The following is a 56681-nucleotide window of genomic DNA, read 5'->3' as shown; positions in this document are numbered from 1 at the left end:
GGTTGAAAAGGGTGGATTTGCCGACGTTGGGCCGGCCGATTATCGCAATCTTGAAAGCCATCGGGCCCGCATCACGACGCGTTGCCGGAACCGCGGATCAGTTCGGCCAGGAGGTTGGAACGCTGACGCGCATTGCGCGGCGCGCCTTCGTCGGAGGAAATCTGCTCGAACAGCTTGAGCGCGTCGGCAAGCTTGCCTTCCTTCCAGGCGGCAAGGCCAAGCGCCTCGCGGGCCGAATGGCGCAGCGGGTTGGTGTCGTTGGTCAAGGCCTCGACGCGGCCCGAGACATCGGCGTAGCTGCCGTTGTCGACGAGCAGCAGTGCGGCGCGCAGACGGGCGACATCGCGAATGACATTGGGAATCGAGTTGTCGGCGGCGACTTCGTCAAAGCCGGCGACTGCGGCCTTGAAGTCGCCCTTGTCGGCCTGGACGGTGGCGGCGCGCATGCGGGCGAGCAGCGGATAGGCACCGTAGCCGTCCTTTTCGAGCGCGTCGAAAGCGGCAAGCGCTTCGTCGGCCTTGCCGGTGTTGGCGAGGGTCAGCGCCTGCGAGAAGCGGTCACCGGAGCTGTTGGCCTTGTTTTCGACCCAGTATTCCCAGGCCACGAACAGGCCGGTGCCGATGACGATCAGCACGGCGATGACGATGGCTGCGGGGCCATAGCTGTCCCACAGGGCCTTCGCCTTCTCCTGGCGAATTTCCTCGTTTACTTCACGAAAGAAACTGTCGTCCGACATGCTATCCAATCACCTCTGCCCCTCGGGGGCCGTTTGAGCCTGCGTTTTAGCGGAATTTCGCCGCCATGGAAGGGGGCGGGGCGGAAATTCGGTGGGAGGGAGTTCCCTCGTCCCGTTTGCGGGGAGAGGGTCGGGTGAGGGGCAGAGCCAAGTTTTGAAAATTTGCGCCGCCCTCATCCCCCTGCCGAGCCCCTCTCCCAGTGAGTGGGGAGAAGGGCCAAGCTTTTTCACCGCCACGCCCCGTTTCCGGTCTGGCCATTGTTTGAAAGTTCGGGAAGCGGGGCGCGAGGCCGTGCCTTCCGATAGTAAGTATGTGGCGCGACGTTCGCGCCCCCGCTCGGTGTTCTTGCCCCGCTCAGTCGCCTCGGCTTTCACCGCCAGCCGCCGCAAGGCCCGGGCTTGGGGGCTCATCACCCAGCAGGAGATCCGACCTCCTGCCAGCCCGGCACCGGCGCTTCCCCCCGCTGCCCGGTGCGCACCGGAGTCCCGTGGAAGATCGCGAGGGGAATTGTACGGGAGGTAGTGAGGGCGTGGAAAAGCGAGGGCGGCTATCCACGGGGGTTGGTGACAGAGATACTGACAACGGGCGTCAGCGGTCGTTCCATACGAAGCCAACCTTTGGCCTCGTGATCCTTCTCACCCCCCTCTGGCCTGCGGGCCATCTCCCCCACAAAGAGGGAGATCATGCCTTCATCGGCGTCTCGCCCAATCGCTGACGTCGCACGGCCTACCCTTTCTACGTTGCAGGAGGAGCGCAGCCGGCGAAGCGACTAATCTCCCTCCTTGTGGGGGAGATGGCCGGCAGGCCAGAGAGGGGTGCGAAGGAATAAGGCGATGACGTGAGGTGGCCTTTAGGGCTCGACGCCACGAAAGCAAAAGAAGCCCTCATCACCGTGGAAACTCTTTCCCCACTAGCCCAAATGGGCGCATAGGCGGCGGGACGCATCCGTGCCACATTTCGGCCCTACCGGCTGATGTCGCCCAAACCTCCTGACAAGCCCCCGAAATTGCATCGAAGTTCGACATGATCAAAGCGTTCCCAGTCCTCGTATCCGCGTCATTGATCGCGTCTTCCGCCTTGGCCGGGCCTGCGCCCAAGGTCGAGGACGTCAAGAAGCCGCAGATCGTGCTGATTTCGTTCGACGGCGCGCATGACCTGGCGCAATGGCAGCGCAGCCGCGAGTTGGCGGCGCGCACGGGCGCACGCTTCACTTATTTCCTCTCTTGCGTGTTCCTGTTGTCGCGCGAGACGCGCGGCAGCTACCAGGCGCCGGGACGATCAGCGGGCAAGTCGAATGTCGGCTTCGCCATGACCAAGCAGGAGGTTGTCGACCGCCTCGGGCAGATCAACCTTGCCGCTGCCGAGGGCCACGACATCGCCAGCCACGCCTGCGGCCATTTCGATGGCGGCAAGTGGAGCAAGGCCGAGTGGACCAAGGAGTTCGACGCCTTTTCGACAATCATGCGCGATGCCTACAAGATCAACGGCATCTCGCCCGAGCCGGATGGCTGGGCCAGGATCGCCGCCTCGGTGAAGGGGTTTCGCGCGCCATATCTGTCCGACAGCAAGGGGCTGACAGCCGCGTTGCGCGACAAGGGTTTTGCCTACAATGCCAGCGGCGTGTCGCGCGGACCTGAAGAACCCAGGCTCGACGGCTCGATGATGGATTTTGCCCTGCCGCAGATTCCCGAGGGACCCTCGGAGCGGCGCATCATCGCGATGGACTACAATCTGTTCGTCCGCCATTCCGGTGGTGTCGACAAGCCCGAGGAAGCGGCGAAGTATGAAGGCCGCGCCTATGACGCGTTCCGCAGGGCCTTCGATACCCAATACGAAGGCGGACGCGTTCCGCTGCAGATCGGCTTCCACTTCACCCTGATGAACGACGGTGCCTATTGGCGCGCACTGGAGCGCTTCGCCGGCGAGGTGTGCGTGAAAGCGGATGTCGAATGCATCAGCTATGCCGACTATGTTGGGATGCGGAAGGACGCGGCGCCGGTGCAGACCGGCGGGTGAGCGGCGCGGGGGGTGACCCGCTCGCGCTTGAGGTGACGTTCCCCTGTCCTCGTGGCTAGCCGCTGGCCTCTGATTGGCTACAAATCCTGCACCGTGCAGGAGTCGTCAACGTCACGGCATGGATCCCCGGGTCTCTGCAGTTCGCTACGCTCCTGCTCCGCCCGAGGATGACGAAAGCGGGGGAGGTCTCCGCCAATCTCCAACGTTCCGATTGGCTCAAAGATTGAAGATTGCTTCAACGTGGGAGATTGGCTCCAAACCTTTCCGACTGGCGGATACGCGTCCTTTGGATGCGACCCTTTGTGAGACATCGGCGATTAGCCGGGACCTCCCCACCTTCGTCATCCTCGGGCGGAGCAGGAGCGCCAGCGACTGCGGAGACCGGGGATCCATGCCGTGACCGCGAAGCTGCAGGAGGGTGCAGAACTCGCACCCTCAGTTATTTGCGCCCGCAATAATTGTCTGACTTGTTCGATCCACGCCGACGCCTGGCCCTAGTGACGGGTCGCGCCCCGAAAACAGGGGCGCGCCCGCGCTCAGGCCGGCTCGCTCTCCGGTTCGGAACCGGTCTTCTTCCGGTCGAGATAGCGCTGATCGATGTCGGGAAGCGCCTCGCCCGACAGTGTAGCCTCGAAGGCGCGCAGGCGCTTGTGGACCGATTGCAGCTCGACGATCGTCGACCAGGAATTGAGCAAGAACTGCAGCGATCCGGTCACGCGGCCGAAGGCATTCGAGATCTGGTTCATCGGCCCAAGCGTGATCTTGTGCGCGACGATCGACGGCCCGAGGATGATGAAGGAGAAGATGTTGTCGGCCTGCAGGTAGGTGTAGCGGACGACGTTGAAGTAAATGTAGTGCGCATAGAGCCGGAAGTAGTTCTTGCGCACATTGGTGAACAGCTCGGTGGTGGTCGCCGGCTGGGCACGGTCGGCGTGATCCTCGCCATAGACGAGTTCCTTGCGGTAGGCAGCCTCGACGCGCTGGTTGCGGAACTGCAGGCCCGGCAATTTCACGCCTGCCAGCATGACCGACACCGTGCCGAGCAAGCACCAGCCTATGGCGGCGAGGATGAGCGGCTGCGGGACGGCGCCGATGATCGGCAATTCGGTGATGTGCTTCTGCAGCTCGATCAGAACGGGCAGGAAGGCGATCAGCGTCATGATCGACGCCACGAAGCTGGACCCCAGGTCTTCCATGATCTGGGCGAAACGCATTGTATCCTCCTGGATACGCTGCGAGGCGCCTTCGATGTGGCGAAGCTTGCTCCAGTTCTGCATGAAGTAGTCGTTCATGGCGGTGCGCCAGCGGAAGATCCAGTGCTGCACCACATAGGCGTTGACGACCGAGACGTTCATGCCGATCAGCGCCAGCCAGGCAAAGCTGGCCGCGCCGGCATAGAACTCGGCGTTGGTCGAATTGGTGGTGCCGCCCATCAAGCCCTGGACGTAATCGAAGAACGGGCCGTACCAGTTGTTGACGGCGACGCTGACCTGAACGTTGAAATAGATCAGGAACAGGATGACCGAGGTGACGAGGATCGACCAGTTCTGCCAGGGATGGGGCGAATACCAGCGCCAGAAGGCATAGAAGAGCAAAACGCCGACGACATAATAGATGTAGAACCACACAAACGGCGCCGACAGAAACACTGTGATGCCGATGATGGGTGGCGTACCCGGCGCCGCCGGCGGCAAACCAAACAGGGCGCCCAGTTGCGCCCCGCCAAAGAACCAGAACAGAACAAGCGCCAGGCTCCAGAGAGCAGCCGAGGTGAAAAACAGCTTCGGCTGCGGGAAGAACGATATGAACACGGTTCCGGGTTCCTTTCGGAGACGGTGGCATTGCCTGTTGGCCGCATGAAGTCACACTTCGTGGCACAAGGGAATCCCTCGTGGCGCCCGCCTGTTGCAATGCACGCCGGATCGTGGCGATTTTCCGCGCCGGAATATTACAGTTTGGTCATTTAGCCAGTTCGGAGACGAAATGAACCAGTCAGCCCTTGCCGCAGCGGGACTCTATGCCGGGCTCAACGCGCTGATTCTGTTGTGGCTGACGGCGGCGACGGCGCTGGTGCGGCGCAGGCATATGGTGGTGATCGGCGATGGCGGGGTGGCACATCTCGGCCGCACGATGCGCGGGCATGCCAACGCTATAGAGAACATCCCCGTGATGCTGGTGCTGCTGGGGTTCGCGGCGGCGCTCGGCGCGCCAGCAGTGGCTATCCATGTGCTGGGCGCGGCCTTCACCTTTGGCCGCGCGGTGCATGCCTGGCACTTCACCCATGCCGGGGCGGCGCAGTGGCAGCGCGCGACAGGGTTTGGGCTCAGCGTGTTGACCCTAGGCGCGGCCGCTATCGGCGTGCTCGGCCATGCCCTTCTGTTGCTCTAGGCACGGCACTCGCTCGGCACCGGCAAAGCGGGGCGAAAACCACGGCCGAGCGGCAGGTCGGCGAGCTCGCGCTCGTCCATGCGCGCGATATCAGGATGAGAAAGCGGGTCGCGCAGCCAGGCGAGGAAACGTTCGCTGTCGACGCCACTGATATCGTTCTGGCCTTGCAGCAGGGCGATGAGGCTTGAGAAAATCTTCATTTGACTTCTCCTGGGCGTTGATCCTTTCGCACTATTTTCGCTACAAACGCTGACGCTACAATCAAGAATGCCGAAGGCGGAGTTTAGAAAATCTCAAGTCAGGCGCTCAATCGCGTGCATCTGAACGGGCTCCGCGCGGTGGAGAGCGTCGCGCGCTGCGGCTCGCTGGTCAAGGCGGCAGAGGAGCTGGGCGTGTCGGCCAGCGCGGTGAGCCAGCAGATCGGCCGCACTGAAGCGCAATTGGGCCGCGCCATCTTCCAGCGCACCGGCGCGGGACTGTCGCTGACGGCCTTCGGGGCGGAGTTCTGCGCGCGGCTGACCAACGGCTTCCAGGAACTGGGCCGCGCGGTGGCGCTGGCCGACGAGGCGGCCACCAACGTGCTGGTGGTTTCGGTGGCGCCGGCTTTTGCCTCGCGCTTCCTGGTGCCCCGGCTCAACCGCTTCAACCAGCGCCATCCCGAGATCAAGCTCAGGATTGACGCCTCGACCGGGCTGGTCGATCTCGACCATTCCGACGTCGATCTCGCGATCCGCATGGGCGACGGCACTTGGCCCGGCGCGCGGGCGGAGCTTTTGCTGGCGCAGGAGGTGTTTCCGGTCTGCGCGCCGACGCTTGCCACGAAGCTCAAGGAGCCGGCCGATCTCGCGCATCTGCCCGTCATCGCCGACGAGAGCACGATGATCAGCTGGGAGCGCTGGTTCGAAGCGGCGGGGCTACAAAAGCCGTTCCCGGTGCAGCCGGCCGGGCCGTCCTTCACCGACCCGATCCTCGGTATCGATGCGGCGGTCGCCGGCCAGGGCGTGGCGTTGGCCTGGCAGCTGCTGTCAGCCGATGCGTTGGCCGACGGACGACTGGTGGCGCCGTTCGGCATCACGGTTGCCAGCGGGCTCGGCTACTACATGGTCAGCTCGAAGCTGGAGCGACCCGGCCGCAAGGTACGCGATTTCTCGGCGTGGTTGCGCGAGGAGGTGGCGGCGACGATGGCGCGGTTCGGCACACGGGCGAAGTAGGCTCAGGGCTGATCCCCTCGGGGACTATACCCCGAGGACGGCCCCCCGGGACTTTCACTCCGGGAATGCGGCTTCGTAGGCCTCGGGCTTGAAGCCGACGAGGCGGCGGCTGCCGAGGTCGAGCATCGGGCGCTTGATCATCGAGGGCTGGGCGAGCATCAGCGCGATTGCCTTCTCAGTGTCGAGGCCTTCCTTGTCGGCGTCGGGCAGCTTCTTGAAGGTGGTGCCGGCGCGGTTGAGCACGGTCTCCCAGCCGAATTCCTTGACCCAGCTCTCCAGGCTTTTGCGGTCGATGCCGACGGCCTTGTAATCGTGGAAGTCGTAGGCGACGCCATGGCCTTCGAGCCAGGTCCGGGCCTTCTTGATCGTGTCGCAGTTCTTGATGCCGTACATGGTGATCGACAAGATCGGGCCTCCGCAAGCGCGGCCGGCCGGGCGGACCCGACTCGGCCAGTTTCCATGAGGCTAGGTTCTACACCGCAGGCGGTTTGGCAAGCGCGTGGCGCCAGGCGACCGCCTCGACCTCGACCATGATCTCGGGCAGGACCAGTGCGGTCACGACCATGGCTGAAGCGGCCGGCGGGTTGTCGGCGAAGAGGCGGTTCTTGACCGAGGCGTAGGGCTGATAGGCGTCGGTGCTGGTCAGGTAGCAGCGCAGCGAGACGACGTGGCGGAGCGTCAGACCTGCCTCGGCCAGCACCGCCTCGATGTTGCGGAACACCTGCTCGGTCTGTCCGGCGGGATCGCCCGCGCAGACGATCTGCTTGTCCTTCAGCGCCACCTGCCCGGAGACCAGCACGAAATCGCCGCAGCCGACGGCCTGGCTCATGCCGGGGAAGGCCATCTCTGGCGGATTGAAGCGTTCAACGTTGCTCATGGCCGTCCCGCTCCCGGTGCTGGCGCGCGGGCGACATCGATCCGCCCTCCCCTGAGCTTCACCGTCATCTCGGGGTCGTGGTGCGGGGCAACACAGATGTAGAGGTCGCGGCCGTCGGCGCCGCCGAGCATGCAGGCATAGGGGCTGGCGTCTGGGATGACGACCTGATCGACGAACTCGCCGGCCGGGCTGATGCGCAGCACCGTCTTTTCATAAGGCGATGCAGCCCAGATATGCCCCTCGGCGTCGAGGCAGATACCGTCGGGCACATGGCCGTCGACCGCCGCGAACAGCCGGCGGCTGCACAGGCTGCCGTCGGCGGCGATGTCGAAGGCGGTGATACGTGCCGCCATCGACTCGGCGATGACAAGCGTGCGGCCATCAGGCGAAATGACAGCGCCATTGGGGCACATGAGCCCCTCGGCGGCGATGCCGACCGCACCATCCGGCGCGACCACGGCCAAGACCGTCGGCGTCGGCGGCTGGCCGGCGTAGAAGTCGAAGCCGATGTTGCCGACATAGGCGCGGCCGTGCGCATCGATGACCATGTCGTTCGAGTGGAACGGGTGGACACCGGCGAGATCTGCGTGAAGCACAAGCTTGCCGTCCCTATGTCGCCGGAACAGCTTGCGATCGTTCATCGACACGATCAGCAGGTCGCCGTCCGGCCGCCAGCCCATGCCGGAGGGGCCGCCCGGAACGGCGAAGCTGTCGCGACGCGTGCCATCGCCATCGAGCACATGGACGAGACCGTCGTGCTGGTCGGCGAACCACAGCTGGCCGTCATGCCAGCGGGGGCATTCGGGATAGACGAATCCTGTTGCGATGGTGTGCAACGACGATGTCATGCCAGCACCCCGGGCTATGCCTGCACTTTGGTTCATGCCGGAACCCGGGCGCAGGCGCTGAGGATCTCGCCGAGCTTCTTGATGCCGCGCTCGATGATGTCTTCGCTGACGTGGCTGTAGGCGAGGCGCAGGAATTGACGGCCGTCGGTCTCGCCCATGAAACGTTCGCCAGGGCGGAAGAAGATGCCTTCCTTGGCCGACAGTTCGGCGGCGCGCTGCCAGTCGACGCGCTCGTCGATCTCAAGCCAGAGGTAGAACGAGCCCTGCGGCATGCGGAAGGTGACGTAGTTGCCGCAATAGTCGCGCACGGCGCGCGCCGCCGTCTCGGCCTTGCTCTTGTAGACCTTGTTGACCTCGGCGATGTGATCCTCAAGCAGCCCGTCGGCCATGAACGAGGCCATGACACGGGAGTACCACTGGCTGACGCCCAGATCCTGGCGCACGGCAGCGATGGGTTCGATGGCCGCGGCCGGGCCGGCGATCCAGCCGAGGCGCAGCGCCGGCGCCACGATCTTGGAGAAGCTGCCGCACTGGATGACGCGGTCGTCGGTGTCGAGGCTCAACAAGGTCGGCAGTTCCTCGCCGGCGAAACGCAGGTCGCCATAGACATTGTCCTCGATGATGAGGAAGTCGTGTTCCCTGGCGAGTTGGAGCAACTGCTTGCGGCGCGGCACCGACATTTCGGTACAGGTCGGCGTCTGGAAGGTCGGGATGGTGTAGACGACCTTGACCTTCTTGCCTTCGGCCTTGACGTTTTTCAGCAGGACTTCGAGCGCATCAATGTCCATGCCGTGGTCGTCGACCGCAACGGTACGCAGGTCGCCGCCGGCCATCTGCATGAAGCGCAGCGCGTAGGGGAAGGACGCGGCCTCGGCGACGACGACATCGCCCGGATTGACGTAGCCATTGGCCGCGAGCGCGATGCCCTGTACCGAGCCCGAGGTCAGGATGACGCCAAGCGTGCCCAGCTGCTTGCCCTGGGTGCGCTCGATGCGGTCGGCGATTTCCTTGCGTAGGCCCTTGAAGCCGAAGACCAGCTCCTCATAGCCGGTGGCCGGGTCGAAATAATCGAGCACCTTGGCGCCGTGCTCGTCGAGCGCCTTGCGGGCGAGACGGACGAGGTCCTCGGTCGGGAAGGTCTCGGGGGCTGCCAGGCCCTGGTCGAAATTGAAGATCGCCGGCACTTCGGGATCCGGGAAGAACAGGGCCGGGCCGGAGCCGGAAAGCTTGGCGCGCAGATGATCGACAGACATGGTTTCCTCCTTGGTGATTGTTGTCAGCTTGTCTTGATGTCCGGGACGAAGGTCCCCGAAGTGATCGGGCTCTCGCGATTGCGACGCTTGAGCGAACGCGCCAGCGTGCCGCGGAAGGCTGCCCAGCGTTCGCGCCAGCTGGCGATTAGGCCGGCCTGCAGCACGCGCAGCGCGCCGTAATCGGGATATGGCTGGCCGGCCAGGGCGAGACCGGCGAGCCGCCAAAGGACCGAGCGCTTCTTGGTGCCGTGGTCGTCGTGCATGGCCTCGAGCTCGGCGACGGAGAACGCCTCCTCGCGGATGTAACCGGCGACAACCGCGTCCTCGATCAGCTGCCGGCCGCGCTCGGTACGGGCGATGTGCATGTTCCAGCCGTCACCGGCCTCGCGATGGCTCGGCTTGCCATCCTCCATGACCCAGCAGTCGCCAGCGACGACATCGGCGTGCTCGCCCACACCATCGGCGCAGATCTTGCAGCGGAACATCAGCTCGTAGGTGAGGTTCGAGAACCAGGTCTCGTCATAGGTCTGGCTGTGTTCCCTGCCCTGCTTGGTGCGCAGATAGGTCGGGCCGGGCCAGCCATGGCCGCGATAGCGGAATTCCTCGACGTCGTGGTGGTCCTCGCCGAAGCGCCTGACGATGTTGTAGGTGGCGGCGATGCTGGGATTGCCGCCGCAGACCATCGCCAGCATGTAGGGGATCTGCAGGTCGACGCGCGGATCGACGAGCGCCAGGTTGCGCAAGGTGGCGACGTCGCAAGGCTTGCCGATGAAGGCGAAGCGGCGGCCGCTGTCGAGCAAGGCGCCGACATCCTTGAGCGGTGCCGACGGGCCATAGCGGGAACCCGACGAGGCGACGACCTGCTCGCGGGTGGTGTTGAACCTGGCTTCGTTGAGCAGCGGGTTGTCGCTGGAGACGCCGACCTGCAATACGCCGTCGACCTCGCCGCTCTCGACAAGATAGACCGCGAGCGCCGTCAGCACGCCGCCGGTGGCGCTCCTGAAGCGGATCTCCTTGTCGGTCGCGTGGCCCTTGGCGAGATGCAGCATAGGGCCGAAGATGCGGTGCGGCTCGGCTTCGACTGAGACCGCGCCCCGCTGCGCGCGTCCGGCGCACACCTCAAGCACCGCCTGCTGCTCGACCCTATCAAGCGGACGCTGGCCGCGTGGCCGCATGAAACCTTCCGGCGACAGGGCCATGCGCAACGCGTCGCGTCCGAGCAGGCTTTCGCAGGCGCCGCAGCCGGTGCAGAGCCCGCGCTCGACAATCTCCTCGATGCTTGCCGCAGCACGCATGCGCCATCCTCCCGGCGATAGCCTCGCGGCCATCGCCCCAGCGACAGGTCTTCGATCTCAGGTGTTGGCTTGAGTTATAGGGCGGCCGTGTCAGCCAGGACAAATTGCCATTCGGAATGACCGACATCAGCCTGAGTGATCCTGCCCCGCCTCGGGCAGCGGGAAACAATCGTCGAGAACGCCGCGAACCCAGTCATGCGCCGGGCTGCCCTCTGATGCCGGGTGCCAGTAGAGCCAGGTCTGCAGCGCCGGCATGCGGAACGGGCGCGGCAGCGACACGAAGCTGTCGTCGGGCAGGAAATGGCGGACGAAGGAGGTGGGGATGGTCAGGCAGAGGTCGCTGCGCGACAGGATGGCGGCAGCTGCCAGGCAATGTTCGAGATGTACCGCCACCTGCCGCTTCAGCTTCATCCGGGCAAGAGCGCCATCGACAAGATTGGAGAAGCGCGGGCGATTTGAGATGTGCAGGTGGCTGAGCGCCATGTAGCGGTCGATGGTGAATGGCTCGGTGGCGGCCGGATGGCCCCGGCGCATCACGCAGACGAACTCGTCGCTGAACAGCAGCCTCTGGCCGAATCCATCCTCGGCCAGCGGATGCGACTCGACGGCAAAGTCGATCTCGCCTGATGCCAGTCCGGGAAACAGGTCGCGCTCGGCGAGGAAGCGGTTGCGCACCGTCAGCCTCGATCCCAGCCGGTTCAGTTCGCCGACGAACGGCCCGAGCACGACGGCCTCGGCATAGTCGCTCATGCTGAAGGAGACGATGCGTTCGGAAGCAAGTGGATCGAAGCGCTCGTGGCGGGCGAGCGTACGGTCGAGCGCCGTCAGCGCCTCGCGGACGGGGCCGATCAGCGTTTCTGCGAGCGGCGTCGGCGCTATCCCCTGCCGTGCGCGGACAAAAAGCTGGTCGCCGAAGATGTCGCGCAGGCGCGCCAGGCTGTTGGAAACGGCCGGCTGGGTGACGTTGAGCGTCTCGGCGGCGCGGGTGATGCTTGCCTCGCCATAGACGGCTTCGAAGACGTGCAGCAGGTTGAGGTCGAGCTTTGCCAGATTGCGCAGGACCATGCCCCACCTCCTCCGTCCCTGGCTGCGCCGCTCCATCCGGCGCGAGAACGGACATTACCTATTGTGATCGATGCCGCGGCCTCGTCTGAAGGGACTAGGAGGATGGTTCTTGCCGAGGATATTGCCGCGAATTACATAGGTATCTAATGATAATCAAAAGAACAAAAGGGGGATCGACATGAGCAGCGCCGAGCTGAAGAGCGCCTTTTTCGACGAATTGCTGAAGGTCAACCGCAAGCTCAGGACGATGTTCGACGCGCGGGTGAAGGAGCGCGGGCTGACGCTGGCGCGCGCCCGGCTGATGATGCAGATCGCCAAATGCGAGGGCAAGACGCAGGCCGAGCTGGCCGAGCAGATGCAGATCGAGCAGCCCTCGCTGGTCGGCCTGATCGACGGGCTGGAGAAGAAGGGGCTGGTGGTGCGCTGCACCACCGACGGCGACCGGCGCACCAAGCGCATCTTCCTGACACCGACGGCACGGCGCGAGGCCGACAGCATGTTCGCCGATGTGGCGGAACTGCGCAGCCTGGTGCTGACCGGTGTCGACGAGGCCGACATCGAAAGCGCGACACGCGTGCTGCGCGTGCTGAGCGAGAACATAGGCGCGGCGACGGAGGACTGACGCCGCACCAAACAGAAAGGGCGCCCGAAACGAGCGCCCTTTCTGTGCAAGGCCGTCGGGGGCAAACGCCTTGCGGTGGAGCGATTAGGCCGACGCGGTCCCTGGCCTCAGCCGATGACCTTTTCCGACTTCGGGGCGGCATTGGTGGCGGCTTCCTCATGAGGAAAAAGCTCGGCCGGGCGCTTGAGCACGAACTGGTCAGCGGCGACGATGTAGTTATCGGCGTGGAGACGGGCGATCGGCTGGTAGACTTCGGGCCGGACATAGCGGCCGCGCTCGTCGAGGCAGTCGTCGCGGACATACATCTGCACCACCTCGCCGATGACGATGGTGCGGCGGCCGTAGTCGAGGACCTGCGACACCCGGCACTCCATGGCGCAGGGCGATTCCTCGATGCGCGGTGCCGCGACCTTTTTCGACGGCGTGCTGGTCAGGCCGGCGAGTTCGATCTCGTCGACGTCGGCGGGGAAGTTGATGCCAGTGACGATCATCTCGCTCGCGATCGCCATGTCGACCATGTGGACGACGAACTCGCCGGAGCGGCGAATGTTGGCGACGGTGTCCTTGGCGGTGCCATCGGGGCGGGTCTGCATGCCGAGGATGAGCAGCGGCGGCTCGTGCGAGAAGACATTGAAGAAGCTCATCGGCGCGGCATTGTTGCAGCCATGCTCGTCGATGGTGGTGACGAGTGCAATGGGGCGCGGCCCGACGAAATTGGTGAGCAGCCGGTAACGGTCCATCTCGGGCAGCTCGGCGAAATCGAAATCCATTTTTTCTCCCTCAGACCGCAATCCGCGGCGGACCGGCTCGCCGCCACGCCTTTCCCCGACCGCATGGCGGAGAGAGCCGATACCACCATCATACACCCGAAGCGCCGGCGCCTCATGGCTCAGACGGCGGACCACGCCGCCATGGTTTTAGGGCGCTTCCGGGCTCTTTCCACTTCACGCTGACATCGTATCCAATTATTGTCAACAATGAGTGTCGACAGATTTGTTGACTTAGCGGCCGTTTAGGTTTGAATAGGCTAAAGCCGCGTATCGGGCCGAGCGGGAGGAGGATTGGATGGACGCTGAAGCGGGCATGCGGCATGCCACCGACCAGGAAATCTACGAGAAGATCTGGAGCGCCATCGCCGAGCGGCAGATTGGCCCCGGCACGCGGCTGAAAGAGGAGCAGCTTGCGGACATCTTCGGTGCCAGCCGGGCACGCATCCGCCATGTCTTGCAGAACCTCGCCCGCGACGGCCTCATCACGCTGGTTCCCAATCGCGGCGCCTTCGTATCCAAGCCTTCGATCGAGGAAGCGCGCGACGTGTTCTTCGCCCGCCGCACCATTGAGGAGCGGCTTGTCGAGCGGCTGTGCGCGACGATCGACGCCGCCGGCATCGCCCGGCTGGGCGAACATGTCGACCAGGAACGCAAGGCTCACCAGGGCGGCGACCTCGCCGGCGCAATAAGACTTTCGGGCGCGTTCCACATGCTGATCGCCGAATTGGCGCAGTCGCAGATCCTCGCCACGCTTTTGCGCGACCTGGTCTCGCGGACGTCGCTGATCATGGCGATGTACCAGCAGAAGGAAATCCAGAGCTGCGGTCCCGACGAGCATGCAGCGATTGTGCAGAGCATCACCGCGCGCGATGCCAAGGCCGCACTCGCCGTCATGCACCACCACCTCGCCCATATCGAAAACCAGCTCGACCTCGAAAGCGAACGCGTGCTCGTGCGCGACCTGGAAGACATTCTCGGGCTCTAGCCCCGCCGGGCGTGGTTTTCGGCAAGTCCGCTTCGGACTTTCGGGACCATGCCTGAAGCCCGCCGACTTTGGAAAGCAGTGAGATGACGCAGCCAGACATCCTCGTGCGCAACGCAACCGCGATCACCGTCGACCCGCAACGCCGGGTGATCGACCGCGCCTGGATCGCTGTGACCGGCGACCGCATCAGCGCCATCGGCACCGAACACGACGCCGAGCCGGCTGGTGCAAAGGAGATCATCGACGGCACCGGTATGGTGGCGATGCCCGGCTTGATCGACAGCCATTCACATGCCGGCCACGGGCTGGTGCGCAATGCGGGTGCCGGCCTCGACAGCTGGTTCGACGCCTGCGAGGAAATCTACGCGCGTGGCTCGACGCCAGCCTTCTGGCGCGCCGAGGCACGCATGACCCAGCTCGAGCGCCTGCGTGGCGGCATCACCACTGGTATGACGCTGCTCGGCGGCGGCGCCGACATCTACCGCACCGACGATCCGGCCTATGGCGACGCGCATAGCGGTGCGACCGCCGAATCCGGGCTGCGCACCTTCATGGCGGTGGGCCCCGGTCGGCCACCCTTCCCCAGGAACTATCGCCAGTTTTCGGAGACCGGGCAGGCAAGCGATGTGACCGTCAGCTTCGAGCACCAGCTCGAGGTCAGTGAAATCCTGATCGACCGCTGGAACGATGTGCTCGGCCGCGGCACCGGCGTGTGCCTGGTCATGCCGGTCTATTATGCCGCCCAGGTGGCTGATGCCGATGCCCGCCGGCAGGTCATCGAGATGGGCGAGGCGGTCATGGATTTGCGCCGTCGCAAGGGCGTGCTGTTCACCCAGGACGGCCACCGCGACGGGTCGATCGCGCTGGCGCGCGATCTTGGTGTCCTCGGTGAGTTCGCGCTGTTGGGTCATAGCGTCGACCTCACCGAGGATGATTTTGCCGCACTCAAGGAGACTGGCGCGTCGATCATCCACAATCCGAGCGCCATCATGTCGGTCTATGGCCGCTGCCCGGTGCCGGAGCTGATCGAAGCCGGCATCAATGTCTGCCTGGGCTCCGACGCGGCAGCCCCCGACCGCGGCTACGACATGTTCCGCCACATGGCGCAGTGCATGCACTACCACCGCCGCCACTTCCGCGATCCGGCCTATCTGCCGCCCGGCAAGACGATCGAGATGGCGACGATCGACGCCGCCAGGGCACTTGGACTGGAGAAGGAATTGGGCTCGCTGGAAACAGGCAAGAAGGCCGACATCGTGCTGGTCGACATGCGCAAGCCGCATCTCTATCCGCCCGTCATGCCGGTGACGCGCATCGCCCATTTCGCCAATGCCGCCGACGTCGACACGGTCATCGTCAACGGCAAGGTCCTGATGCGCGGCCGCAAGACCGACCATCTCGACGCGAACGACATCCTGGCTGACGCGGCCGAACAGGCAGCGCTCGCCTTCGAGCGTGTCGGGCTGACACATCTGCTCGAAGAGCCGCAGGAATTCTGGCGCAACGCAAGGCAGCCGTTGCCGGTCTGAGCGTTCAGCCCGGCAGCGGCCAACTGCCGATGCTTCGTCGTCGGCCGTCCTGGCTGCGGAGCAGATGGAACTCCTCGACGCGGACAATGATGGGCCGGTCGAGAGGCGTTTCCGGTACAAGCCTGTTGTCGTAGAGCACTGTGCAATGGGGCACGAAGCCGGCGCGGCGACGAACCCGAATCCCCTCTCCGTTCAACGCACCGACGATCCGACGCTCGAGGTCGACCACCAGATCGGCGCCCACACCGCATAGCAGAACCAGCGGCTTCCGCGCTCCGTTTCGGAAGCTGACTATACGGTCGAAGACGAGGTCGAATGCCGTCGCCCTGACTTTGGCAGCAGCCGCCAGGACGTCCTGCAGCGTGGTATCGCAGATCGCCCTGCCATCTTGAAGCCCCATCAGCGAGACGTGCAGGTGGCCCGGATCACGGGCGTTGCCCGTGAGGCCATGGGCGCGGCGAGTTGTATCGGCGATCGCAGCTATCTGCCCGGGTTGCCCGGGATACAAGCGAAACATGAGTGCGTCTGACACGACCCGTGCTTGCCTTGCCAATCGGGCAGGCGGGCGTGAGCCAAGCACGGTTGTTCCGAAGTCGAACTGCAGTTGACGCGACATTCCCTCCTCCATTCAATGAACAAAAGAGGAACATTCTAAGTTTATTTTCCTAGCCCGATAAGACTGAACAATTCCGCCGTCGGTAGAAGATCTAACCCGGATTTCAGCCAGCCGACCGGGGACAGTCTGGAGTGCCCGGCGCGGCGCACGTGACTGCGGATTGACCCACAGGACCCATCACCGCTTTGTCCGCCATCTCGGCGGCGCAGTCGATGCGGCCGCCGTCGAAAGTGCTCGGTGCGTTTCGGAAATGACAGCCTCCGCTCAACGCAACAGGTGCAGCGCTGCGTATTGCAGCAGCATGATGGTTTTGGCGTCGCAGATGCGGCCGTCGGCGACCATGGCGAGCGCCTCGTCGATGCCGACTTCGAGAACCTCGATGTCCTCGCCCTCGCCTTCATGGCCGCCGCCTTCGGAAATGCGGTCGCCGGGCTCGTAGCGGCCGACGAAGAAATAGATGCGCTCGGTGACGGCGCCGGGGCTCATGAAGGCTTCGAAGACGCGGCGGACGTCGCGGACGCGAAAGCCCGTCTCCTCCTCTGTTTCGGCGCGAATGCGTTCTTCGGGGCTGGCGTTGTCGAGCAGGCCGGCGGGCGTTTCGATGAGAAGATCATCGTGGCCGCTGACGAAAGCCGGATAGCGGAATTGCCTGACGAGAACGATCGTGCGGCGCGCGGGATCGTAGAGCAGGATGGTGGCGCCATTGCCGCGATCGTAGGTTTCGCGGCTCTGGACCTGCCATTCGCCGTCGTTGCGGCGGTATTCGAAGACCGTCCTCTTCAGCAAGTACCAGTCGTCGGAGAGGACTTTGACATCCTTGACGCGGACGCGATCGGCTATGCTCATCAAAACACCTTATGCTGCGGCCCGACAGGATGTGTCGGGAATCTTGCGGTGCAGCATAGTCGGGGCCGCGCCTACGCGCGACCCCGAGTAGCAGAGCCTTAGCGCACCGGCGGGGCGTACATCAGGCCGCCGGCGTTCCACAGCGCATTGATACCGCGGTCGATCTTGAGGTCGCTCGACTGGCCGAGGTTGCGCTCGAAGATCTCGCCGAAATTGCCGACCTTGGAGACGATGTTGTAGCTCCAGCGCGGATCGAGGCCGAGCTGCTGGCCGCTGTCGCCCTCGGCGCCGAGGAAACGCTTGATGGCGGGGTTTTCCGAGGTCAGGCCGGCTTCGGCGTTGTCCTTGGTGATGCCGAGCTCCTCGGCCTCGAGCAGCGCGAACAACGTCCAGCGGACGATGTTGAACCACTTGTCGTCGCCCTGGCGGACGGCGGGTCCGAGCGGCTCCTTGGAGATGATCTCGGGCAGGACGACATAAGCCGCCGGATCGGTGAGCTTCAGGCGCTGGGCATAAAGTGCGGAGGCATCGGTGGTGTAGACGTCGCAGCGCCCGGTGTCGAAGGCCTTGATGATGCCGTCGGCGGAATCGATGACGACGGGCTCGTACTTCATCTTGTGCGCGGAGAAGTAGTCGGCGACGTTCTGCTCGGTGGTGGTGCCCTGCTCGGTGCAGACGGTGGCGCCGTCGAGCTTGAGCGCGCTGTCGACACCCAGGGCCTTGCGGATCATGAAGCCCTGGCCGTCATAATAGGCAGTGCCGACGAAGCGGATGCCGAGGCTGGAATCGCGCGACAGCGTCCAGGTGGTCTGGCGCGACAGCACGTCGACACTGCCAGACTGCAGCGCGGTGAAGCGCTCCTTGGTCGACAGCGGCACGTAGCTGACCTTCTCCGGATCGCCGAGCACGGCTGCGGCCACGGCGCGGCAGAAGTCGATGTCGAAACCGGACCACTTGCCGGCATCGTCGGGCGCCGAGAAGCCGGCAACGCCCTGGCTGACGCCGCAAGTGAGCTTGTCACGCTGCTTGACGATGTCGAAGGTGTCGGCGGACGCCGGCATGGCCATAGCGGCCGAGCCGAGCAGAAGTGCCGTTGCAAAAATTGTCCTCATGTATTCCTCCCTCTGGTTTTCGAGGCAAAGCCTCTGCTTGCCGCCGGCGCGATGGCGCCGGAAGTTGGTGAATTCCCCTGTCGTTAATTCCCTCCGCGCGAGAGCGTCGCGCGGGCCTTGAGCTACGCGCCTTCGGCCAATACCGCGGCGAACGCCTCCTCGAGCACACCTACAAGATGGTCGGCATTGGCACGGCTGAAGATCATCGGCGGGCGCATCTTGAGCACGTTGTCATGCGGGCCTTCGGTTCCGATCAGCACGCCGCGGGCGCGCGCGCCGTCATTGACCTTGCGGGCAAAGGCGGTTGCCGGCGCCTTGGTCCTGCGGTCGGTGACCAGCTCGATGCCGAGGAACAGGCCTTGCCCCCTGACGTCGCCGATGACCTCGTAGCGCTGCTGCATCTCCCTGAAGCGCTCGACGAGATAGGCGCCGACGTCAGCAGCGTTGTCGCGCAAACGGTCGCGCTCGATGACGTCGAGCACGGCGAGGCCTGCCGCACAGGACACCGGGTTGCCGCCGAAGGTGTTGAAATACTCCATGCCGTTGTTGAAGCGGTCGGCGATCTCGCGCGAGGTGACCAGCGCCGACATCGGGTGACCGTTGCCGATTGGCTTGCCCATGGTGACGATGTCGGGAACCACCCCTTGCGTCTCGAAAGCCCACCAGTGGCTGCCGACACGGCCGAAGCCGACCTGCACCTCGTCGGCGATGCAGAAGCCGCCGGCGGCGCGGACCATGGCGTAGACTTCTTTCAGGTAACCCTCGGGGAGAAAAACCTGGCCAGCGACGCTGGGGATGGATTCGGCGATGAAGAAGGCCGGCCCGCGGCCCTGCTTGCGCATCGTCTCGATCTGCTCGGCGATGCTTGCCGCAAAACGTTTGGCGTGCTCTTCGACCGGCCAGTCCGCAGGCGCGCGGTAGCTGTCGGGGATGGTCGCCTCGAAGACATGGGCCGGCCGGCCCTTGCCGCCCTTGCGCTTGTATTTGTAGGGGCTGAGGTCGATCAGCTCCTGGGTGGTGCCGTGATAGGCCCAGTCGAGCACCAGCGCGTCGTTGCTGCCGGTCAAGGTGCGCGACATGCGCAGAGCGAGCGAATTGGCCTCGCTGCCGGAGCAGGCGAAGGAGGCGACCGACAAGCCCTCGGGCAAGGTCGCGGTCAGCCGCTCGGCATAGGTGACGATGGCGTCGTGCAAATAGCGCGTGTTGGTGTTGAGTTTTGCTGCTTGGGTGGCAATGGCCTCGACGACGTCGGGATGAGCATGACCGAGGTGGCAGACATTGTTGAAGCAGTCGAGATAGGCGCGGCCGCGATCGTCGATCAGCCAGGCGCCCTCACCGCGCACGAACTTGATCGGCTCGGAATAAGAGATCGACAGGTTGGGCAGCAGCGAGGCTTTCCGCGCGGCGACGATCTCGGGGCGGGTGCGGCCGGTCTGGTGGAAGGTCTCGGGTGGGATGCCGGCAAGCGTTGCGGCGTCCGGGAACAGCTCGGCCCAGACGTCGAGATACCGCGCCTCGCCGACGCCGAGGATATCGCGGGCGGCGAGATCGGGGTCGGTCGAGATCTGGAAATGCAGGTGCGGCGCCCAGCCGCCGTTTTCGACCGGCGCGCCCATTTCACCGACGAGCGCGCCGGCTTCGAGCATCTCGCCCGGCTTCAGCCGGGCCATCGCCTCATGCGCCATGTGGCCCCATAGCGTCACGAAGGGCGGGCAGCCGTCAGGCGCATGTTCGAGCGCGATGAGGCAGCCATAACCGAGCGGGTCTTCCTCGATCTCGACGCTTTTGACCCTGGCGGCGAGCGGCGTGTAGACCTTCGTTCCTGCCGGCAAGAACAGGTCGAGGCCGAGATGATGGACCCGGCGGGCACCCTCGACGAAACGCGACCAGAAGATGTCGGAGGTATAGACCGTGCGCGCCTCGCCCCAAGGGCCAATGCCAAGCTCGACGCCGTGCTCGGCGCACCAAGCATCCCACCAGGCGGTGGCCTTGTTGGGCTCCCGGCTGGCGGAGGTGGTTGTCATCGGATGGGCCGGATCGCCATAGGGCACCAGCGCCTTGACCTGGGTTGCCGGGTGGCGATCGAGGACCGGCGCGAAGCTCTTCCTGTTGGCCTCGATCCAGGTGGCAACGGCTCGGGCGCCTGATACCGCGTCGAAACCGCAGGCGTGGCGCAGGATGGCGGTGGCGAAACGGCGGTTCATCGCGCCGAGGCGGCGCAGCAGCCGCCATGCCGGCGCCTCCGAGATGGCGAGGTAAGGATTGTCGCCGGTCTTTTCCTTACGCTGCGCCGACAGCGTGACCGAGATGACCAGGCGCATGGCGATGAGGTCGAACAAGACGTCGAGCTCTTCCTCGCGCAGCGGGTATTCGGCGTGGAAACCGGCGGCGAGCGTCGCTGCGGCACCGATCGGGTCCTCGACATCGAGGATCGAATAGGCGCAGGCGACCGCCACTTCGGCGATCAAAGGCGAATAGAGCGCGTCGCCGAAATCGATGATGCCGGCAACCCGGTCGTGGTCGTCCTGGTCGACGAGCACATTCCAGTCATTGGCGTCGTTGTGGATGACCTGCGCGCGCAGGCCGGCCAAACGGGGCGCCACGGCAGCGTCGAAATGATCGAGCAGGCTGCGCAAAAGCGCGCGGTCCGTGACATCGGGCACATGGTGCAGTCGCTGGCGCGCGGCACCGGCCTGGCGGATGTCCCAATCGAAGCTCCTGATCGCGCCGGGGTGGATGAAGCCCTGCAGTGCGCCGTCGAGCCGGCCGAGCGCGCGGCCGAGATTTTCAAGCAGCTTCGGGGTTCGCGCTGCTTCGGCCAGCGGCAGGCCGGGCAGCCAGGACACCAAGCGGAGCGCATGGCGCTCGCCTGTGGCACTGGTGGCTTCCGCCAAGGCCGCGCCATCTGCCGATACCTTGAGGCGAGGTGCGGCGACGCCCGAGCGCGCGAGATGATCGAGCAAGGCGACCTGGAATGCGCTTTCGCTGGCAGGCTCGCTGGCATTGACGATCTTGAGGATCCACTGCGCGCCATCGTCTGATGAAAGCTTGAAGTTCTGGTCGCGCTCGCTGTCGAGTGATGCCACGCGACCACTGACGCCGAACCGGCTCGAAGCCAGGTCGGCGGCCTCGCCAAAGGAGAATGCGGGCGCGGGATGGGTCACGTCGGTCATGGAGTATCCGGATTTGCTGTCATTGGAGCTTGGCACGGGCCGAAAAATCGGGCATCCGGCAAAGCGTCGGTTGCACCGGCACAATGACTGCATGGACCGGCACTTTAACGGCAGCGATTGGAACCGGGCGATGAAGGAACTCGACGCCAAGGACAGGGACATTCTGGGCATCCTGTCGAAGGAAGCGCGCATCCCGCTGAAGACGCTCGCCGGCCGCATCGGGCTCTCCCGCAGTGCGACCAGCGAAAGGGTCGCGACGCTGGAAAAGAGCGGCGTCATCCGTGGCTATCGCGCCGATATCGGCCAGATGGACAGCAACCTGGTCTCGGCCTTCCTGATGGTGACGCTGGTCTCGACGCCGTCGATGGGGGTGCTCGACCAGCTGGCACGCTACTCGGAGGTGCGGCGGGTGTCATCTGTCACCGGCCAGCTCGACCTGATGGTCGAGGTCGAGGTGCCGTCGATCGACCGGCTGAACACGCTGCGCGACATCATCGCCACGCATCCCAGCGTGCAGGACCTGACGACGCTGATCGTGCTGCGCCGGGACATCGAGCGGCGGGAGTAGCCGGCGGCATCGGATGCCGCCGGAAGGCAGGGCTGGTCAGTCGACCTGCAAGGCGCGCCGGATCGCCGATTTCCAGCTGGCGATGAAGGTTGCGGAGACGCGCGCGGCGGGAACCATGGTGTCAAAGCCATGGTAGGCGCCTGGCACGACCGACAGTTCGACTGGCACGCCTGCCTCGACGAGGCGCCCAGCGAAAGCCATCGATTCCCGGGCGAACAGGTCGAGCGTGCCGACGCCGATCCAGGTTTCGGGAAGGCCGTGCAGGCTTTTTGCGCGCGCGGGAATGGCGCCCTCGGGTGCCGCGTCCATCACAGGCTTGCGCCCGAGCACCGAGGCCCAGCCGAAGGCGTTGGACTGCCAGTTCCAGATGAAAGTGCCGACATGGGCCGGCGGCTTCTGCTGCGCAGTGCGATCGTCGAGCATTGGGTAGCGCAAGGCTTGGAAGCGGATGGGCAATGCGCCACGGTCGCGCGCCCTAAGCGAGACGGCAGCGGCGAGGCCGGCGCCGGCACTTTCGCCTAGCAGGGCAATGCGCGCGGGGTCGATGCCGAGCTCGCCGGCCGAACGATGCATCCACTCGAGCGTCGCATAGGCATCATCAAGGCCAGCGGGGAACGGATGCTCCGGCGCCAGGCGGTAGTCGACCGAAACGATGACTACGCCGAGCTCGGCCGCGAGCTGCTGCAGTTCAGGAATGGCCACCTCTGGCTTGCCGACGACGAGGCCGCCGCCATGGATGTGCAGGATCGCCGGCTTGCCGGTTGCCTGTGGGGCGGGGTCGAGGACAACGACGCGCAGACGCGGATTGCCGGCGCCGCCCTGAATGAAGCGTTCCTGCGGCTGGATCGCCGGCAATGGCAGCGCCGGTGGAAACTCGGCGCTGCGCACCGCCTGGAGATTGTCCATGCCGAGATCGAGCGGCGGGATGTGATCGAGGATTGGGCGCAACTCGGGGTCGACGAGCGCCAGCGGGTCGATGGCCGCAGCAGCTGCCGGTTGGGGTGCCGACGAAACCGTATCGGCGCGGGCTGCCGATGTCAGCATGAGAGCGGAAAAGGACATGGCGGCGAGTTCCCTACGGTTGAGGCGCATGTTGGTCTCCTGAGATGTGGCGTGGATTACTGGCGGGCCGAGGCGGCCTGGCGCGACGGGGCGGAAAAGAGGAAGAAACCTGCGACCGCCCCGGCAAGCAGGATGACGGCGGCGGCGGTGAAGGTGGTTGCGTGGGCGGCGGCTCCGGCCGGCATCGTGGCGGTGATGGTGATCAGCAAGGCGAGGATCGAGGCGCCGCCCATCTGGAGCGAGGTGTTGGTGAGTCCCGAGACCATGCCTGCCTCGCCCTTGCGGACCGAGGCGGTGGCGGCTTCGGTCAGGCTGACGAAGGAGAACGACGAGCCGAAACCGCCAATGGCAAAGGCAGCGATGGTGAGCAGCAGGTAAGGCTCGCCGGCAGCGACAGGCAGGAACGACAAGGCAAAAGCCGACAGGCTCATCAGGGCAAAGCCCGTGGCGGCGATGCCGCGTGGTGGCATGTAACCCATTGCTACGGGCGCCAGGCGGGCGCCGACGATCGAAGCAATTGCGAAAGGCAGGAACAGCAGCCCGGTTTCGAGCGCGTCGAGCCCGCGCAACTGCTGGAAGTAGAGCGAGCCGAAAAACAGCGAGGTCAGCGGGCCGGCGGAGTGGATGAAGATCAGGGCATTGGCGACGGCGACCGGGCGGTTGCGCAACACGCCGAGGTCGAGCAGTGGTGCGGCACTGCGGCGTTCGATGAAGACGAAAAGGGTGAGCAGAACGACGGCAGCGATCCACAGGACAAGGGTGGTCGGCGTCGGGTGCGATGTCTGTGCGATGGCAAGCGTGAGTGCGCCGAAGCCGAGCGTCGCGGTGGTGGCTCCGGCCCAATCCATTGGGGCTGTCGGCGCCTGCTCGTTGCTGGTCTCGCCGGTGGCGCGGCGAGTCGCCCAGGCCATGGCTAGGCCGAGGGGAACGTTGATCAGCAGCGCCGACGACCAACCGAACGTGCTGGTGAGCAGGCCGCCAAGCAGCGTGCCCGAGGCGACGCCGACGGTGGCCGAGGAGGCAAACAGGCCGAGCGCGCGAAGCCGCGCCGGACCGGAAGGGAAATGCAGCGTCAGCAGGGCCAGTGAGTTGGCCGCGAGCAAGGCAGCGCCCGCACCCTGCAAGGCTCGGGCGGCAATCAGCGTCGGCATCGAGATGCTAAACGCGCCGATCAGCGAAGAGAGCGCGAAGACGACCGCGCCGGCGGCGAACATGCCGCGGTGACCGAGACGGTCGCCGGCCCTGCCGGCAAGCAGCAGCAAACCGCCGAAGGCCAGGGCATAAGCGTTGAAGACCCATTGCAGATCGCGTTCGGTGGCGCCGAACGCTTGCGCCAGCGCGGGGCCGGCAACCATGAGGACTACCGCATCGATGACCACCAGGAATTGGGCGCTGCAGATGATGAGGAGCATCAGCGACGCAGGTTGTGCCGGCGTGCCGGCTTCGGGTGAGGAGTGGGGAAACATCTGGTTCATGGGGACAAGATAGATTATCCCTATCAGGCCGATAATTTGCCAAGTTTGGAATGACTATCCATGAATGGAAATAATCAAGTTGACCGCGCCGGCGCTCCCCGGGATGAGCGGCTGCCACCGGTTGAGGCCGTGGTGATCTTTACCCGCGTGGCCGAGACCGGCAGCTTCACCGCCGCGGCACGGTCGATGGGGCTGCCGCTGGCAACCGTCAGCAAGAGGGTGGCCGAGCTCGAGGAGCATCTCGGCGTCAGGCTGATCGCGCGGACGACACGGCGATCGTCGCTGACCGAGCCGGGCAAGCGGTTCCTGACCCACGGCCGGCTGATCGTCGATGCCTTGCAGCGCGCCGCCGACGAAGCGGCGCAAGCGGTGGCGGAACCTTCGGGACGGCTGCGGCTGACGATGTCGACGGTGCTGGTCGAGGCCGGACTGGGACAGCTGATCGCGCGCTTCGTCGCCGCCAACCCGAAACTGCGCTGCGAGATCGACGTCTCCGACCGCTATGTCGACCTCGTCGCCGAGGGTTACGATCTCGCCATCCGCGTCGGAAGGCTCAAGGACTCGACATTGATCGCCAGGAAGATCGGCAGCACCGAGGCCTCGATGTTCGCAGCACCGTCGCTGATCGCCGAGCGCGACCTGCCGTCAGGCCCCAAGGCGCTTGAAGCCTATCCGCTGATCGGCGAGCAGATTTCACCCAGTGATACGCAACAATGGCTGCTGCACCATGCGACACAGAAGGCGGCGAAGGTAGAATTCAAGCCGCGCATGTCAGCCAACAGCGTGCGTGCCATCGCCGAGGCGATCGAGGCTGGGCTTGGCATCGGGCGGCTGCCGACATTCGTCGGCCGGAGGATGGTCGAGCATGGCCTGGCCGTGCCGGTGCTGCCGGAATGGGCCGGGCCGGGGCTGGACATTTCGCTGGTCTATGCAGCGCATCGCGGCATGCTGCCGGGCGTCAGGCTGTTGATCGACCAGTTGAGCCGCGAGGCAGGTGCGCTGCTCTCCGGCCACGCCGCGCTGGCAGCACAGTGACTTTCGCGCTATGCGCCTGCCGAGCCCTGCTCGAGGCGGAGAACTGACGTGACGATCCGGACAATCGTGAAATTTCCTGACACGCGCCTCAAGCTTGTCGCCGAGCCGGTGACGGCCTTTGACGCCGACCTGCGCGCGCTGGCAGCCGACCTGCTCGACACGATGCGCGCGGCACCCGGCGTCGGCATCACCGCCCCGCATATCGGTATCGCCAGGCGGGTGGTGGTGCTCGAACTCGAAGGCCCTGGCAGTGCGCGGACCTATGTCAATCCCGGGATACACTGGGCTTCGGAAGAGACCATCCTGCATGCCGAAGGCAGCGTCTCGATGCCCGGCGTGACCGACGAGATCAGGCGGCACGCGCGGGTGCGTATCGGCTATCAGGACCTCGACGGCATCGAGCGGACCGAAGAGGCGGACGGCCTGCTCGCCGTCTGCCACCAGCACGAGATCGACCAGCTGGACGGCATGTTCTGGATCCAGCGGCTGTCGAAGCTGAAGCGGGACCGGCTGGTCAAGCGCTACGACAAGCTGCAGCGGGCAAACTAGATCGCCCGCTGTTCCAGCAAGACTACGCGGTAACGGGCCATTTCGGCAGCTTGATCCTGGTGTAGGGCAAGCTGGCGAGGTTGGAGGTGAGCGTGCCTTGCGAAGCGGCGTAGATCACGGCACTTGCGACCTTCTCGTAAGACGCGCGGAAATGCTGGGTCGACTTCACCACGACGATCCTTTTCGCGCCAAGGTCGCAGCCGATGTTGGTGAACAGGTCGGTGTCGATCGCCTGCGACCGCTCGGAGGCCAGCAGCACCTGGACGCCGCCGCAGTCGATCAGGGCGCAATCGCCCATCGGCTGGGGCACGCCGCCGAGGCCAGCCATGACGAGGTCGCGCTTGAGCGCGACGACGCGGCAGGTGACGTCGACGGGGTCGCCGGAGCGTGGACCGACCTTGCCGCCGACGCGCAGTGGCATTACTGCCCCCTCGCCCGCCTCTAGCACCAGCCTGACGGCGATCGGATCCCAGAGCGGGCCGATGACAGCGTCCGAGATGCCGCGCGCGATCATGCGGGCGAGGAAGAAGGTCGAGTCGCTGGCGGCACCGCCACCGGCATTGTCGGCCGTGTCGGCGATGACGACCGTGCCGGCCGGTGCTTCAAGCGCCTGGTCGAGCGCCTCGTCGATCGAGGGCATCGGCGGCACGATCTCGGCGCGCATGGCGTAGAGGTCGTTGGCCAACCGTTGCGCCAGCGACTGCGCGAGGTCCTCGTTGTCGTCGGTGTAGACGACAACGCGCGTGCCCATTTCGGGCACGTCAGCCCAGGGAAAACCTTGCGCGATAGACACCGACAGCACCTTGTCCTTCTGCTCCATGGCGCGGATGCCGCGAATGATCGACAGGCCGGGCTCGGTGGTGGTGCGGATCAGGCTGACCATGCCGGTGTCGACGAGTGCTGCCTTGGGCTTGATCTCGCCGGTGGCGATGCGGTGGCAGAGATCGACGAGCTGGACGCCGCATTCATAGACATCGGTGTGGGGGTATTCCTTGTAGGTCAAAAGGATATCGACGCTGTCGACCATCTCTGACGTCATGTGGCAGTGCGGGTCGAGCTCGCAGCCGACGACAGTGTCGGGGCCGACGATCTCGCGGATGCGGGCGAGGATGTCGCCTTCGCAATCGTCATAGCCATCGGCGACCATGGCGCCGTGCAGCGACATCAGCACCATGTCGACCGGCAGGACGGCGCGAAGGTCGTCGAGCAGCTGGTCGCGCAGCGTCTCATAGGCGTGACGGGTCGTCGTGCCGCCCGGCTCGGCCGAAGCGCTCAGGCCTTCGAACAAGGTCCAGCCCTCGCGGCACCCGCGCTCGCGCGCCGCCCACAGCTGGCCGCCATACAGCGTCATGTGATCCGGATGCTGGCCGGCGGGGTAGTAGTCGCCGCCACGAACGAAGGCGCCCAAACCGGTGGGGATGGGAGAGAAGGTGTTGGTCTCGGTCGCAAGGACGGCACTGAACACACGCATGATGGATAACTCCGCTTGCGAATTAAGAGGCAGTAATTTCGGCGAGGCCGGCATGCGCCGTCTCGGCATCGATGACGCTGGCCTCGCCGATCAGGACGAGGCGGCAGTCGGGCTCGAATTTCGGGAACGGGCGCAAGGTCGCGCGGCGGCCGACCAGCTGCAGCAGGAAACTCTGCCCCGGCCGCTCGACGAAACTGACGATGCCCTTGGCACGGATGAGCTTGGGCGCAAGCCGGTCGATGGCAGCCTGGAAGCGGTCGAGCGCGACCGGCCCTGACGACTGCCATTCGATCGAGGTAAAGCGCGATGCACCGACCTTGGCCTGGCCCGGCTCTGGCCGCGGCCGGTCGCTGACCAGCAGCGCCTCGATCGGCAAGGCCTCGCCGTCGGTCTCGAAGACCAGCGTCTTGTTGAGCCAGACGAGTTCCGCTCGAAGGGTCTCATTCGAGCTTTCGCTCAACCCGGTCTTGGACAGGGCGATGAAATCGGCCGCCTCGACCTGGGCGCGCCAAAGCTCGTCGCGCAGGCGGGCCGGATTGGCGGCGACCTCGTCGGCGTCGACCACGGCGACGACTGCGTCGAGGCGAATGTCGGTCCACAGGATCGGGTCCATCAGCGTTTCGGTGATGCCTCTGGGGTCGGCGACGCCACTGGCTTCGATGACGATGTGGTCTGGCTTGACGGTCTGGGACAGCACGAGCTTGAGCGTACGCAGAAGGTCGCCCTGCAGCGAGCAGCAGATGCAGCCGTTTTTCAGCCCAACGACCGTGTCGGCGGCATCGGCGATCAGCTCGGCGTCGATGTTGATGGCGCCGAAGTCATTGACGATGGCGCTGATGCGGCGGCCATCGGCGCGCTGCAGGAGCTGGTTGATGAAGGTCGTCTTGCCGGCACCTAGGAAACCGGTAACGACGAGGACAGGAACGCTCACCGGTCACCCCGCCTGATCGGACGACCTGGCGCCGCCGCCTGGTCGAGGATGCCGTTAGAGATCACCGCCTGGCCATTGACCAGCACGTGGCGCATGCCTTCTGCCGGCAGGTTCATCTCGGCGAAGGTGGCACGGTCGGCGACGGTGGCGAGATCGAAGACGACGATGTCGGCATCGCAGCCCGGCTGCAGCCGCCCCTTGCGCTTGAAAAGCGGCGCGCAGCTCTCGACGATCCGCGCCGGGATAAGCGTGCATTTGGCGATCGCTTGGGCAAGCGGGATGGCGTCGCGCTCGCGCACCCACTGCCTGATGAAGCGGGTGAAGGTGCCCGACGAGCGCGGATGAGCGGTTTTGTCAGGTCCGAGTGGCCACTCGTCGCCTTCGTAAGGCGAACCGTTGGGCTGGCTCCACGGCATGGCGTCGGAGGCGATGGCGCCGCCGGGATAGGTGACGGAGACGTCGAGCAGCGCGCGGTGGTGCGGATTGTCCTCGGTGTCGAGGAAGTGCCAGAGCACAAGCGCCGAGGGATCGGCCTGGCGGACCTGTTTGAGGTCGTCGATGCCGTCGAGGCGGCGATGGGTCGCGACAAGCTCGATGGCGTCGTAGCCGGTGCCGGTGCGGGCGGAAAAGGCCGGATCGACGAAGAACCCGGCGCTAACGACGGTCGAGCCGGTGCCATAAGGATAGGCCTCGGTGGTGATCCTGAGCCCTTGCGCCTGCGCCCTGGCGATGATCGCCGCCGCGCGCTCGACATCCTGCAGGCTGGTCGAGTTGAGGTGGCAGATGTGCATATGCGCGCCTGTCGCACCTGCCAGCCCGATCAGCGTGACATAGGCCTCGATCGAGCTCTTGGGGTCGATATTCGAAATCTGCGCGATGTGGGTATAGGTCGGCGTGTCGGTTTCCGCGGCCAGATCGCAGATCAGGCTCATTTCCTTGGCACCGGCGCCGGGCGCGTAGCCGGCAGGAATGCCGATGCCGAGGCCGCCCTCTTCGATGCCTTGGCGCGTGAGCGCGACGATCTCGGCTGCCTGCGCTTCGGTGGCGGCATCGGTCGACCAGCGCGGGTCGTCGAAACCGCGTCCCATGACGGTGATCGGCGCTTCGCCCGGCTTGAGCTCCAGCCCGATCATCACCGCCTTGCGGGCGAAGACCCAGGCAGAGGCGGTGCCATAGTTGAGCAGGCGCGCGGTCCTTGCCTGCGCCTCGTACCAGCCGCCGACCGGCAAGGCGCCGACTTCCAGCTCAAGCGCGGTGGTGACGCCATCAAAAGCCTGCATCCGGTCGGCCGGCACGGACTGGCCATGCGCATGCAGATCGATGAAGCCGGGGGCAACGATCAGACCGCTTGCGTCGATCACCTTGTGCGCCGGGCCGAGATCGGCGCCGATGGCAGCGATGCTGCCGCCCGAAATGGCGAGGTCCGAAATCTCGTCGCGGCCGGTTTCGGGGTCGATGACACGCCCGCCCTTGATCACGATGTCATGCATGGACAGCCCTTTCGGCGGCACGGCGCTTCTTGCCCGGAACGGCGTCGATCAGCCGGCGGGTGTAATCGGTGCCCGGCGTGCGGAAGATCTCGGATGTCGGGCCGACCTCTTCGAGCACGCCATGGTTCAGCACGCCGACACGCTGGCACAGATGATCGACGACCGACAGGTCGTGCGAGATGAACAGCATCGCCAGCCCCTGCTCGGTGCAGATCTTGCGCAAGAGCTGCAGCACCTGCGCCTGGCTGGAGACGTCGAGCGCCGACACCGGCTCGTCAGCGATCAGGAGTTTCGGGCCGGATGCCAGGGCGCGGGCGATGGCGATGCGCTGGCGCTGGCCGCCGGAGAACTGGTGCGGGAAACGCTCGATCCAGTCTGGATTGAGGCCGACCTGCTGCATCAGTTCGGCCGCGCGCACCGTCAGAGCCGCGCCCTTGAGGTCGGTGTAGGATTTGAGCGGCTCGGCCAGGATGTCGCGCACGCGCCAGCGCGGATCGAGCGAAGCATAGGGGCTCTGGAACACCATCTGCACGTCGCGGCGCTTGTCGCGCAGCGCCTTGCCGCGCAAAGCCAGCCAGTCGACGCCGTCGAAGCTGACCGAGCCGGCGCTCGGTTCGGTGAGCCTGGCGATGATGCGGCCGATCGTCGACTTGCCCGAGCCGCTTTCGCCGACGAGCCCGAAGGCCTCGCCGCGCCGGATGGAAAAGCTGACGTCGTTGACGGCGGTGAGCTGGCGCGGCTTCTCGAACAGGCGCCCGGACAAGGTGAAATGGCGGACTAGGCCGCTGACTTCGAGCAGAACGTCATCAGCCATGGGCGGCCTCCGCCTGCATGTGACCGGCGCCGAAGCTCGGCCGCGCGTTGAGCAATTGCATGGTGTAGGCATGCCTTGGGCGGCTCAGCACGTCGTCGACGTGACCGGCCTCGACGACGACGCCGTCCTTCATCACCACGACGTCCTCGCAGACATCGCCGACGACATCGAGGTCATGGCTGACAAGGATCATCGCCATGCCCTGCTCGCGGCTCAGCTCCTGCATAAGGCCGAGGATCTGCGCCTGCACGGTGACGTCGAGCGCGGTCGTCGGCTCGTCGGCGATCAGCAGAGCGGGCTTCAGCGCGATTGCCGCGGCGATGACCACGCGCTGGCGCATGCCGCCCGAGAGCTGATGCGGATAGGCGTCGATGCGGCGGGACGCATCCTGGATGCCGACGCGTTCGAGCAGCTCAAGGCTGGCCGCGCGGATCGCCTTGCGTGACATGTCGGGGCGGTGGAAACGAAACACCTCGCCGATCTGGTCGCCGACCGGCATGACCGGGTTGAGCGTCGCCATCGCATCCTGGAACACCATAGCGATGCGGTTGCCGCGCAGTTGGCGCCAGTCGCGCCTCGACATGGCGAGCAGGTCGCGGCCTTCGAAGGTGATCGCACCGCCCAGGATGGCATGCGATGCATCGGTCAGCCCCATCAGCGCATAGCCGATCGAGGATTTCCCCGACCCGCTTTCGCCGACGACGCCGAGCACGGAGCCGGGCGCCACCTCGAAGCTGACGCCGTTGACGGCGCGGACCGGACCGCTGCGGCTGGGGTAATCGACGGTGAGGTCGCGGACGGAGAGCAAGGGCGAGGCCGTCATGGTCACATCCTCTCCAGCCGGGGATCGAAATAGTCGCGTAGGAAATCGCCGAACAGGTTGATGCCCACGGAGGAGATCAGCACCGCGATGCCAGGGGCGATGACAATCCATGGCTGCTCGTAGAGGAAGTCACGACCTTCCGAGATCATGACACCCCACGATGCCGTGGGCGGCTGCACGCCGAGGCCAAGGAAGGACAAAGCGGCCTCCGAGATGATGACCAGCGCGATATCAAGGGTGGCAACGACAAGCACCGCCGGCAGCACATTGGGCAGGACGTGGGTGAAGATGATGCGCATCTGCGACACGCCCATGGTGATCGCGGCGTCGACATAGTCGAGCGTGCGGATGCGCATGGTTTCGCTGCGCACGATGCGGGCGAAATTGATCCACAGCGCAAAGGCCAGCGCCATGACCAGCGTGGCGAAGCCGGCGCCCAGGACGGCCATGAAGATCAGCGCGAGCAGCAGGAACGGAAAGGCGAGCTGGAAATCGACGATGCGCATGATGATGGTGTCGACGATACCGCCGAAATAGCCGGCCAAGGCACCGAGCGTCGAGCCGACGACGAGCGCGATCGACACCACGATCAGCGCCACCTGGATCGACACCTGCGCGCCCATGACGGTGCGGCTGAGGATATCGCGGCCCATATTGTCGCCGCCGAGCAGGTTGGTGGCGGAACCGCCATCCTGCCAGACGGTGGGGGCATAGCGCCATTCGATGACCTGCTGGGCGTGGTCGTGCGGGGCGATGGATTTCGCAAAGAGCGCGCAGAGCACGACGATGGCGATCAGGAACAGGCCGGTCAGGCCCTTGGCGCTGCGGCCGAGGCTGCCCAAGAAGCGGCGCTCGGTGGCAGCCCTCGTTGCGGCGGGAACGATCACGGCCTCAGTCATTGCGCACCCTCGGGTCGATGAAGCGGTACAGGATGTCGACGATCAGGTTGAGCGAGATGAACAACGCCGCCGACACCAGCACCACCGCCTGGATGATCGGATAGTCGCGGACATGAATGGAATCGACGGCGAGCCGGCCGATGCCCGGCCAGGCGAACACCGTCTCGATGACCACCGTGCCCGACAAAAGCGCGCCCATCTGCAGGCCGGCCAGGGTGACGATGGGCAGAAGCGCGTTGCGCAGCGCATGGCGCAGGATGATGGTGAGGCGCGGTGCGCCCTTGGCAGTGGCGAAGGTGATGTAGTCCTGCTGCAGGACTTCCAGCATCGCCGAGCGGATCAGTCGCGCATTGACCGCCACCAGCACGAAGGCCAGCGAGATCGACGGCAGGATGAAGTAGCGGAAAGCGTTCCAGAAGATGCCGATGTCGCGTTCGGCGACGGCGCGGCCGATACTGGCAAGGGCCGAGCCGCGATAGCCCGAGGCAGGCAACCAGCGCAGCTCGATCGAGAACCACAGGATCATCAGCACGGCGAGCAGGAAGCCCGGCATCGACACGCCAAGTACGGCGACGAAGGTGCCGGCATAGTCGATCCAGCTGTCGCGCTTGAGCGCTGTGACGATGCCGAGTGGGATGGCGATAACGAAGGCGAGCAGCAGTGTCCAGAAAGCGAGCTCGCCGGTCGCCGGCAGGCGGTCGGCGATCAGGCTGGTGACAGGAACGCCCTGGCGGATCGAGGTGCCGAGGTCGCCCTGCACGGCATTGCCGAGATAGGCGACGAATTGCTCGGGCACGGAGCGCGTCAGCCCCATCTTCTCGCGCAACGTGTCCATGTCCTGGACGCTCATGCCGGGATTGCCCGCGGCAATCACGTCGACCGGATCGCCCGGCACGAGCTTGACCAGCGAGGCCACCACAAGGATGACCCCGAGCAGGATGACGGCCGCATAAAGCAGCCTCGATACGACCAGCCTCAGCATCCGTCGGCGCAGGTCACGAGGCCATGCCGAGATGGTCGATGCGCAGCTCGCCGGCGGGATTCATGCGGGCGTCGACGACGTCCTTGGCAACGACGGCGAAGTTGAGCGGCTCGAACAGCGGCTTCCAGTAGGCTTCGGTGACGACCTTGGCCTGGATCTTGTCGAGGATCACCTGGCGCGCCGCTGGATCGGAGGTAACGCGCTGCTCGGCGATCATGCCGTCGAGTTCGGCATTCTCATGGAAGGCACGGTTCAGCGCGCCCTTGGTGTGCAGCACCGGATAGACGATGTCGGCATCGGTGTAGGAATAGGTCGAGATGACCAGGTCCTGCCCGCCCTGGGCTGTGATGGCCGCCCATTGGGCGATCGGCAGGGTTTCGATTGTGATTTCGACGCCGATCTCGCGCAGCTGCGCCTGGACCACCTCTGCCGTGCGGCGGATGACCGGCGTGTCGTTGGCGACGAGCTTGACCTTGAGGCCTTGGGCAATGCCGGCTTCAGCCAGCAGCGCCTTGGCCTTCTCGGGATCGTAGCCATAGGACAGCTCGGCCGTCTTGGGCGAATAGCCGGCGATCGAGCTTGCGATCGGCGACGTCGCCGGCACGGCGAAACCGTCGAGTGCAAAGGCGATCAGCCGCTTCTGGTCGATGGCATGGGCAAAGGCCTGGCGCACCTTCGGATTGTCGAAGGGCGGACGCTTCTGGTTGAATACCAGCGCCCGCATCATCTGGGCCGGACGCTCGAGCATGATCGCGTCGGGATTGCCGCGCAGGCGGCGCACGCTGTCGAGCGGCACCGAGGAGCCGCCATAGATGGCGTTGATCTCGCCGGTTTCGAAGGCCGCGATGCGGGTGGAATCCTCGGGATAGTGCGAGAGCTCGACAGCATCGATGCGCGCGGGCGCGGCAACCGGTGCGTAGTCGTCATTGCGCTCGAGCCGCATGCCGCGGTCGGTTGACCACGACACGAACTTGAACGGACCGGCACCGACCGGCTTGCGGCCAAACTGGTCGCCTGCCGCTTCGACGGCGGCGCGCGAGATCGGCGCGGAATAGCCGAGCGTCAGGCCGACCCAGACAGCGACGAAGGGTTCCTTGAAGTGATAGGCGACAGTCAGCGGATCGACTGCCTCGGCGCGCTCCAACGGACCGAGGAAGAAAGCGCTGGGCGACGCTGCTTCGGGCGCCAGGTGGCGCGCGACGGTCCAGGCGACAGCTTCGGCGTTGCAAGGCGTGCCGTCGTGGAACTTGACGCCGGGCTTGAGCTTGAAGGTCAGTGTCTTGTTTTCGTTGCTGAAGGCCCAGCTTTCGGCCAGACCCGGCAGGACCTCGCCGTCGTAGCCAGCACGCGCCAGCGGCTCGTAGATCATGTCCATCGTGGCCGAGGACACAGACAAGGTGGTCTTGTGCGGATCGAGCGTGTCAGGCTCCTCCGAACGGCCGACGCGCAAAGTGCCGCCGGTCTGCTGGGCCAGCGCCTTGCCGGGCATGCCAAGCATCGCTGTCGCGGTGATCGCTGCCGCGCCGCCAAGGAAGGCGCGACGCGACAGGGTCGCCTGCTTGAGATAGGAGCGCGCCAGCGCGTCGAACTGTTCGGAGGTGAGAGTGCGTAGGGACATGGTGGACCTCGCCGTAGAGTGGTTGATCAGGCTCGCTTGAAGGCCAGTTTCTTGATGCGGTCGGAGTTCATTTCAAAGCCGTCGGCGGTCACCGCCAACGTGGCGTTCCACGGCAGGCCGGGGCGCATGTCGGTGCCGGGCTGCAGCAGGAACCAAAGGTCGGCGTCGGCAGCGACGATGGGGGCTGCCATCGCACCGAGCCCGGAGCGCAGGTGGAACTCGCCCTTCGAGGCGTCGCCCGTGATCTCGACCTCGAGGTCCTGCGCCTTGTTGACGTAGCGCCCGGCGAGCGCACGGGCGGCGGTGGCGCCGGCCTGAAGCGGTGCGTAGACGCGCGGCGTGCCGCAGAAGGCACCGTCGACCTTGCCGTCGGCGCGCGGGCTGAGCACGAGGTCGGTGATGGCGCGCTCGGGCTTTGCGCCGCCCTGATGGCCGAAGTCGAACCCGCCGACGCCGCCTGCGTTGAGGAAGGTCGCAACGCCATCCTTGGCGACGATCTCGAAGACGTCGGGACCGCCCTCCTGCCTGTAGCGGCCGGGAGCGAGTGCTATCGGCGCCGGTGACTTGTCGCCGAAATAGATGTCGGCAATGCGCCGGCCGAGCGCGAAAGAGGCGACCTGGTCGTTGTTGGCGATGATGACGACGCCGAAGCCATCATCGACGAAGCGGGTCGATTCAGACTTGCCGCCCGCAACCGTGCCGCCATGGCCGACGGCGCGGCGGCCGCGATAGACGTCAGTGACGAGGCCGAGGCCGTAGAAGCCGGTGGCGCCGTTGTCGAAGACGCACGCGGTGCCCATGCGCTCGTACATTTCAACGGTGCCGACCTTGGGATTGAACAGGTTCTGCTGCCAGACGATCATGTCGTCGAGCGTCGAGATCATGCCGCCCTCGCCGCCGAGATCGAGGCCCCAGTTGAGGTTGGCCCAGCCTTCCTCGCGCTTGGTGTAGTGTGCGGCGAGCCGCTTCATCGCCGCGCCGTCGCGGATCAAAAGCGAAGTGTCGTCCATGCCGAGCGGGCCGGTGATGCGCTTGCGCAGCACCTCGTTGAAGGTCGCGCCCTCGATCTGCTCGATGATCTCCGACAGCATGAAGAAGCCGGCATTGCAGTAGGTCATGGCACTGCCGGGCTTGAAGTTCAGCGCGTCCTGGCGGGCGATGACGTCGCGGCCGGTCTGGCGGTCGGACGGCGTGAAGATCGACAGGCCAGCGAAGATCATCGCTTCGAGATGGTCGCGGAAGCCCGAGGTGTTGGAGGCCAGATGCGCGAGCGTCACCGGCTGTTCGAGACGCGGCACGTAAGGCAGGTGCTTCTGCACCTCGTCCGACAGGCTGAGCTTGCCTTCGGCCTCCAGCATCAGGATCAGCAGGACGGTGAACTGCTTGGTCTGCGAGCCGATGCGGATGATCGTCTTGCGACCCATCGGCACCGCATTGTTGATGTTGGCGAGACCATAGGCGTTGGCGAAAATCTCGCGGCCGTTCTCGGTGACCGCGACGACGGCGCCCGGGCTGTCGGGGCCGGTGAAATCCTGAAACAGCGCATCGATGCGCGCGGCAAAATCGGCCGGTGCCTTGGTCATGCCGGTCACTCCCTTACAGTTTTCGGATTGCCGGCGGTGCGCAGCACTGCGCCGGATGTGCGTGGAAAGACGTTGCCGCAGCGCATCTCGACTGGCGTCGATGCCGTGCCGTCCTGATGCCTGTCGCAACGCATGGTCCTGCCCTCCCGCAGTGGCCGTGGCAGCACGCCTGAGGCGTCCTGCAGCGCAGGAGCTACCCTGCGAAAATCAAAACTTTTGCTGTTCCCGCTTTTTTGTGATGCAATCGGTAAGATTTCTTTTCACATACGTCAAGTCGTTTGCGTAAACGCTAAATCCTTGCCATTTTCAGAAAATGAACCAGCTCATGCCGTCCAGACCGGAGACCATGTGACCCATCAACCGCGACTGAGCGAATGCTTGCGCGCCATGCGCCAGCGCCATGGGCTGAAGTTGCAGGAGGTCAGCGAGCGCACCGGGCTCGCGCTGTCGACGCTGTCCAAGGTCGAGAACGACCTGATGTCACTGACCTACGACAAGATCCTGCAGATCTGCGCCGGGCTGGATATCCCCGTCACCGAGCTGCTGAACTTCGAGCCAGCAAAGGGCGTGGAGCGGACGCGGCGCTCAGTCGTGTCAGGCACCAACACACTGCAACTGGCGACACGGAACTACGACTACAGCTATCTGTGCACCGACCTGGTCAACAAGCGCATGGTGCCGATCATCGCCAGGATCCAGGCCCGTTCGCTCGAGGAATTCGGCCCGCTGGTGCGCCACGTCGGCGAGGAATTCGCCTATGTGCTGGACGGCGAGATCGAGATCCATACCGACCACTACGCGCCGACGCGGCTCGCGGCCGGCGACGGCGTCTACATCGATTCGACAATGGGCCACGGTTACGTCTCGGTCGGCACTGGTGAAGCGACGATCCTGTGCATCTGCTCGGCGCCTGAATCCGGCCTGGAACAGGTGCTGATCGATCAGGCGTGAGCGCTCAGCCTCTCCTTCCTCCGGTCAGGCGCACGACGCGAAATGCCACCAGCACGCAGAGCGCGGGAGCGATTGCGAAGATCACCCCCAACCAGGCGGCGGCGTTGGCGGCACCGTCTGTCCCGCCCGGATCGGCGATGCCGGCGAAATTGGCAACCATGCCGGCGCAGGCGGTGCCGAAGGCCATGAAGAACAGTTGCACTGTCGTCATGCCGCCGGCGGCGAGATCCTGCTCGGTGGGCGGGGCATTCTGGAAGATGCGGGTGACGAGCCCCGGCCAGGTAACGCCGATGCCGAAGCCGACGAGCAGCAGGCCAAAGCCGATCGGCAGGAGCAGCGACCAGTCGCCGGCGCCGTTGATGGGCATGAACAGCGCAAACAACAGCAGGCCGGTGAGCACGAGAACAGGACCAAGGACGATGAGGCGATCGCCATGGGTCTGCCAGCGCGAGCTCAGGAATGACGCCAGGCTCCAGCCGATGGACATGATCGCCGCAAGATAGCCTGCCCAGAGCGGCGACTGGGCGTGCAGGTTCTGCAACAAGTAGGGCACGAAGATCTCGGGCTGTATCGCCAGCATCATCAGGCCGATGGTGAGATAGAGCGCGCCCAGCGGCGTCGAGACGTTGAAGGCTCTTCTGGGCAGCAGACGCGCTTCGGCACGCGCCTCGACGCCGGCGATCAGCACGATGATGGCGACGCCGGCGCCGAGCCCGGTCAGGTTCCACGCCATCCCGGATGACAGGCTGCCGGCGGAAACCGCAAGCACTGCTGCCGTGAGCAAGGCAAGCTGCAGATAGGGAACGGCGACGCGCTCGTTGGAGTCCCAGCTTTTCCCGGGCAAAGTCATGTAAGCGAGAACGGCGAAGGCAACCGAGAAGGGCAGCAGCGACGAGAACGCCAGGCGCCAGGCACCATACTCGGCAAAGATGCCGCCTATGGCAGGACCGACGAGCGTGGCGATGCCGAACATCGCCGACACGAGCCCGATGGCGCGGGCCCAGAGCTGTTCAGGCAGGACGATTCGCGTCAGGGCATAGGCGAGCGCGAACAGGAAGCCGCCTCCGAGACCCTGGATAGCACGGCCGACGAGCATGACCGGCATGCTGGGTGCGATCGCGCAGGTCAGCGCGCCCAGCGCGAAGATCGACGTGGCGAGTACATAGGCGCCGCGTGGCCCGCTGCCGTTGAGCAGCTTTGCCGTCAGCGCCGAGCCGAGGATCGAGGCGACCACGAACAGGGTCGTTGCCCAGGCATAGAAGTCGAGGCCGCCGATGTCGGCGACGACCGACGGCATGGCCGTCGTTGCAATGTATATGTTGATGGCGTGCAGCGTGACGCCGCCAGCAAGCGCGAATGTGTAGATACCATGCTTGCCGCTGAAGAGGTCGCCCCAGCCTGCGGGTTGCGGTGCGACGGCCGCCGCCGCGTTGCCGGCCACGGCAGCCGGCTGTTCAAGATCGAAGTCCATGTCGGCCTTTCCATTTTACGAGCCGACACGATCCATAAAACCTCAAGTACAATTGAGGTCAACAGAAGAAAACAAAACTGAACGCGGCATGTTGGCAGGCATGAGCCCGTCAGGCGAGCCCGAGATAGGTGGCGAGCTCGCGCGCGGCGGCCCCGCCGGCCCTGTTGGCGCCGATGGTCGAAGCCGAGGGACCGTAGCCGACGAGGTGGATGCGCGGGTCCCTTGAGACCTGTGTCGCCAGGCGGCCGGACATGGTGATGCCACCGCCCTCCTCGCGGATCTGCAGCGGCGCCAGGTGGTCGAGCGAGCTGCGAAAGCCGGTGTTCCACAAGATGACGTCGGCACGCTGCACGCTGCCGTCGGGCCAGCGCACGCCGTCCTCGGTGATTTCGCTGAACATCGGCAGGCGGTTCAGCACGCCGCGATCGCGCGCGGCCTTCAACGCCGGCGTCCACGGAATGCCGGTGACCGAGACGACCGAGCCCGGGACGAGGCCCTGCCTCACCCTGTCCTCGACGATCGCAACCGCAGCGCGGCCGTCGTCCGGCGTGAACGGGCGGTCGCGGAACTGCGGCTCGCGGCGCGTGACCCAGGTGGTAGACGTGACGCGTGAAATCTCGTCGAGCAGCTGCAGCGCCGAGATGCCGCCGCCAACGATGACGACATGCTGGCCGGCGAACTCCTCGGCATTGCGGTAGTCGCGGGTGTGGAGCTGCTGCCCCTTGAAGCGCTCGGCGCCAGGATAGGCCGGGATGACGGGCGTTTCCCAGGTGCCGGTGGCATTGACGATGCCGTGGGCCGAGAAGGTCTCGCGGTCGGTCTCGACGCGCAGCCGCTCGCCGCGGTCGCAGACGACCTTGACCGTCACCGGACGATAGACCGGCAGGTCGAACTCGCGCTCGTAGGCGGCGAAGTATTTCGGCACGGCGACCGACGCCTTGACCTCGGTCGCGCCCTCCTCGACGACGTCGGCGAACTGCATGCCTGGCAGGTCGTGAATGCGGTTGACGGTCGACAGCGTCAGCGACGGCCAGCGATACTGCCACGCGCCGCCGGCCTCCGGCGACTTGTCGAGGATGATGAAATTGCGCCCGGGCTGAAGGCCGAGCTTTCGCAGATTGTAGGCGGTGGACAGCCCCGCCTGGCCGGCACCGATGACGACGATGTCGGTCTTGTAGGCAGCACGAAGATCGCCCTTGGCGGGCGACGGTTCGGATGTGGGGCTTTCAGCTTCTTGGTCGGACATGGCCTGGCAGAGATAAGCAACAGCAGTCGACGGCGCAACGGGCCAGGCCGTCGGCGCACGGCGGCAGCGCAACGCTTCCAGCATATGGCGAGCAGGACAACAATGCGACAACCATCGCTGGCGCGTCATTATTTCGCATGTAATTTCAATGCGTTGACAGAAACCAATTGTGAACCATTTGGGGCCTAGCGAGCGGCACAGCATTCGCCGGCAGCGGTTCGCGCAAGCGCTGAACCGAGAACTGCCAGCCACTCCGAAGGAAAAGAAACATGTCCGATCACGCCGCAACAACGGACGCAGCAATTGCCCGTCGCCTCGCCTTCGTCCGCTTCGATGGTGAGGCGCGCGCCGCATTGAACGCAGTGCGGCCGGCGATCGAAGCAGCGCTGCCCAAGGTGATGGAGAGCTTCTACGGACATATCGCCGAATTCGAGGAGGCGCGTCGCTTTTTCGGCATCGGCACAGGCGGACGCGAGAAGATGCAGGTCGCCAGCGGGCGCCAGATGAAACACTGGTCGGCCATCGCCGCCGCCGATTTCGGCGACGACTATGCCCAGTCGGCGCAACGCATCGGCCGCATCCATGCCGACATCGGCCTCGAGCCGCGCTGGTATGTCGGCGGCTACACGCTGATCATCGACGAACTGGTGTCGGTCATCCTCGAGCAGTCATGGCCGAAGGCCCTCGGCATTCAGGCTCCGGGGCTGGCCAAGGCCAAGCAGGCAATGAGCGCCCTGCTCAAGGCCTCGCTGTTCGACATGGAGCTGGTGATTTCGACCTATCTCGAAGCAGCCGAGCAGCGACGGCTTGCGGCCGAGGCCGCGCGTGACGCCGCCGAGAAGGAGCAGCGCACCGCACTGGCTTCGCTGGCGCAGGCCATCGACCAACTGGCCAAGGGCCGTCTGAACCATCGGATCGACGGGCTCGATGCGCCAAACTACGAACAGATCCGGGACGACTTCAACCGCGCCATGGAACTGCTCGAAGAAGCGGTCGGGCGCATCCATGGCAATGCGGGCGCCATCCGCGACGGCTCGGCCCAGCTGGTGCAGGCGGCCGACGACCTGGCCCGCCGCACCGAGCACCAGGCGGCGAGCCTGGAGGAGACCGCCGCGGCGCTGGTCGAGATTTCCGAGGCGACGGCGCAGACGACGACAGGCGCCATGCGCGCCGACGGCGTGGCGCAGGATGCCAAGGCCAGCGCCCAGTCGAGCAGCCAGGCGATGCGCGACATGATCGTCGCCATGGGCGACATCGACAGCTCGGCCAGGCAGATCGGCCAGATCGTCTCGGTCATCGACGAGATCGCCTTCCAGACCAATCTCTTGGCGCTGAACGCAGGCGTCGAGGCGGCCCGCGCCGGCGACGCCGGCAAGGGTTTTGCGGTCGTCGCCGCCGAAGTGCGCAGCCTGGCGCTGCGCTCGGCGGACGCTGCGCGCGAGATCAAGACGCTGATCGCCTCGTCAGGCGACCGCGTGGCGGCAGGCGTGCGGCTTGTCGGCCAGACCGGCGAGGTGCTGGAAGTGCTGACCGGCAAGGTGACGGAGATCAGCGTGCTCGTTGCCGAGATCGCCAATTCAGCGAAGGAGCAGTCGGTTGGCCTGTCGGGCATCAACAACGCTGTCAACCAACTCGACCAGGTGACCCAGCAGAACGCCGCGATGGTCGAGGAATCGACCGCCGCCTCGCACGCGCTGGCGGAGGAAGCGACGGCACTTGCGACCAGCGTGGCGCATTTCGAGATCACCGCACGGGTGCCGGCCGCAGTCCACCCGGCGCGGCAACACCGGCCGCAGCCGTCGCTGCGCGTGGTCAAGCCGACGAAAGCCCCACCGACCTCGCAGGAAGGTTGGGCCGAGTTCTGAGCGGATCGTGAAGCCTGGCCAGGCCCCTGCCCGCGCAAGACGACCCGGCAGTGAGCAGCCTATGAGAGGCTGGAAGGCCAGCCGGGCTCGTGCCGCCCGGCTGGTCAGATCGCGCTGTCTCGCCGCGCCATAGATTCGCCCGGCTTCAGGAAACATTCGAACAGTTGCGGGTCGTTCACCGCGGATTGCGACACCAGGGCCGCCACGACAGCTTCGGCGATCTCCTTGACCGGCTGGGCGATGGTCGCCAGGCGCGGTGTCACCATGTCGGTAACGGGAATGCCGTCATAACCCAGGATCGAGATGTCCCTGGGGATCGAAAGGCCGAGATCGAAGATGGCGCGCATGGCGCCAATCGCCTGCTGGTCGGATGAGGCGAAGATCGCGGTGGGCCGCCTGTCCTCGGGAAACGAGAACAGTTTTCTGGCACCAGCCGCACCTGTGGGCATGTCGAAAGGCCCCGAGAAAACAAAGTCGGCCGGGTCGATGCCTAGTTCGGCATAAATCGGCGCCATGACCGACATGAAGCCTTCGAGACGGGCAGCAGCGGTGACTGCGTTTTGCGGCCCGGCAATGATTGCGATGCGCCGATGACCAAGCTCGAGCAGCCGTTCCGCGGCCAGGCGCGCGCCTGTAAAGTGATTGGCACCGATGCCGGCCTGGCCCTTGCCGATCCGGTCGACGAGCACGATCCGCGCGCCGCGCCGGGCACGGCTGACTTCGTGCGAGTCGGCCGGGATCAGCACGATGCCGTCGACGCGGCGGGTTTCCATCGAGTCGATGCATTCCTGCTCGGAGGCGGCATCGTCCAGTGACGTCATCAGATAGACGTGGCGATGATGCGCCCGTGCGGCTTCCTCGACCGCCTGCACCAGTTCGGCGAAGAACGGATTGACGAGGTTGGGCACCACGATGCCGAAGGTCTTGCTGCTTGAACTGCGCATGTTCTGCGCAAGCAAGTTGGGCTTGTAGCGCAGCTCCGCGATGATGGCCTTCACATTGGCGCGGACTTCCTCCGAGACGAGCGGGTGGTCGTTGAGGACGCGCGAGACGGTACCCACGCCGACATTGGCGCGTTTCGCAATATCCTTGATCGTCACCCGTTGCGGCCGCGCATCGGGATCTGTCTTGCTGGTCACCGGTCCAATTTCCTTACTGACGAGTCTGCGGCGGGTTTTCCCCGCCGAGTCTACTTTTTATGTCAGCTGGTTGTCGACCTTTCAGCCAACCGGGCGCGGTAGGCATCCATGATGACGGCAACGATGATGACGGCACCGGTGATGATCTGCCGCAGGAAGTCGTTGGCACCGATCAGGATGAGGCCGTTGGACAAAACGCCGATCACGGCCGCTCCCAGCAGCGTGCCGATCAGCGAGCCGCGCCCGCCGTTCAGCGTGGTGCCGCCGATGATGACAGCGGCGATGGCATTGAGCTCGTAGCCGATACCCATGATCGGACTGGCGATCGACAGACGCGCCATGTACATGATCGCGGCGAGGCCGACAGCCAAGCCGCAAATGCCGAAGGCCGCCGTCTTGTAGAGCAGCGTGTTGTGCCCGGCGAGGCGCACCGCCTCCTCATTGTTGCCGATGGCGTAGAGCATGCGGCCGAAGACTGTCTTGGCGAGCACGATCCAGCCTATCGCCACGATGACCAGGGCGACGATGAACAGCAGCGGTATGCCGCCGACATCGATGGTGCCGAAATTGTTGAAGCCGGGTGGGAAGTTGTAGATCGTGTTCGACTGCGTGAACTGCAGCGCTCCGCCACGCGCCATGTTCAGCATGCCAAGCGTGACGATGAAGGATGGCACGCTCCACCAGGCAGACACGAAGCCGTTGAAGATGCCGACCAGCGCGCCGACGCCGCAGGAGACGAGGATGGCCAGCGGGACCGCGACCTGAACCGGCAGCGACGGGTCGGTCATGACCGTGCCGCCAATCACCGCCGCCAACGCCATGACGGAGCCGACCGAAAGGTCGATGCCGCCGATCAGGATGACGAAGGTCATGCCAGTGGCGAGGATCACGTTGAGCGTGATCTGGACCATGATGTTGGTCAGGTTGTTGGGAAGCAGGAACGTACTGGTGGTGAGGCTGAAGAAGGCGATCAGCGCCAGCAACGCCAGGCCGATGCCGGCGTCGCGCAAGACGCGTGAGACGACAAGGCCGGCACGTTTCGACGGTGCGGGAATAGTTTGAACATTGTTATTGGACACGGGAGACCTGCTCCTTCAGATATTCGCTGTAGGCCATTTGCAGCACAGCCTCTTCGTTCATTTCTTCAGCGTTCAATTCGCCGGCCAAGGCGCCACGCGACATGACCAGGATGCGGTCGGCCAGCCCGAGCAGTTCGGGCACGTCCGACGACACGACGAGTATGGCCACCCCTTGCGCCGCGAGCCCGCGCAGCAGGCCGTAGATCTCGGCCTTGGCCCCGATATCGATGCCGCGCGTCGGCTCGTCGAGCAGCAGAACCCTCGGCTCCTTCAAAAGCCATTTGCCGAGCACGACCTTTTGCTGGTTGCCGCCGGACAGGCTGCGCACCGGCTGGTCGAGGCTGGCCATGCGTGTGTCCAAGGACCTCATCATTGCCTGCGCTGCCGCCCGTTCCTTGCCGTGCTGGAGGAACCCCGCTTTTGCACTGTCGAAGACGGAAGCCAGCGTCGTGTTGACCTGGATGGACATGGGAAGGACGAGGCCTTCCTCCTTGCGGTTCTCGGTCACCAGCGCGATGCCATTGGCGATCGCCTGCCGGGGCGAGCCGATCCGGACGACCCTGCCGTCACGCAGGATGGTGCCCCGGTCGGGCTTGTCCGCGCCGAACATGGCGCGCAGGATCTCGCTGCGTCCGGAGCCGACAAGACCGGCCACGCCGACAATCTCGCCGGGGTAGACCTCGAAATTGAGCGCCGGCCTCTTGCGATTGGCCTGCGACTGGAAATCGGCAACCTTCAGTGCCGGCGGCACGTCACGCCGGCCGATGCCCATGCCCTTCCTCTGGACAACATCGCGGCCAACCATCTGCTTGACCAGACCATTGGGCGTGATGTCAGACGTCTTCTGCGTTGCCACGAAACGGCCGTTGCGAAGCACCGAGACGGTGTCGCAATGCTCAAAAATCTCTTCCAGATGGTGCGATATGAACACGATGCTCACACCATCGGCGCGCAGGCGGTGGACGATCTCGAACAGACGACCCGACTCGCGCGGCGTCAGCGTCGCCGTGGGTTCGTCGAGGACAAGAACACGCGCCTTGTCGGACAGGGCGCGCGCGATCTCGATCAGTTGCTGCTGCGCTACGCCCAGCCGTTCCACCGGCAACGTCGGGTCGACGTCCTGCAGTCCGACGAGTGCCAGAAGCTCGCGGGTATGGGACAGCAGTCTGGAACGGTCGACGAAGATGCCGAGGCGGCGCGGCAGACGTTCGAACAGAACGTTTTCGGCAACGGACAGATAGGGCAGCAGGTTGAATTCCTGGTGGACGACGCGCACACCCGCCTGGATGGCAGCCTGCGGCGAAGCCGGAGCGTAAGCATGGCCGGCAAGCGACATCGTGCCCATGTCGGGCTTGACGATGCCGCCGAGGATCTTGATCAGCGTCGACTTGCCCGCGCCGTTTTCGCCGGCGAGCGCATGGATTTCGCCGGCCTTGAAGTCGAGCGAGATATCGTCCACGGCGACGACGCCGGGGTATCGCTTGCCGATATGGCGGACAGATAGAACGGATGCGGCAACGCCAACGGCGTCGTGGCCGGGATCAGCGGACATGCCAGAGCTTCCTGAATGATGGGAAGCGCAGCGCAGGAGGCCCGAGTGACCCGCCGCGCCACACCCCGGGAGGACCTGCTACTTCACATTGTCCTTGGTCACGAGCGCGATGTCGGTCTTCACCCAACCCTCGAGTTTTGCGCCCGACTTGAAGGACTCGATGCCGCGGTTGATGGCGTCCGACGCCATGTCGCGGCCGAACTGGTCGATGGTGGCAAGAAGCTTGCCCTCCTTCACCAGCGGTCGCACGGCCGGGATGTTGTCGAAGCCGACGACCTGGATCTTGCCAGTAAGACCGGCGGCCTCGATCGCCTTGACGACACCAAGCGCCATCGAGTCGTTGGCGGCCATCACGCCCTGAAGGTCAGGGTGCGCCGTCAGCATGGTGGTGAAGACGGTGTTGGCTTCCTCGGTTTCCCAATGCGCGGTGCGCGAGTCGAGCAGCTCCAGCCCATACTCCTTGATCGACGCCTCGAAGCCTTGCTTGCGCTGCTTGGCGTTGTCGGCGCCGGGATTGCCTTCGAGGATGACAACCTTGCCGCCCTTGCCGAGCAGCTTGCCGAGCACATCGCCGACCATCTTGGCGCCGTCGGCATTGTCGGGACCGACAAAGGCCAGGTCCAGGCCGGCCGCCTTCTTGGCCCCGTCGTCGAGCGGGACGTCGAAGTTGATGACGGTGGCGCCGGCCTTGATGGCACGCGACACCGGACCGACCATGGCCTTGCTATCGGCGGGGGCGAGTACGATGACGTCCTTTTGCTCGGTCACGCAGGTGTCGACCGCGTTCACCTGCGCGTCGAAGTCGGTTTCCGACTGCATGCCGACCATTTTCAGGTCGAAGTCGCCGCGCTTGGCAGCGTATTCCTTCGCACCTTCGCTCATGTCCTTGAAGAACTCGTTGGACAGCGATTTCATCACCAGACAGACCTGAGGCTTCGCCTTGTCGGCATGGGCCGGCCCTGAAATCAGGGCAGCAGAACTCAGCATGGCCGCAGTGGCGGCCACCACAATCTTTCGCATGTTGTCATTCCTCCACGATCCGTTTCGGCGTTTAGTGGAAACGGTTCCACAACCATATCCAAGCTTTTTTCAGCTGTCTACAGGCGTAATTCGTGATGGAGGGCATGGGCCGGAGGCAGGTGATAGGCGCCCCGAAACCGGCGCGTGAGCCGGGTATCTTCGGGCAGCCGGGGGCAACGCAGACTGGTCGGCGAACAGGCGGCTTGAAGAGTTGGCTGCGGCCAGATCGCGCCTGAGCCAGACGTCCGTTAGCGCAATAGCCGCCCCGTTAGACGGACCGACGACGGCGAGGTCTGAAACAGGGGCCATCGCGTCAGCACGGGCGCGATGGCCCACTCATCACGGCGACAAGCCACCTGGCTCGAACCGCTTCGGCTACATTTAGAACCACGTTCCTGGCTGCATTCGGCACCACCCTTAACAGGCAAATTTCTTGTGCCGCACCGGACGGATGCTCACTGAGTTCACGACAGCGCCAACTGCGCACGATGTCGAATGCGAAATCGTTCGTGCGCTCGTCCATGACATCGAGCCGGAGGCTTTCCGACATGGGTCACGGTGACGACTGCAACGGGCCGTGAGCGGACCGTCCGGTTCTGGCACGAAAAACACGATCAGACATTCCGCTTCCGCCCGGTACCAAGCGTCAACACAGCCCCGACCTCCTGAATGCTGAGCGATATCTGTTGAACTGGAGCATTTTTCCTTTTGCCAAAGACAGAGAATGCTCACGACGCATTATTGTCTTTTGCTCATCAAAAGATTGAAATAATAAATTTGTCTAAATTAATCGCCCGTGCTCTCTTTCCGTCATAACAAGAATGCGGGAACAAGCTGTGCGCGATATTCCAACTGCATCCATAGCAGACCTCGTCTCTGGACAGCCCTTTGCACTCACCGGGGGAGCTGTCATTCAAACAGACGGCTCGCAAGCGGTCTGCGACATCATAGTCGGGGCGGATGGACGCTTTGTCGCAATCGGGCCGTCCCTGGACACCAGGTCCTGCAGCGCCTGCGTCGACATTACAGACATGCTGGTTTCGCCAGGTTTCGTCGATGTGCACCAGCACCTCGACAAGACTGGAGTGCTGCGCTTTACCCCCAATCCTTCCGGCACGCTCCAAGGCGCACGCGAGGCATTCGCCAAATATGCCCGAACCGCCGGTCCCGACGACATCCACAAGCGGGCGATGCGCACCATCAGGCGGTGTCTTTCCCGCGGCACGACCGCCATTCGCAGCCACGTCAACGTCGACAAGGATGCTGGCTTCCATGGCATTGAGACGCTGGCAGGCGTGCGCGACGGGGCACGAGATGACATCACTCTGCAGCTAGTGGCCTTCATGACACCGCATCCCGGCCAGGACTTCGACTGGCTGACCGAGAATATCGATGGCGCCGTGGCGCTCGCCGATGCAGTGGGTGGCACGCCTGCTGTCTCGGAAGACCCACCACGCTACCTCGACATGTTGTTTTCCGCCGCCGTCAAGGCGGGAAAACCGGTCGATCTGCATCTCGATGAACATCTCAAGGCCGATGTGCATCTGCTTGATGCAGCTCTCGAACGGGTCGAGCGCTTCGGCATGCAGGGCCGCACCGTATTCAGTCACGTCTCGGTGCTGAGTGCCCTGCCCCGCAAGGAATTCCAGCATATCGCCGAACGTCTTCTGGCGCTTGATGTCGGCGTCGTCACATTGCCAGCGGCGAACCTTTACCTGCAGGGCCGCGACGCCGAGATGTTGCCGCCGCGCGGCCTGACTCGCGTCGCTGAGCTCTACCGCGCTGGCGTCACGATTGCCGCGGCGTCGGACAACATCCAGGACCCGTTTGTGCCAACGGGCTCGGGCGACATGCTGGAAATCGCGCGTTGGACATTGCTCGCCGGCCATCTTCGGGGGGATGAGCTTGCTGCCGCCCACCGCATGATCACGACGTCGCCGGCCCGCCTGATGAGTCTCGGCAAGGAGCACGGCCTCAAGGCCGGCGCCCGCGCCGACTTCGTCATCACCGACTGCACCGACACCGACACGCTGGTTGCCGGCGGACCGGACCGGGCCTTCGTCTTCTCGAAGGGTCGTCTCGTCTCACAGAGCACAACCGACACCGTTCGCTTGAAGGAGAACGCATAAGCCGAGAGCAACTCCGGGGGGATTGGACTTCAATCTAATGGGAGAATGGGATGAAGAGCACTGCATTTTCACGTCGTTCGCTGCTTGCCTCCACTCTCGGGTCGGCCCTTGCAGGCATGATCTGGCTAGACCATGCCCATGCCGAAGATTTCAAGATGGGCCTCCTGGTACCCGGCAGCGTCGCGGAGGAAGGCTGGAACCGGATCGCCTATGACGCGCTGAAGCGAGTGGAAAAGGAGCTCGGCGCCAAGATCAGCTATGTCGAGCTGGCCGAGAACCCAGCCGCCTTCGAAAAGGCGTTCCGCGACTATGCCAGCCAGGGCTATCAGGTCGTTCTGGGCCATGGCTTCCAGTTCCAGGACGCCGCCCTCACGACGGCTGAGGATTTCCCCGACACCGTTTTCCTCATCTCGTCGAGCAGCGTACATGAAGGGAAAGTCATCGGCCTCAATACCGATGCCAGCCAGCCCTTCTACTTGATGGGCGTGATCGCTGCAAAGATGGGCAAGGGCGCGGGCCTTATCGGTGGCATGGAAATTCCGCCCATCGCGCATGCCTTCGAGGGCTTTCGGAAAGGTGCCGAGAGCGTGAACCCAGACTACCCCGTGTCCACGGTCTTCATCAACAGCTTCACCGATGCGAGCGCCGCCAAGGAAGCCGCCGTGAGCATGATGGCCCAGGGCGCCGATTTCGTCGTTCCCAATGCAAATGCAGCGGGACTGGGCGTCATCCACGCCGCGCAGGAATCAGGCACGCAGTCGGGCACCTTCAGCGTCTATAGCGACTACACCGACGTCGCCCCCAAGAATATCCTCGGCACGTTCATAGCCGATTACGGTCAAGGCATCGTACGCATCGTCTCGGGCATTCGGGACGGCGCCGTGCCGCAAAGCAATGTCGATTTCGGCCTGAAGGATAAGGACGTCATCAAGTTCACCTTCAACGACGAAGCCGCCAGATCGATACCGCAAGACCTGCGCACTCACCTTGAAGAGGTGAGTGCGAAGATCATTGCGGGTGAGATCCAGACACGCGCGAAATAAGCGCGGTCCCTGGGAACTTATCAAATGGGAGGAAGAGCAATGAGACTTTCACGCAGAACGTTCGTGGAAGGAGTGGCGGCGCTGACCATCGCCGTGTCCATTCCGGCGATGGCACAGGCCGAAGACTTCAAGATGGGCCTTCTCGTGCCCGGCAGCGTTTCGGAAGAGGGATGGAACCGGATCGGCTTCAATGCGCTGAAGGGCGTCGAAGAACAGCTCGGTGCCAAGATCAGCTATGTCGAGTTGCAACAGAATCCGGCCTCGTTCGAAAAGGCGTTCCGCGACTATGCCAGCCAGGGCTACAAGGTCATCCTCGGCCATGGCTTCGAATTCCAGGACGCCGCACTGGAAGTCGCGCTCGATTATCCCGACACCTATTTCCTGATCTCGTCGAGCAGCATTCACGAAGGCAATGTCATCGGCCTCAACACCGATACGAGCCAGCCCTTCTACCTCATGGGCGTCATCGCAGCTAAGATGGGCAAAAAGGCCGGCCTCGTCGGCGGCATGGAAATCCCGCCGATCCAGCAGGCCTTTGTCGGCTTCAAGAACGGCGCCAAGAGCGTCAATCCGGAATTCCCTATCAGCGAGGCCTATATCGGCAACTTTACCGATACGACCGCTGCCAAGGAAGCAGCCTTGAGCATGATTTCACAGGGTGCGGATTTCGTCGTGCCGAATGCTTCGGGTGCGACCGTCGGCGGCTATCAGGCGATCTCGGAATCCGGGCCGGCTGTGCGCTCTTTTTCGATCTTCAGCGACTTTACCCAGGTCGCACCCAACAACATTCTCGGCCTCTACGTTGCCGATTACGCCCAGGGCGTGGTGGAAGTCGTGCGCTCGATAAAAGACGGCAGCCCGCCTAAGGAAAACATCATCTTTGGCCTGAAGGATCCGAAAGTCATCTCATTCACCTTCCGCGATGACGGCCCGGTCTCCGTGCCCGAAGATATCCGCGCCCAGGTGATGGCGATCAGCGCCAAAATCGCTGCCGGTGAGATCAAGACCGACGCCCAGTGACTGGCGAGCGCTGCGGCCGGCCCTTCGGCCGCAGCGCCTTGCTACGCCTCATACCAACATTCGGACCGGACCCATGGAACAGGTAAACCAGGGAGTGCGTGAGAACGTGTATCCTCAAGCAGCCCAAGCTTTCGGCCGAACGCTCAGGCAAGCCGTGATAAACGCCGTGACGCCGGCCGCAGCTGTCCTTGTCGCGCTTGCCTGCGGCGCGGCCCTTTTGTGGCTGAACGGCTTCAATGGGAGCGACGTGGTCACGGTGATGATCTTTGGCTCCTTTCAGGACATGCGCTCGGTTGGCGAAATCCTGCTGAAGGCGACGCCGCTGATCCTTATCGGCGCCGGCCTCTGCGTCGCCTTCCGCTGTTCGATCTGGAACATCGGCGCCGAGGGCCAGCTCTATGCTGGCGCGATTGCCGCCACGTTGGTCGGCACCAGTTTTGACGGGCTTTCCGTCTGGGTGCATGCGCCGCTTGTCATGCTGGCCGGCGCCTTGGCGGGTGCCGCTTGGGCAGGCGTTGCCGGCTATCTCAAAGTACGCTTCCAGGCGAGCGAGATCGTCACAACGATCATGCTCAACTACATCGCGCTGATCCTGACGAGCTATCTCGTCACCGGCCCTATGCGCGATGCAAGTGCTGCCTATCCTCAATCTGCCCGACTTATCCGCGAAGCCTGGACGCCACGCATCGTCTCCGACATGCGCCTCCATATCGGTATCATCGTCGCCGTCGTTTTGGCAGTCGCGCTCTACATCTTCTTGCAGCGCAGCAGCCGCGGCTTTGCACTCCGCGTCGTTGGTCTCAATCCATACGCAGCCCGCTATGCCGGTATGCAGGTCGCCCGCAACGTGATGATCGCAATGTGCATTTCCGGTGCAATGGCGGGGCTGGCCGGCGCCTTCGAAGTGGCGGGTGTCACGCACCGCCTCTACCAGAACATTTCGCCGGGCTACGGTTTCGAAGGCATCGCGGTCGCGCTGCTTGCCGGCAACAACCCCCTGGCGGCGATCGTTTCGGGCGGGCTCTTCGCGACCCTTCGCTCCGGCTCGGAGGTGCTGCAAATCACCTCGCAGGTGCCGCAGGTCCTCGTTCTGATCATACAGGGTATCGTCATTCTCTCGGTCGTCGCCTTCACCAGGCTGCGCGACATCCGCAGGATCGTGGCTTGAAGAATGGAAACTCCCGCAAGGCGACTGAGCCCTGAGGGAAAACAAAACTTTGGAGCATTTGCGCAATTCCCGGGCAGGACCACTTCGCGCACCTTGTCGGAATTGCTCTAGGCGACCTTCCTGAGGGGTATCTCCATGGACGACATGATGTTTCTCACCTTTCTCGCGACGCTTGCCGGCGCCGCCTGGAGGCTTGCGACGCCCCTGATCTTCGCCTCGATCGGCGAAATATTTTCCGAGCGAGCGGGCGTGCTCAATATCGGGCTGGAAGGCACCATGCTCGTCGGTGCCTTCTGCGGCTTCGCTGCAGCCTTCGCCACCGGCAGTATCCCGCTTGGCTTACTGGCCGGCATCGCGGGCGGCATGCTGTTCGGGGTGATCTTTGCCTTCTTTACGATCACCATCAAGGCGGACCAAATCGTTGTGGGTGCGGCGCTGAACCTGCTCGGCATGGGCCTCACAGCCTTCCTGTTCCGTACCTATTACGTCTCGACCGGCAAGGGCATCGAGATCGCGCAGCCCGTGCATATCCCCTTCCTGAGCGATATCCCCTTTCTTGGCGAAGCTTTCTTCCGGCAGAACCTCATCGTCTATTCGACGATCCTCGTCGCGATCCTGGCCAGCCTTGTGCTCTTCCGCACGTCCTTCGGCCTGACGCTGCGCGCCGTCGGCGAACACCCGAAAGCCGTCGACGTCGCCGGTCGCAATGTTGCGAGCTACCGCTATGCCGCGGTGCTGGTCGGCACTGGGCTCGCTGGCCTCGGCGGGGCCTTCCTGACGCTCGGGCATTCCAATCAGTTCGTCGAGGGCATCACCTCCGGCCGCGGCTTCATCGCGCTCGCCGTGGTCGTCTTTGCACGCTGGTCGCCGATGGGAGCGTTCTTCGTCTCGCTGCTCTTCGGCCTGTTCTACGCGCTGCAGCTGATGCTCCAGGCGCAGGCATCCATCGTTGTGCCCTATCAGCTGCTGCAGGCGCTTCCCTACATCATGACGATCGTCACGCTCGTCGTGGTCCGTGGCAAAGGCGCTGCGCCCAGCAAACTCGGCCAGCCCTACGAGATGAGGTGACGGATATGTCTCAGAAACCCTTCCTGCGCGTCGAGAACATCCGCAAGCGCTTCGGTCCGATCGTTGCCAGCGATGGCGTGTCACTGGAAATCGAGGAGGGCGAGATCCACTCGCTGCTTGGCGAGAACGGTGCGGGCAAGAGTGTTCTGATGAGCATGATCTGCGGGATGGTTCGGCCCGACGAAGGCGAGATCGTCTTCAAGGGCCAGTCAGTTCGCTTTGACAGCCCGCGCGAGGCGATCCGCCAGCGCATCGGAATGGTGCACCAGCATTTCATGCTCGTGCCGAACCTGACGGTGGCGGAAAACTACATTCTCGGCCAGGGATCTCCGTTGCGTGTCATTAACGACATGGACGAGGTCCACGCAAAAATCCGCGAGCTTTCGGATCGCTATGCCCTCGACGTGCGTCCGGACGCGATCATCGAAGACCTTTCGGTCGGCGAGCAGCAGAGAGTGGAAATCCTGAAAGTCCTGTTCCACGGCATCGACCTGCTCATCCTCGACGAGCCGACAGCCGTGCTCACCCCACAGGAGACCGACCGCCTGCTTTCGTTGATGGGAGACCTCGCCAAGGACGGCAAGACGGTTGTCTTCATCTCTCACAAGCTCGACGAGGTGATGCGCGTCAGCAATCGCATCAGCGTCATGCGCGATGGGCGTGTCGTGCACACGGTCAATGTCGGCGAGACGAATGCGCGCGAGCTTGCCCGCATGATGGTCGGCCGCGACGTGCGCATGGAGCTGCCGCGCAGCCCCGAACCGCCCGGCCACATTGTGCTGTCGGTCGACAACCTCACCTGCCGCGCCGAGACCGGCCTTCCCGCCGTGCGCGGCGTAAGCCTGAACGTGCGCTCCGGCGAGATCGTCGGCATTGCCGGCGTGTCCGGCAACGGTCAGACGGAACTGTCGTTAGCGCTTTCCGGTCTGTTGCCGGTCGACAGCGGCCGCGTGATGCTGAACGGCAAGGACATTACCGGCCTCGACCCGGCCCGCATCAATGCCAGCAGCTTCTCTCACATCCCGGAGGACAGGCACAAACACGGCATCGTGGCCTCGATGTCGCTCAGCGAAAACACAATCCTCCAGCGCTACGATCAGAAGCCTTTCGCCAGCCATGGTATGTTGAACCGTGGGGTCATCGGCGAACACACTCGCGATCTCATCAAGCGGTTTCGCATAAAAAGCCGCGACGAGGATCAGCCGATCGGCGCTCTCTCCGGCGGCAACCAGCAGAAGCTGGTGGTCGCGCGCGAACTTGCCCGCAACCCGGAATTCATCCTCGTCAACCAGCTCGCCCGAGGCATCGATATCGGCGCCATGGAATTCGTGATGGAAGAGATGCTGAAACAGCGCGACAACGGCCGCGCCATTCTGCTCATCTCCACCGAACTCGAAGAACTCTTCGCGATCTGCGACCGCATCCTGGTGATGTTCCACGGCGAAATCCTAGGTGAACTGCCGCCTGACCGCACTCGCCTCGACGAACTTGGTCTGCTGATGGCCGGCCAGACGGACCAGCCTGCGCTGGCAAGCTAGGCCGCGCTGGAATCCAGCAAAACCAAGACCAAAGTTTCCGCAGGCTTGGATGCGGAAACCTCAGCCTTTGGCGCGAGCCGCGCCTCCCTCTCCCCATCACGTGTGGTGCTTTCAATCCATCATGAAAGGAATCGAGCAATGGCTACAGTGACAAGAGTGCTTCATCTCGCCCTCGGCGCCGCTGTCGGGCTGGCGATGGCGGGTCACCCAGTCGTGGCGGCTGACTTCGACAGCGAACTGGCGCAGGCAAAGGCACTGCGTGGGATCATCGAGGGCACGGAAAAAGCCGACCTCCTGCTCAAGAACGTCAAGATCGTCGATGTCTATCGCGACGGCGTTTTCCCGAGCACGCTGCTTATCAGCAATGGCCGGATTGTCGCGGTCGATCCGGAGAAGACAACGGCCAAGGAAGAGTTCGACGGTCAGGGATTATATGCAGTACCTGGCCTGATCGACGGGCACTTCCACTTCGAATCCCAGCTTGTCACGCCTACCGCGCTGGCCGAGGCCATGGTTCCGCGTGGCGTCACCACCGTCTTCGCCGAATGCCTTGACCTTGTCAGCGCGGCTGGCGACGACGGGCTGAAAGCCGCCGAAATCCTCTTCGCCAAGCATGACGAACTGCCCTACCGCATTTATCCCTTCGCGCCAGGCAAGAAGGTGCGCGGCGATTTCACAAAGGCGATGCTTGATTGGGACTTCATTCTCGGCCTCGGCGAACTGAACCCATCCAATCTGTTCAGGGACGACGACGAGGACCTCAAGAAGATCGCCTATGCCCGCGCCAAGGGCAAGCTGATCTCCGGCCATGTCGGCGATGTAGGTGCTGACAAGGAAAACCTCTTCCCGGCACTCGGCACCATGGACGACCACGACAGCTGGAGCGCAAGCGATATCGCCAACAACCTCAAGATCGGTCTGCCCTCTTTCCTGCTCTACGGTCTGCACGGCGTGGACAACATCATTCCGGGAATGGTGAGCGGCCACATCCCGACGCAAAACGTCATGATGTCGACCGACAACCTGTCGGTGGAGCACATGACGGAGGTCGGCAGTCTCGACGCCGCTGTGCGGGAAACGATCGCTTATGGGATGGACCCTATCCAGGCGATCAAGATGAGCAGCTACAACACAGCTCGGCATTTCAAGCTGGAGGACAAGCTCGGCTCACTCGCGCCTGGCCGCTTCGCCGACATCGTGCTTGTCGACGATCTGCGCAACTTCACGCCAAAATACGTCTTCAAGGGCGGCCAGTTGGTCGCGCAGGACGGCAAGCTGCTTGTGAACGCGGATATCGACTATTCCGCCTTGGTAACGCCACCAAAGAAGGGCCTCGAAGGTTTCAACGCTCGCGATTTCGAGGCGACGCCCATCGAGATGGCGACCGACGGCAAGAGTGCCAAGGTGACGGTCTTCAATTTCTTCGGCTTCGGCCCGGAAGGGTTTTCCCGCGAGGTCTCGCTTCCAATCGAAAACGGCGCGATCGTGCCTGAACTGAATGGCGAGAAGTTGCTACGCTTCGCCATCATCGAGCGCTTTCCCATGGAAGGCGCCAAGCGCAAGGTTACGACTGGCTTCATCAGGCAGTTCCCGTTGAACGCCGGCGCAGTCGCCATCGGTTTCTCCGCACCCCGGCCGAACATTATCACCATGGGTGCTGACCCGGCCGACATGCTTGCGGCCATCAAGGAGGTGGACAACAGTCTTGGCGGATATGTCGTTGCCGAGGGGGGAGCGGTCAAGACGAG

At 64.4% G+C, this 56681-nt stretch carries 51 protein-coding genes (2 of these 51 cut by a window edge); 18 read left to right on the top strand and 33 right to left on the bottom strand.

What is annotated here, in order from left to right; translation table 11 throughout:
* Together der and ACSQ3E_RS06515 are read right to left on the bottom strand one after the other, a co-directional pair.
* Positions 1–61 carry the 5' end (the start) of a ribosome biogenesis GTPase Der gene (gene der, locus ACSQ3E_RS06520; RefSeq protein WP_436122070.1) on the bottom strand. It extends 1376 nt beyond the left edge of the window, so the window shows 61 of its 1437 coding nt (coding positions 1–61); it begins with the start codon at positions 59–61; its stop codon lies off the left edge, out of view.
* Positions 62–71: 10 nt separating this feature from the next.
* Complete coding sequence (locus ACSQ3E_RS06515; protein ID WP_436122069.1) at positions 72–737, bottom strand: tetratricopeptide repeat protein; 666 nt, start codon at positions 735–737, stop codon at positions 72–74.
* A gap of 1024 nt (positions 738–1761) precedes the next feature.
* Here ACSQ3E_RS06515 and ACSQ3E_RS06510 point away from each other — a divergent pair.
* Positions 1762–2754 (top strand): polysaccharide deacetylase, encoded by a 993-nt coding sequence (locus ACSQ3E_RS06510; protein WP_436122068.1) that lies wholly within the window; start codon positions 1762–1764, stop codon positions 2752–2754.
* Between the two features lie 536 nt (positions 2755–3290).
* Here the strand turns inward: ACSQ3E_RS06510 and sbmA are convergent.
* A complete protein-coding gene (gene sbmA, locus ACSQ3E_RS06505) occupies positions 3291–4565 on the bottom strand; it encodes a peptide antibiotic transporter SbmA (protein ID WP_310323036.1) in 1275 nt (424 codons plus the stop codon).
* Between the two features lie 172 nt (positions 4566–4737).
* On the opposite strand from sbmA, the gene ACSQ3E_RS06500 reads away from it, so the two are divergent.
* Positions 4738–5142, top strand: a complete 405-nt coding sequence (locus ACSQ3E_RS06500) for an MAPEG family protein (protein WP_436122067.1) — start codon at positions 4738–4740, stop codon at positions 5140–5142.
* Here the strand turns inward: ACSQ3E_RS06500 and ACSQ3E_RS06495 are convergent.
* On the bottom strand, positions 5139–5342 hold the full coding sequence (locus ACSQ3E_RS06495; protein WP_436122066.1) for a hypothetical protein: 204 nt from the start codon (positions 5340–5342) through the stop codon (positions 5139–5141). The genes ACSQ3E_RS06500 and ACSQ3E_RS06495 overlap by 4 nt on opposite strands.
* A 114-nt stretch (positions 5343–5456) precedes the next feature.
* Between ACSQ3E_RS06495 and ACSQ3E_RS06490 the strand changes: the two genes are divergently transcribed.
* Positions 5457–6353, top strand: a complete 897-nt coding sequence (locus tag ACSQ3E_RS06490; RefSeq protein WP_436122065.1) for a LysR substrate-binding domain-containing protein — start codon at positions 5457–5459, stop codon at positions 6351–6353.
* 54 nt (positions 6354–6407) lie between these two features.
* Here ACSQ3E_RS06490 and ACSQ3E_RS06485 read toward each other — a convergent pair whose 3' ends face one another.
* The 6 genes from ACSQ3E_RS06485 to ACSQ3E_RS06460 all read right to left on the bottom strand — a co-directional run bounded on the left by ACSQ3E_RS06485 (position 6408) and on the right by ACSQ3E_RS06460 (position 11691).
* A complete protein-coding gene (locus tag ACSQ3E_RS06485; RefSeq protein WP_436122064.1) occupies positions 6408–6758 on the bottom strand; it encodes an ArsC family reductase in 351 nt (116 codons plus the stop codon).
* 67 nt (positions 6759–6825) lie between these two features.
* Complete coding sequence (locus ACSQ3E_RS06480; protein ID WP_310323028.1) at positions 6826–7230, bottom strand: RidA family protein; 405 nt, start codon at positions 7228–7230, stop codon at positions 6826–6828.
* Positions 7227–8078 (bottom strand): SMP-30/gluconolactonase/LRE family protein, encoded by an 852-nt coding sequence (locus tag ACSQ3E_RS06475; RefSeq protein WP_436122063.1) that lies wholly within the window; start codon positions 8076–8078, stop codon positions 7227–7229. Before ACSQ3E_RS06475 ends, ACSQ3E_RS06480 begins: the two co-directional genes overlap by 4 nt.
* 32 nt (positions 8079–8110) lie before the next feature.
* A complete protein-coding gene (locus ACSQ3E_RS06470; protein ID WP_436122062.1) occupies positions 8111–9331 on the bottom strand; it encodes a PLP-dependent aminotransferase family protein in 1221 nt (406 codons plus the stop codon).
* A gap of 23 nt (positions 9332–9354) precedes the next feature.
* A complete protein-coding gene (locus ACSQ3E_RS06465; protein ID WP_436122061.1) occupies positions 9355–10626 on the bottom strand; it encodes a Coenzyme F420 hydrogenase/dehydrogenase, beta subunit C-terminal domain in 1272 nt (423 codons plus the stop codon).
* Positions 10627–10752: 126 nt separating this feature from the next.
* Positions 10753–11691: a LysR family transcriptional regulator gene (locus ACSQ3E_RS06460; protein WP_436122060.1), complete on the bottom strand. Its 939-nt coding sequence runs from the start codon at positions 11689–11691 to the stop codon at positions 10753–10755.
* A 178-nt stretch (positions 11692–11869) separates the two neighbouring features.
* Between ACSQ3E_RS06460 and ACSQ3E_RS06455 the strand changes: the two genes are divergently transcribed.
* Positions 11870–12313, top strand: a complete 444-nt coding sequence (locus tag ACSQ3E_RS06455) for a MarR family winged helix-turn-helix transcriptional regulator (RefSeq protein WP_436122059.1) — start codon at positions 11870–11872, stop codon at positions 12311–12313.
* Between the two features lie 107 nt (positions 12314–12420).
* On the opposite strand, the gene ACSQ3E_RS06450 is transcribed toward ACSQ3E_RS06455, so the two are convergent.
* Positions 12421–13083 carry a flavin reductase family protein gene (locus tag ACSQ3E_RS06450; RefSeq protein ID WP_436122058.1) on the bottom strand — a complete coding sequence of 221 codons (663 nt, stop codon included), beginning with the start codon at positions 13081–13083 and terminating at the stop codon, positions 12421–12423.
* 295 nt (positions 13084–13378) lie between these two features.
* On the opposite strand from ACSQ3E_RS06450, the gene ACSQ3E_RS06445 reads away from it, so the two are divergent.
* On the top strand, positions 13379–14068 hold the full coding sequence (locus ACSQ3E_RS06445) for a GntR family transcriptional regulator (protein ID WP_436122057.1): 690 nt from the start codon (positions 13379–13381) through the stop codon (positions 14066–14068).
* Positions 14069–14151: 83 nt separating this feature from the next.
* Positions 14152–15597, top strand: a complete 1446-nt coding sequence (locus ACSQ3E_RS06440; RefSeq protein WP_436122056.1) for an amidohydrolase family protein — start codon at positions 14152–14154, stop codon at positions 15595–15597.
* Between the two features lie 4 nt (positions 15598–15601).
* On the opposite strand, the gene ACSQ3E_RS06435 is transcribed toward ACSQ3E_RS06440, so the two are convergent.
* The 4 genes from ACSQ3E_RS06435 to ACSQ3E_RS06420 all read right to left on the bottom strand — a co-directional run bounded on the left by ACSQ3E_RS06435 (position 15602) and on the right by ACSQ3E_RS06420 (position 21344).
* Positions 15602–16213 (bottom strand): 2'-5' RNA ligase family protein, encoded by a 612-nt coding sequence (locus ACSQ3E_RS06435; RefSeq protein WP_436122055.1) that lies wholly within the window; start codon positions 16211–16213, stop codon positions 15602–15604.
* Positions 16214–16477: 264 nt separating this feature from the next.
* On the bottom strand, positions 16478–17059 hold the full coding sequence (locus ACSQ3E_RS06430) for an NUDIX domain-containing protein (protein WP_436122054.1): 582 nt from the start codon (positions 17057–17059) through the stop codon (positions 16478–16480).
* A 98-nt stretch (positions 17060–17157) separates the two neighbouring features.
* Complete coding sequence (locus ACSQ3E_RS06425; RefSeq protein WP_310323009.1) at positions 17158–18171, bottom strand: amino acid ABC transporter substrate-binding protein; 1014 nt, start codon at positions 18169–18171, stop codon at positions 17158–17160.
* Between the two features lie 122 nt (positions 18172–18293).
* A complete protein-coding gene (locus ACSQ3E_RS06420; RefSeq protein WP_436122053.1) occupies positions 18294–21344 on the bottom strand; it encodes an aminotransferase class III-fold pyridoxal phosphate-dependent enzyme in 3051 nt (1016 codons plus the stop codon).
* A gap of 130 nt (positions 21345–21474) precedes the next feature.
* On the opposite strand from ACSQ3E_RS06420, the gene ACSQ3E_RS06415 reads away from it, so the two are divergent.
* Complete coding sequence (locus ACSQ3E_RS06415) at positions 21475–21912, top strand: Lrp/AsnC family transcriptional regulator (RefSeq protein WP_310323005.1); 438 nt, start codon at positions 21475–21477, stop codon at positions 21910–21912.
* 36 nt (positions 21913–21948) lie between these two features.
* On the opposite strand, the gene ACSQ3E_RS06410 is transcribed toward ACSQ3E_RS06415, so the two are convergent.
* Positions 21949–23004 (bottom strand): alpha/beta hydrolase, encoded by a 1056-nt coding sequence (locus tag ACSQ3E_RS06410; RefSeq protein ID WP_436122052.1) that lies wholly within the window; start codon positions 23002–23004, stop codon positions 21949–21951.
* Between the two features lie 26 nt (positions 23005–23030).
* Positions 23031–24449 (bottom strand): MFS transporter, encoded by a 1419-nt coding sequence (locus ACSQ3E_RS06405; protein WP_436122051.1) that lies wholly within the window; start codon positions 24447–24449, stop codon positions 23031–23033.
* A 60-nt stretch (positions 24450–24509) separates the two neighbouring features.
* Between ACSQ3E_RS06405 and ACSQ3E_RS06400 the strand changes: the two genes are divergently transcribed.
* Positions 24510–25484, top strand: coding sequence for a LysR substrate-binding domain-containing protein (locus ACSQ3E_RS06400; protein WP_436122050.1), 975 nt, complete (start codon positions 24510–24512; stop codon positions 25482–25484).
* Positions 25485–25532: 48 nt separating this feature from the next.
* Entirely contained in the window at positions 25533–26033 is a 501-nt protein-coding gene (locus ACSQ3E_RS06395; RefSeq protein ID WP_436122049.1) for a peptide deformylase, read from the top strand.
* A gap of 22 nt (positions 26034–26055) precedes the next feature.
* Here ACSQ3E_RS06395 and ACSQ3E_RS06390 read toward each other — a convergent pair whose 3' ends face one another.
* From ACSQ3E_RS06390 to ACSQ3E_RS06345, 10 genes are read right to left on the bottom strand one after another with little or no spacing between them, the layout of a single operon-like run.
* On the bottom strand, positions 26056–27504 hold the full coding sequence (locus ACSQ3E_RS06390; protein ID WP_436122048.1) for a M81 family metallopeptidase: 1449 nt from the start codon (positions 27502–27504) through the stop codon (positions 26056–26058).
* A gap of 22 nt (positions 27505–27526) precedes the next feature.
* The gene (locus ACSQ3E_RS06385) at positions 27527–28435 is read right to left on the bottom strand and encodes a CobW family GTP-binding protein (RefSeq protein WP_436122047.1); all 909 of its coding nucleotides are present in this window, start codon (positions 28433–28435) and stop codon (positions 27527–27529) included.
* Positions 28432–29925, bottom strand: a complete 1494-nt coding sequence (locus ACSQ3E_RS06380) for an amidohydrolase family protein (protein WP_436122046.1) — start codon at positions 29923–29925, stop codon at positions 28432–28434. The genes ACSQ3E_RS06385 and ACSQ3E_RS06380 overlap by 4 nt, the downstream gene beginning before the upstream one ends.
* Complete coding sequence (locus tag ACSQ3E_RS06375) at positions 29918–30739, bottom strand: ATP-binding cassette domain-containing protein (RefSeq protein WP_436122045.1); 822 nt, start codon at positions 30737–30739, stop codon at positions 29918–29920. Before ACSQ3E_RS06375 ends, ACSQ3E_RS06380 begins: the two co-directional genes overlap by 8 nt.
* Positions 30732–31562 carry an ABC transporter ATP-binding protein gene (locus ACSQ3E_RS06370; RefSeq protein WP_436122044.1) on the bottom strand — a complete coding sequence of 277 codons (831 nt, stop codon included), beginning with the start codon at positions 31560–31562 and terminating at the stop codon, positions 30732–30734. The genes ACSQ3E_RS06375 and ACSQ3E_RS06370 overlap by 8 nt, the downstream gene beginning before the upstream one ends.
* A gap of 2 nt (positions 31563–31564) precedes the next feature.
* Positions 31565–32461 carry an ABC transporter permease gene (locus ACSQ3E_RS06365; RefSeq protein WP_436122043.1) on the bottom strand — a complete coding sequence of 299 codons (897 nt, stop codon included), beginning with the start codon at positions 32459–32461 and terminating at the stop codon, positions 31565–31567.
* Positions 32454–33443 (bottom strand): ABC transporter permease, encoded by a 990-nt coding sequence (locus ACSQ3E_RS06360; protein ID WP_436122042.1) that lies wholly within the window; start codon positions 33441–33443, stop codon positions 32454–32456. The genes ACSQ3E_RS06365 and ACSQ3E_RS06360 overlap by 8 nt, the downstream gene beginning before the upstream one ends.
* Before the next feature lie 13 nt (positions 33444–33456).
* Positions 33457–35061: an ABC transporter substrate-binding protein gene (locus ACSQ3E_RS06355; RefSeq protein ID WP_436122041.1), complete on the bottom strand. Its 1605-nt coding sequence runs from the start codon at positions 35059–35061 to the stop codon at positions 33457–33459.
* 26 nt (positions 35062–35087) lie between these two features.
* Positions 35088–36644, bottom strand: coding sequence for a serine hydrolase domain-containing protein (locus ACSQ3E_RS06350; protein WP_436122040.1), 1557 nt, complete (start codon positions 36642–36644; stop codon positions 35088–35090).
* Between the two features lie 5 nt (positions 36645–36649).
* The gene (locus tag ACSQ3E_RS06345) at positions 36650–36778 is read right to left on the bottom strand and encodes a hypothetical protein (protein ID WP_436122039.1); all 129 of its coding nucleotides are present in this window, start codon (positions 36776–36778) and stop codon (positions 36650–36652) included.
* Between the two features lie 214 nt (positions 36779–36992).
* On the opposite strand from ACSQ3E_RS06345, the gene ACSQ3E_RS06340 reads away from it, so the two are divergent.
* Positions 36993–37595 (top strand): helix-turn-helix domain-containing protein, encoded by a 603-nt coding sequence (locus tag ACSQ3E_RS06340; RefSeq protein WP_436122038.1) that lies wholly within the window; start codon positions 36993–36995, stop codon positions 37593–37595.
* 4 nt (positions 37596–37599) lie between these two features.
* On the opposite strand, the gene ACSQ3E_RS06335 is transcribed toward ACSQ3E_RS06340, so the two are convergent.
* Both ACSQ3E_RS06335 and ACSQ3E_RS06330 read right to left on the bottom strand, forming a co-directional pair.
* On the bottom strand, positions 37600–39066 hold the full coding sequence (locus ACSQ3E_RS06335) for an MFS transporter (RefSeq protein ID WP_436122037.1): 1467 nt from the start codon (positions 39064–39066) through the stop codon (positions 37600–37602).
* Between the two features lie 109 nt (positions 39067–39175).
* A complete protein-coding gene (locus tag ACSQ3E_RS06330) occupies positions 39176–40312 on the bottom strand; it encodes an NAD(P)-binding domain-containing protein (protein ID WP_436122036.1) in 1137 nt (378 codons plus the stop codon).
* Positions 40313–40581: 269 nt separating this feature from the next.
* Between ACSQ3E_RS06330 and ACSQ3E_RS06325 the strand changes: the two genes are divergently transcribed.
* On the top strand, positions 40582–42177 hold the full coding sequence (locus ACSQ3E_RS06325; RefSeq protein ID WP_436122035.1) for a methyl-accepting chemotaxis protein: 1596 nt from the start codon (positions 40582–40584) through the stop codon (positions 42175–42177).
* Positions 42178–42281: 104 nt separating this feature from the next.
* Here ACSQ3E_RS06325 and ACSQ3E_RS06320 read toward each other — a convergent pair whose 3' ends face one another.
* The 4 genes from ACSQ3E_RS06320 to ACSQ3E_RS06305 form a co-directional block, all read right to left on the bottom strand.
* Entirely contained in the window at positions 42282–43316 is a 1035-nt protein-coding gene (locus ACSQ3E_RS06320; RefSeq protein ID WP_436122034.1) for a LacI family DNA-binding transcriptional regulator, read from the bottom strand.
* Between the two features lie 62 nt (positions 43317–43378).
* Complete coding sequence (locus ACSQ3E_RS06315; protein ID WP_436122481.1) at positions 43379–44371, bottom strand: ABC transporter permease; 993 nt, start codon at positions 44369–44371, stop codon at positions 43379–43381.
* Positions 44372–44384: 13 nt separating this feature from the next.
* Positions 44385–45947, bottom strand: a complete 1563-nt coding sequence (locus ACSQ3E_RS06310; RefSeq protein ID WP_436122033.1) for a sugar ABC transporter ATP-binding protein — start codon at positions 45945–45947, stop codon at positions 44385–44387.
* Between the two features lie 78 nt (positions 45948–46025).
* A complete protein-coding gene (locus tag ACSQ3E_RS06305; RefSeq protein ID WP_436122032.1) occupies positions 46026–46967 on the bottom strand; it encodes a substrate-binding domain-containing protein in 942 nt (313 codons plus the stop codon).
* Positions 46968–47998: 1031 nt separating this feature from the next.
* On the opposite strand from ACSQ3E_RS06305, the gene ACSQ3E_RS06300 reads away from it, so the two are divergent.
* From ACSQ3E_RS06300 to ACSQ3E_RS06270, 7 genes are all read left to right on the top strand, one after another.
* Positions 47999–49096 carry an amidohydrolase family protein gene (locus tag ACSQ3E_RS06300; protein WP_436122031.1) on the top strand — a complete coding sequence of 366 codons (1098 nt, stop codon included), beginning with the start codon at positions 47999–48001 and terminating at the stop codon, positions 49094–49096.
* Positions 49097–49146: 50 nt separating this feature from the next.
* Positions 49147–50139, top strand: a complete 993-nt coding sequence (locus ACSQ3E_RS06295) for a BMP family protein (RefSeq protein WP_436122030.1) — start codon at positions 49147–49149, stop codon at positions 50137–50139.
* A 39-nt stretch (positions 50140–50178) separates the two neighbouring features.
* On the top strand, positions 50179–51159 hold the full coding sequence (locus ACSQ3E_RS06290; protein WP_436122029.1) for a BMP family protein: 981 nt from the start codon (positions 50179–50181) through the stop codon (positions 51157–51159).
* Between the two features lie 154 nt (positions 51160–51313).
* Positions 51314–52327, top strand: a complete 1014-nt coding sequence (locus tag ACSQ3E_RS06285) for an ABC transporter permease (protein ID WP_436122028.1) — start codon at positions 51314–51316, stop codon at positions 52325–52327.
* Between the two features lie 135 nt (positions 52328–52462).
* Positions 52463–53395, top strand: coding sequence for an ABC transporter permease (locus ACSQ3E_RS06280; protein ID WP_436122027.1), 933 nt, complete (start codon positions 52463–52465; stop codon positions 53393–53395).
* Between the two features lie 5 nt (positions 53396–53400).
* Positions 53401–54933 carry an ABC transporter ATP-binding protein gene (locus tag ACSQ3E_RS06275; RefSeq protein ID WP_436122026.1) on the top strand — a complete coding sequence of 511 codons (1533 nt, stop codon included), beginning with the start codon at positions 53401–53403 and terminating at the stop codon, positions 54931–54933.
* A gap of 138 nt (positions 54934–55071) precedes the next feature.
* On the top strand, positions 55072–56681 hold the 5' portion of the coding sequence (locus ACSQ3E_RS06270) for an adenine deaminase C-terminal domain-containing protein (RefSeq protein ID WP_436122025.1). It continues 175 nt past the right edge of the window; only the first 1610 of its 1785 coding nucleotides appear in the window; its start codon is at positions 55072–55074; its stop codon lies beyond the right edge, outside the window.

This window comes from Aminobacter sp. LjRoot7, from assembly GCF_964252895.1.
In the GTDB taxonomy this organism is placed as follows: Bacteria; Pseudomonadota; Alphaproteobacteria; order Rhizobiales; family Rhizobiaceae; genus Aminobacter; species Aminobacter aminovorans_B.
This window is presented reverse-complemented; position numbering and strand designations above follow the sequence as displayed.

What these genes read in the sequence shown, in the direction of transcription:
- ACSQ3E_RS06515 (WP_436122069.1), bottom strand. Translation starts at nt 737, where the DNA reads ATGTCGGACGACAGTTTCTTTCGTGAAGTAAACGAGGAAATTCGCCAG.
- ACSQ3E_RS06510 (WP_436122068.1), top strand. Translation starts at nt 1,762, where the DNA reads ATGATCAAAGCGTTCCCAGTCCTCGTATCCGCGTCATTGATCGCGTCT.
- ACSQ3E_RS06500 (WP_436122067.1), top strand. Translation starts at nt 4,738, where the DNA reads ATGAACCAGTCAGCCCTTGCCGCAGCGGGACTCTATGCCGGGCTCAAC.
- ACSQ3E_RS06495 (WP_436122066.1), bottom strand. Translation starts at nt 5,342, where the DNA reads ATGAAGATTTTCTCAAGCCTCATCGCCCTGCTGCAAGGCCAGAACGAT.
- ACSQ3E_RS06480 (WP_310323028.1), bottom strand. Translation starts at nt 7,230, where the DNA reads ATGAGCAACGTTGAACGCTTCAATCCGCCAGAGATGGCCTTCCCCGGC.
- ACSQ3E_RS06475 (WP_436122063.1), bottom strand. Translation starts at nt 8,078, where the DNA reads ATGACATCGTCGTTGCACACCATCGCAACAGGATTCGTCTATCCCGAA.
- ACSQ3E_RS06470 (WP_436122062.1), bottom strand. Translation starts at nt 9,331, where the DNA reads ATGTCTGTCGATCATCTGCGCGCCAAGCTTTCCGGCTCCGGCCCGGCC.
- ACSQ3E_RS06465 (WP_436122061.1), bottom strand. Translation starts at nt 10,626, where the DNA reads ATGCGTGCTGCGGCAAGCATCGAGGAGATTGTCGAGCGCGGGCTCTGC.
- ACSQ3E_RS06460 (WP_436122060.1), bottom strand. Translation starts at nt 11,691, where the DNA reads ATGGTCCTGCGCAATCTGGCAAAGCTCGACCTCAACCTGCTGCACGTC.
- ACSQ3E_RS06455 (WP_436122059.1), top strand. Translation starts at nt 11,870, where the DNA reads ATGAGCAGCGCCGAGCTGAAGAGCGCCTTTTTCGACGAATTGCTGAAG.
- ACSQ3E_RS06450 (WP_436122058.1), bottom strand. Translation starts at nt 13,083, where the DNA reads ATGGATTTCGATTTCGCCGAGCTGCCCGAGATGGACCGTTACCGGCTG.
- ACSQ3E_RS06445 (WP_436122057.1), top strand. Translation starts at nt 13,379, where the DNA reads ATGGACGCTGAAGCGGGCATGCGGCATGCCACCGACCAGGAAATCTAC.
- ACSQ3E_RS06440 (WP_436122056.1), top strand. Translation starts at nt 14,152, where the DNA reads ATGACGCAGCCAGACATCCTCGTGCGCAACGCAACCGCGATCACCGTC.
- ACSQ3E_RS06435 (WP_436122055.1), bottom strand. Translation starts at nt 16,213, where the DNA reads ATGTCGCGTCAACTGCAGTTCGACTTCGGAACAACCGTGCTTGGCTCA.
- ACSQ3E_RS06430 (WP_436122054.1), bottom strand. Translation starts at nt 17,059, where the DNA reads ATGAGCATAGCCGATCGCGTCCGCGTCAAGGATGTCAAAGTCCTCTCC.
- ACSQ3E_RS06425 (WP_310323009.1), bottom strand. Translation starts at nt 18,171, where the DNA reads ATGAGGACAATTTTTGCAACGGCACTTCTGCTCGGCTCGGCCGCTATG.
- ACSQ3E_RS06420 (WP_436122053.1), bottom strand. Translation starts at nt 21,344, where the DNA reads ATGACCGACGTGACCCATCCCGCGCCCGCATTCTCCTTTGGCGAGGCC.
- ACSQ3E_RS06415 (WP_310323005.1), top strand. Translation starts at nt 21,475, where the DNA reads ATGAAGGAACTCGACGCCAAGGACAGGGACATTCTGGGCATCCTGTCG.
- ACSQ3E_RS06410 (WP_436122052.1), bottom strand. Translation starts at nt 23,004, where the DNA reads ATGCGCCTCAACCGTAGGGAACTCGCCGCCATGTCCTTTTCCGCTCTC.
- ACSQ3E_RS06405 (WP_436122051.1), bottom strand. Translation starts at nt 24,449, where the DNA reads ATGAACCAGATGTTTCCCCACTCCTCACCCGAAGCCGGCACGCCGGCA.
- ACSQ3E_RS06400 (WP_436122050.1), top strand. Translation starts at nt 24,510, where the DNA reads ATGAATGGAAATAATCAAGTTGACCGCGCCGGCGCTCCCCGGGATGAG.
- ACSQ3E_RS06390 (WP_436122048.1), bottom strand. Translation starts at nt 27,504, where the DNA reads ATGCGTGTGTTCAGTGCCGTCCTTGCGACCGAGACCAACACCTTCTCT.
- ACSQ3E_RS06380 (WP_436122046.1), bottom strand. Translation starts at nt 29,925, where the DNA reads ATGCATGACATCGTGATCAAGGGCGGGCGTGTCATCGACCCCGAAACC.
- ACSQ3E_RS06375 (WP_436122045.1), bottom strand. Translation starts at nt 30,739, where the DNA reads ATGGCTGATGACGTTCTGCTCGAAGTCAGCGGCCTAGTCCGCCATTTC.
- ACSQ3E_RS06370 (WP_436122044.1), bottom strand. Translation starts at nt 31,562, where the DNA reads ATGACGGCCTCGCCCTTGCTCTCCGTCCGCGACCTCACCGTCGATTAC.
- ACSQ3E_RS06365 (WP_436122043.1), bottom strand. Translation starts at nt 32,461, where the DNA reads ATGACTGAGGCCGTGATCGTTCCCGCCGCAACGAGGGCTGCCACCGAG.
- ACSQ3E_RS06360 (WP_436122042.1), bottom strand. Translation starts at nt 33,443, where the DNA reads ATGCTGAGGCTGGTCGTATCGAGGCTGCTTTATGCGGCCGTCATCCTG.
- ACSQ3E_RS06355 (WP_436122041.1), bottom strand. Translation starts at nt 35,061, where the DNA reads ATGTCCCTACGCACTCTCACCTCCGAACAGTTCGACGCGCTGGCGCGC.
- ACSQ3E_RS06350 (WP_436122040.1), bottom strand. Translation starts at nt 36,644, where the DNA reads ATGACCAAGGCACCGGCCGATTTTGCCGCGCGCATCGATGCGCTGTTT.
- ACSQ3E_RS06345 (WP_436122039.1), bottom strand. Translation starts at nt 36,778, where the DNA reads ATGCGTTGCGACAGGCATCAGGACGGCACGGCATCGACGCCAGTCGAG.
- ACSQ3E_RS06335 (WP_436122037.1), bottom strand. Translation starts at nt 39,066, where the DNA reads ATGGACTTCGATCTTGAACAGCCGGCTGCCGTGGCCGGCAACGCGGCG.
- ACSQ3E_RS06330 (WP_436122036.1), bottom strand. Translation starts at nt 40,312, where the DNA reads ATGTCCGACCAAGAAGCTGAAAGCCCCACATCCGAACCGTCGCCCGCC.
- ACSQ3E_RS06325 (WP_436122035.1), top strand. Translation starts at nt 40,582, where the DNA reads ATGTCCGATCACGCCGCAACAACGGACGCAGCAATTGCCCGTCGCCTC.
- ACSQ3E_RS06310 (WP_436122033.1), bottom strand. Translation starts at nt 45,947, where the DNA reads ATGTCCGCTGATCCCGGCCACGACGCCGTTGGCGTTGCCGCATCCGTT.
- ACSQ3E_RS06305 (WP_436122032.1), bottom strand. Translation starts at nt 46,967, where the DNA reads ATGCGAAAGATTGTGGTGGCCGCCACTGCGGCCATGCTGAGTTCTGCT.
- ACSQ3E_RS06300 (WP_436122031.1), top strand. Translation starts at nt 47,999, where the DNA reads ATGCTGGTTTCGCCAGGTTTCGTCGATGTGCACCAGCACCTCGACAAG.
- ACSQ3E_RS06295 (WP_436122030.1), top strand. Translation starts at nt 49,147, where the DNA reads ATGAAGAGCACTGCATTTTCACGTCGTTCGCTGCTTGCCTCCACTCTC.
- ACSQ3E_RS06290 (WP_436122029.1), top strand. Translation starts at nt 50,179, where the DNA reads ATGAGACTTTCACGCAGAACGTTCGTGGAAGGAGTGGCGGCGCTGACC.
- ACSQ3E_RS06280 (WP_436122027.1), top strand. Translation starts at nt 52,463, where the DNA reads ATGGACGACATGATGTTTCTCACCTTTCTCGCGACGCTTGCCGGCGCC.
- ACSQ3E_RS06275 (WP_436122026.1), top strand. Translation starts at nt 53,401, where the DNA reads ATGTCTCAGAAACCCTTCCTGCGCGTCGAGAACATCCGCAAGCGCTTC.